Origin of the sequence: Streptomyces sp. NPDC059499 (assembly GCF_042749285.1) — a bacterium.
GTDB lineage: Bacteria > Actinomycetota > Actinomycetes > Streptomycetales > Streptomycetaceae > Streptomyces.
The window spans coordinates 699,802-757,472 of record NZ_JBHYTT010000001.1; the positions used below are offsets into that span (position 1 = coordinate 699,802).

Here is a 57,671-nt window from a genome sequence, read left to right on the forward strand (position 1 = left end):
CCCGATCTCACCGAGCTCATCCCCCAGTGGCTGGCCTCCGCGGGTGCCCGTGGATTCCGCGCTCCTGCGGAGCTGCTGCCCGCACTGCTGGACGCGGCCCGGGCGCGCACGGATCTGCGGCCGCACGCGCTGGCGTTCGCGGGGCCGCGCGGGCTCTGGCTGGCGGCTCTGAATCCGGAGTGGAAATTCGCACTCCGCGCGTCCGCGAACCGCTCGCGCCTGCCGGCCACCGACAACCAGGAGGCGGTGGGCCGGCTCTGGGAGGAGGGCCTGTTCGCGGAGCGGGTCGCGCTGCTCGGAGCCGTACGGGCGCAGGACCCTGCCGCGGCCCGTGCCCTGCTCGCCACCACCTGGTCCACGGAGCGTGCCGAGGACCGGCTGATGTTCCTCGACTCCCTGCGCACCGGTCTCTCGGCCGACGACGAGGCGTTCCTGGAGGAGGCCCTGTCCGACCGCAGCCGCAATGTCCGCTCCACCGCTGCCGAGCTGCTGTCGGCTCTGCCGGATTCGGCACTCGCCCTGCGGATGGCCGCCCGCGCCACCTCCTGCGTGAACCCGGACCGTACGGGCGGCGAAGGGGCCATCGCCGTGGAAGCCCCGCACGAGTGCGACGCGGCCATGCAGCGCGACGGCGTGGCACCGGTACCCCCGTCAGGCCGGGGCGAACGTTCGTGGTGGCTGGGGCAGTTGGTGGAGGCGACCCCGCTCGCCGTCTGGCGGGAGAGGTTCGGCGGACGTACGGCCGAGGAGGTCGTCACCCTGCCCGTCGCCGACGACTGGGGCGCGGAACTGCACGCGGCCTGGTGCCGGGCGGCCGTACGACAGCGGGATCCGGAATGGGCGCGTGCCCTGCTGGGTGCCCCCTCGACTCCTCCGGCGAGCGGTCCCGGGACGGCTTCTCTGGCCGAGCGCTCGAAGCTGCTCGCCGTATTGCCCGCAGCCGAACGGGCGGACTGGGTGGCCGGCTTCATCGCGGCGCACGGCCTGTCGGAGGCGTTCCAGCTGCTGGGCGTCTGCGCGGTCCCCTGGGCCGAGCCGCTCGGCCGGTCGGTGGTCGACGCGCTGGACATCGCCCGGGACGCCGGAAGCTACCCATGGAGCTTCAGCGGGGTCATGGGTCTGGCCGAGCGCTGTCTCGACCCTGCCGAGGCGGACCGGCTCGAGGTGCTCACCACCACGCCGGACGAGCCGGAAGGCGCTTCGCCAGGTGCGGGTGGCTACTGGTCGGAGGCGTTCCGGAGGCTCGTCTCCACCCTGCGTCTGCGCGCGGCCATGGACGCGGAACTGGCGCAGGCAGCCTGACGGACCGAGCGCAGGGCAGCGCGTGACGAACTGAGTGCCGGATACCGGGCAGGGCCGGCCCGCAGCTCGGCCCGGCCGGGACACAGCCCGAGGACCGCGGCACAGCAGGGCGTCCCGGCTGCCGCGTGGCGCCCTGCTCCGGCGCCCTGCTCCGGCGCCCGGCTTTTGTTCCGGTGCTGCGGCTGCGGCTCCGGGGCGCCCGGTCACGGCCCCGGCGCCCCGGGCTCCGGCGCCGCAGTGCTCCGGGACCGAGCCCGCTCGGCCGCGACACGGCCGGCGGACGAGGAGAAGAGGAAGCCAGTTCAGGCCCTGTTCAGGCCCCCGCAGGCTGACGGACGTTCGCGTTCACCCAGGCGACGATCGAAGCCGTCGTCGCACCCGGCGTGAAGATCTCCGCCACGCCCTGCTCCTTCAGCGGCGCGATGTCCGCCTCGGGAATGATGCCGCCGCCGAACACCTTGATGTCCTCCGCCTCGCGCTCCTTCAACAGCACGATGACCTTCGCGAAGAGCGTGTTGTGCGCACCGGAGAGGATCGACAGCCCGATCGCGTCGGCATCCTCCTGGATCGCCGTGTCCACGATCTGCTCGGGGGTCTGGTGGAGCCCGGTATAGATGACCTCCATACCCGCGTCGCGCAGTGCCCGCGCGATCACCTTGGCCCCGCGGTCGTGGCCGTCGAGGCCCGGCTTCGCCACCACCACTCGGATCGGACCGGTCACACCCATCACTGCCTCCACATGCGTCTCCCGTGCCTGAAGGGCCGGGGATGTGAACGAACGTTATCCACAGCATCCCGCACGGCGTCGTTTCGCGGTGGACGGGGAGGGGGAAATCACACATTGGGACATGTTCGCCAAGCGTCGCTCCCCGCATCCCACGGCCCACAGCCGCGCAGGGACCGTCGCACAGGGGAGCCGCAACGAGGTCGTCGTACCACCGCGCCGTCAGCCGCACGGCACGGTGGTACGACTCCCGGCCGACCAGGGCCGTCGTCACCTCGGCAGCGACACCCCGTGAGGGCATACGGGGCAGGGAGCCGCCTCCGCCGCATGCCAGTGCAGGAGGTCGGCCATGAAGGTCCTGTCCTTCCTTCCCCTACTGCTGCGCCAGTCGTGCCTGCATCCGAGCCGACTGACATCGGCGCTGGTCAGAGCCACCGCACTGGAGCTGGTGATCCTCGCGGGACACCTCCTCATCTACCCCACCGGCATCACCCCCGAGCGCCGGCTCCCCACCGCCCCTCCCGGCCCCGGGCATGGAGCCGGTCCTGAGGACAGCCTCGAAACCGGCCTCGAAACCGGCGCCGGAACCGGCAGTGACCGCCGGAGCCCCGGTCACCCGGACTCCCCCCACACCACTCTTCCGGCGGACGGCACGCCCAGTGCCCTCCCGGCCCGGTCCCTCGACCGGCCGCCGGTCGTCCTCCTGCACGGCTTCATCGACAACCGCTCGGTCTTCGTCCTGCTCCGCCGCTCCCTGGCCCGGCACGGCTGGCGCCATCTCGAGTCGCTGAACTACTCCCCCCTGACCTGCGACATCCGCACGGCCGCAGAGCTGCTGGACCGCCATGTCGAGGAGATCTGCGCCCGCACCGGACACACCGAGGTCGACATCGTCGGACACAGCCTGGGCGGCCTGATCGCGCGCTACTACGTACAGCGACTGGGTGGCGACCGGAGGGTACGCACCCTGGTCACCCTCGGCACGCCGCACAGTGGCACGGCCGCCGCCCCGCTGGCCGGTGCGCACCCGATCGTGCGCCAGATGCGCAGCGGCTCCCCCCTGATCGAGGAGCTGCGCCGGCCGGCCCCGGGCTGCCGGACGCGGTTCATCAGTTTCTGGAGCGAACTGGACCGCGTGATGCTCCCCGTCGAGACGGCCTGCATCGACCACCCCGACCTCGACGCCCAGAACGTGCGTGTGACCGGTATCGGCCATCTCGCGCTGCCGGTGCATCCCGCCGTCGCGGCCGCGATCCGTCAGGCGCTCGAGTCCGACGACACGGTCATCGGCATCCGTGGAGCCGCTTCCGTCGCCTGACGAATAGAACAAACTTCGAACATAGAGCCAAGGCTGCTTCTCCAGTCCGCCGAAAGGCGGCCGATTGCCCGTTTCCTGAGCGAACGGAACCTGCCGAAGATTGTCGTCGTCACGTACCGCCGGGTACAGTCGCGGCCACTGCTCACCCTGGGTTCCCCCCATCGGACCCCGGAACAGGTCCTGCTGCCGAGGCGAGAGAGAAGTTGGTGAACGACCAGCACCCCCACGCCGGGTACGTCGGATACGACAGTCACTCCACCGGCAGCTTCGACACCGACCCGCTCTTCGGGTCTCTCCCCGGTCATCACGACGGAAGTCACGAGACGTACGACAGCAGTTACACGACTGCGTACGACGCCACCTACGGCGGCTACGGAAACGCGTATCCGGCAGAGCCGCAGAGCCAGAGCGTCCCGTACGACTCCACCCAGTGGGACACCGGCGGACACCAGCAGGCTACTCAGCAGGCCCCGTACGACGCGTACGGCGCCCAGGCCCATCCGGCCCAGCAGACGTACGACACCACCGCCACCTGGCTGCCCGACGGCGGGATCCCCCCGCAGGCCGGCGCTCCGGAGGCGACGGGCCAGTGGGACACCACCGGCTGGGACCACACGGGCCAGGCCGATCAGTGGGCGACGAGCGACACCGGCGCCTTCCCCACCACCACGTTCAGCGACACGTCCTACGCCACGGGCACCTACGCCGCCCCGGTCTTCGAGACCCCCGGCTACGGGACCGGCGCCTACGAGACCGTCGACACCGGCGCGTACGACGCCACCGCCTGGAACACCGGCGCCACGCCCGAGAACACGGCGTACGCACCCGAACAGACGTCGTACCCCTCGTACGAACACCAGTCGGCGCCCTACGAGTCCTACGAGACGGCCGGGTTCAGCGGCCACGACGCCGGAACCGGGCCCGCGGAGTACGACGGGACCACGGAGTACGCCGGGCCCGCGGACACCACGGACTACGCGGACACCACCGGATACGACGACACCACCGGGTACGACGGGACCGCGGACTACGCGGAGACCGCCGAGTTCGCGGACACCGACATCGACCGGGCCCCGGAAGCCGACGAGTCCGACCCGGCCGCCGACGCCACCGACACCGCACACTCAGGCGACGGCGACAGCGACATCCCCGCCGCCCGCACCTCCACCGCCCAGCGCCCCGTGGGCCGTTCCGCCCCGCGCGGCAGTGGCGGCAGCCGCGGCCGGCGCCGCACCCCGGCCAAACGTTCCGCCCTCCTCACCGTCGCCGTCCCCTCCGCCTGCGTCATGAGCGTCGCCGGCATCGCCGCCGCCTCCGTGAGCGGCGTCGGTGGCAGTGAGCAGAAGGACGACACCACGACCGTGGCTGCCGCCGACCCGGGCACCGTCAAGCCCGTCGCGGCCAACAACAAGCTGGACACCCAGCTCGCCAACCTCAGCGCCGACGCGGAGAACTTCGCGGACCGCGCCAGCCGCACCCAGGAGCGCATCGACCTGAAGGAGCGGCAGGCCGCCGAGAAGAAGAAGCGTGAGGAAGAGGCCGCCCGCCGCGAGGCCGCCCGCCCCAAGTTCGTCCTCCCGGTCAAGCAGCACGGCCTCAGCGCGTACTACGGCCAGGCCGGAGTGAACTGGATGTCCGTCCACACGGGCATCGACTTCCCCGTCGCGTACGGCACTTCCGTGATGGCGGCGACCGACGGCACCGTGCGCACCCAGTGGAACAACGCCTACGGGAACATGGCCATCGTCACCGCGGCCGACGGCACCGAGACCTGGTACTGCCACCTCAGCACCACCAGGATCCGGTCGGGCTCGGTCAAGGCGGGCGACGTGATCGGGTACGCCGGGGACTCGGGCAACTCGACAGGCGCGCACCTGCACTTCGAGGTGCGGCCCGGTGGCGGCGCGGCGATCGACCCGACGCCGTGGCTCCGCAGCCACGGCATCAACCCCACCTGAGTCCTACAGCTTCTCGACCGGCGCGTACCGCAGGAGGAGCTTCTTCGGCCGCTCGTCCCCGAAGTCGACCGTCGCCTTCGCCTGGTCGCCGAACCCCTCGACCGCCGTCACCGTTCCCAGTCCGAACTGGTCGTGCGTGACGCGGTCCCCGACCACCAGGGTGACCACCGGCTTGTCCGAGGTGCGCCGGGTCGCGAAGCCCGAGGGCCCCGACTTGGCGCGCGACGAGGACAGCGACGAGGTGATCCCCGACGTGGGTCCCGCCGGAGCAGCCATCGGCCCCTTGCGCTTCCAGTCCAGGTGCTGGTCCGGGATCTCCTCCAGGAACCGCGACGGCGGGTTGTACGAGGGCTGACCCCACGCACTGCGCATCGCGGCCCGGGTCAGATACAGCCGCTCACGGGCACGTGTGATGCCCACATAGGCGAGCCGGCGCTCCTCCTCGAGCTCCTTCACCTGCCCCAGCGCGCGCATGTGCGGGAAGACGCCGTCCTCCATGCCGGTCAGGAACACCACCGGGAATTCGAGGCCCTTGGCGGTGTGCAGCGTCATCAGCGTGACGACGCCGGAGCCGTCCTCGTCCTCGTCGGGGATCTGGTCGGCGTCGGCGACGAGCGCGACCTTCTCCAGGAACTCGGCGAGCGTGCCCGCCCCCTCCTCCTCGGCCCGCTCCTGCTCGAACTCGAGGGCGACGGCGGCGAGCTCCTGGAGGTTCTCGATGCGGGTCTCGTCCTGCGGGTCGGTGGACGCCTGGAGTTCGGCGAGATAGCCGGTCCGCTCCATGACGGCCTCCAGCACGACCGCCGGTCCGGCGCCGGACTCCACGATCGTGCGGAGTTCCTCCATCAGCGTGTTGAACCGCTTCACCGCGTTGGACGAGCGTGCCGCCATGCCGTACGCCTCGTCGACGCGGCGCAGCGCCTGCGGGAAGGAGATCTTCTCGCGCATCGACAGGGCGTCGATCATCGCCTCGGCCCGGTCGCCGATGCCCCGCTTCGGCACATTGAGGATGCGGCGCAGCGGGACGGTGTCCTCGGGGTTGGAGAGGACCCGGAGGTAGGCCAGGACGTCCCTGACCTCCTTGCGCTCGTAGAAGCGCACTCCGCCGACGACCTTGTAGGGCAGCCCGACGCGGATGAAGATCTCTTCGAAGACACGGGACTGGGCGTTCGTCCGGTAGAAGACGGCGACGTCGCCCGCCTTCGCGTCCCCTGCGTCCGTCAGCCGGTCGATCTCGTCGGCGACGAACTGCGCCTCGTCGTGCTCGGTGTCGGCGACGTAGCCGGTGATCCGTGTCCCGGCGCCCGCGTTCGTCCAGAGGTTCTTGGGGCGGCGGCTCTCGTTGCGCTCGATGACGGCGTTGGCCGCGGACAGGATCGTCTGCGTGGAGCGGTAGTTCTGCTCCAGCATGATCGTCTTCGCGTCCGGGTAGTCCTCCTCGAACTGGAGGATGTTGCGGATGGTCGCGCCCCGGAAGGCGTAGATCGACTGGTCCGCGTCACCGACGACGCACAGCTCACCCGGGGCGTCGGCCTCGCCCGCCGGGCCCACCAGCTCGCGTACGAGCGTGTACTGCGCGTGGTTGGTGTCCTGGTACTCGTCGACCATCACGTGCCGGAAGCGGCGGCGGTAGTGCTCGGCGACGTCGGGGAACGCCTGGAGCAGGTGCACCGTCGTCATGATGATGTCGTCGAAGTCCAGCGCGTTGGCCTCGCGCAGCCGCGCCTGGTAGAGCGCGTAGGCCTGGGCCAGCGTCTTCTCGAAGCCGTCCGCGGCCTGGCCGGCGAAGGTCTCCTCGTCGATCAGCTCGTTCTTCAGGTTCGAGACCTTCGCCGTGAACGACTTCGGCGGATAGCGCTTCGGGTCGAGGTCCAGATCGCGGCAGACCAGTGCCATCAGGCGCTTGGAGTCTGCGGCGTCGTAGATCGAGAACGACGAGGTGAAGCCGAGGCGCTTCGACTCGCGGCGCAGGATCCGCACGCACGCGCTGTGGAAGGTCATGACCCACATGGCGTTGGCGCGCGGTCCGACGAGCTGCTCGACGCGCTCCTTCATCTCGCCCGCGGCCTTGTTGGTGAAGGTGATCGCGAGGATCTGCCCCGGGTGCACCCCGCGCTCGGCCAGCAGGTGGGCGATCCGGTGCGTCAGCACACGGGTCTTGCCCGAGCCCGCCCCGGCGACGATGAGCAGCGGGGAGCCCGCGTGCACGACGGCGGCGCGCTGCTCGGTGTTCAGCCCGTCGAGCAGCGCGGCGGAGTCGACGACGGGGCGCGGGGCGCCGTCGCGGTAGTAGGCCTCGCGCGGCGGCGGGGGCCCGTCGAAGACGCCCCCGAAGAGGTCCTCGGGCACCGTTTCGGGTGCGTGGTCCTCGGGAGGTGGCGGGGGGCCCTCGTCCGCTTGCTGGAGGCCGGTCAGGAAACTGTCGTCAAAGAGGCTGCTCATCGCCTGACGAGTCTAGGCGGCCGCACCGACACCCCGGGGCCGCATTCCGCACGACGCCCAGATCCGTGCGCGGACCGAGACGGATTGCCCACAGTGCGTAGGGATTCAGAGGTTGTTCCCGCTGTGGGACCAGTCAATCCGAAAAGGTCACGGAAATGTATCGGGCATATCGAACATCAACCTTCACAGGGACGCCACGGGTTGGCTAGCGTGCTCCGACGGGTGACCGTTACCCCCTTGAGGCGAACCACGCCGCGCGGGCACCCTCGCCGAATCCGTCGCTCCCGCACGGGAGTCCGGAACCGGGGACCCACACGCAGCACCGGGGTGAATCGGTCCGTCCCGCTGGACCGTAGGGCAGCCTTCCGTTCCGCCCGAACCCGACAGCTAACCCGGTAGGCGGTCCACGGAAGGAGATGCCGGCCTTGGCATCGCATCGCAAACCGCGCACCCGTGTGCGCACCAGTTCCTCTGCCGTCGGGCTCACGACGGCGGCGCTCGCGTCCGTCACCCTGCTCTCCACACAGAGCGCGACGGCCGCCCCGGCGGAGCCCAAGCCCAGCATCGAGGAAGTGCAGAAGAAGGTAGACGACCTCTACCGCCAGGCGGGAACGGCGACCCAGCAGTACAACAAGGCGAAGACGGCCTCCACCCAGCAGCGCTCCAAGGTCGACGCGCTCCTCGAAGCCGCGGCCAAGCGCGCCGACAAGCTGAACGAGACGCGCCGGGAACTGGGCAACTACGCGGCCGCGCAGTACCGCAGCGGCGCGATAGCCCCCACGGCCACGTTCTTCCTCGCGGACGACCCGCAGTCGTACTTCGACCAGGACCAGCTGATGGCCCGGATGACCAGCCAGCAGCAGAAGGCGGTCGCCGACTTCCGTACGCAGCAGAGCGAGGCGGCGACCAAGCGGGTCGAGGCGACCGAGAGCCTGCAGACGCTCACCGAGTCGCAGACCACGCTGCGCACCAGCAAGCAGCAGGTGCAGAACAAGCTGGCCGAGGCGCGCACGCTGCTGTCGGAGCTGACCGCCGAGGAGAAGGCGCGGCTCGCGGAGCTGGAGCGCAAGAAGGAGGCGGAGGCCAAGCGCAAGGCGGAGGAGCTCGCGCGCGAGCAGGCAGCCGCCGCGAAGGCGGAAGCGGACCGGGCGGCCGAGGAGGCCTCGAAGGAGACGGGCACCGGCACCGGCACCGGCACGGGCTCCGACAGCAGCTACGCCTCGAAGGCGGACAAGGTCCTGGCCTTCGCACGGGACCAGATCGGCAAGCCGTACGTCTGGGGGGCGACGGGCCCGTCCTCGTACGACTGCTCCGGGCTGACGCAGGCCGCGTGGAAGGCGGCGGGCGTCGACCTGCCCCGCACCACCTGGGACCAGGTCGAGGTCGGCACCCGGGTGGCCACCGCCGATCTGAAGCCGGGGGACCTGGTCTTCTTCTACGACGACATCAGCCACGTCGGCATCTACAAGGGCGACGGGATGATGATCCACGCGCCGAAGCCGGGCGCGAACGTGCGCGAGGAGTCGATCTACTACATGCCGATCTACGGCAGCGTGCGCCCGGCGTAGCGGTACGGAGCGCACAGACGGAACTGCCCACGGGCCCGGCGGACACCGGGCCCGTACGGCTGCCCGTCACGGCCCGGGCGCGCAGGCGCCCGGCGGACACCGGGCCCCTGCGACTGCCCGGTCAGGTCCAGAGTGTGGCGATGAAGATGTTGGCGACCGTCAGCCCGCCGACCGCCATGAAGGCGCCCTTGTCGACCTTCTCCTCGTCGCGCTTCACATAGACGAGCGCCAGGATCACGACCAGGATCAGCAGCTTGATGCCGATCTTGATGTGGTTCACCGGCTGGTCGTCGAGCTGGTTGAACCCGACCAGGGCGAAACCCGTGACGAGCATCATCAGCGCACCGTGCAGCATGGCGGGTCCGAACCGCGCGGCACCCTCCCCCATGGCCTTCATCTGAGTGAGGAACCCACCCAGCAGGGAGGCGATTCCGATGATGTGCAGGGCGACGAAGGCATTGATGAGTACGTCCATGGCCGCAGCGTAGCGGCGGCCATATCACCAGTCTTCAGCTAGGTACTAATTCCCTATGAGTTCGCTCGCGACCCGTGCGAAATGCCGGACAACAGCTGGTTTTTCCGGTCATTTGCGTTGATCGAAACGTCACATTGAGGCAATAGCTGTCATTACGACTCTTGCCCGTGCCTCGGGTTTAGCGTCCCTCCCAGGTGACCGACTCTTCACCGCCGCTCCCGTACCGGGCGGCACCCCGGTCACCCCGCCAGGTTCCGGTGGCGGGCCACTCCCCCCTGTGGTGGCCCGGCACCGGTACCGGCGGGCCCGCCGGTACCCCCCGACGGGCAGTCGAACGGAAGGACCCGCGCCCCCGTGGCCGCCCAACGCAAAGCCGCTCACCGCAAGCCCAAGCAGCGTCCGTTCACCGGGCCTGCTGCCCGCACCGCAGCCACCCTGGCCCTCGCCGGGGCGGCTACCGCGACCGCCTTCGAGGGCGCCGCCCAGGCCGAGCCCCAGCTCACCCCGGCCCAGGTGAAGTCCAAGGTCGACCGGCTGTACCACGAGGCCGAGGTCGCCACCGAGCAGTACAACGGCGCGAAGGAGAAGGCGACCGCGACCGCGAAGTCCCTGGACGCCCTGCGCGACGAGGCCGCCCGCCGGACGGAGCGCCTCAACGCCGCGCGCAACGCCCTCGGTTCGTTCGCCGCAGCGCAGTACCGCAGCGGCGGCCTCGACCCCGCCGTCCAGCTGGCGCTCTCCTCCGACCCCGACCAGTACCTGGAGCGCGCCTCCTACCTGGACCGGGCCGGGGACCGGCAGGCCGGCGCGGTCAACGGCGTCCGCAGGCAGCTCACCGAGGTCGCCCAGCTGCGGGCCCGGGCCGACGAGGAGATCGCCGCGCTCGCGGACCGTCAGGCCGAGCTGAAGAAGCACCGGAGCGCGGTCCGCACCAAGCTGGCCGACGCCCGCAGGCTCCTGGCCACCCTCACGGCCGCCCAGCGTGCGGACTACGAGCGTTCCGCCGACGCCCAGCACGGCGGCAGCGCCGTCCGGGCCGACCGCAGCACCCCGCGCGGCTCCGTCAGCGCCCCCAACGCCCGTGCCGCTCAAGCCGTCGACTTCGCCTACGGGGCGCTGGGCAAGCCGTACGTCTGGGGCGCCACCGGCCCGTCCTCCTTCGACTGCTCCGGCCTCACCCAGGCCGCCTGGCGTGCCGCCGGCGTCTCGCTGCCCCGCACCACGTACACGCAGATCAACGCGGGCAGCCGCGTCTCCCGCTCCGAACTGGCCCCGGGCGACCTGGTCTTCTTCTACTCGGGCGTCACACACGTCGGGCTGTACATCGGCGGCGGACAGATGATCCACGCCCCCCGCCCCGGCGCTCCGGTGCGCATCGCGCCGATCACCGAAATGCCTTTCGCGGGAGCGACCCGGGTGGCATAGGCTCCGCGCCGACCGGCCCAGCGAGAGAGAGAAGGCTCCCCGTGCCGATGGACACCGCTGTCCAGAACTACGCGCGAACGCTCACCCTCCGCTCCCCCGACCACTACCGGGTGGGCCCCTTCACGGTGCGCCACAACCCGGGCTGGGAACTGAAGTACGCCAACTACGCCATCCCCGACCAGGACGCGGAGCCCACCGCCGGGGACATCGACGACCTCGTCGCCGCCTTCCGGGAGCGGGACCGGCTGCCGCGCCTGGAGTTCCTGCCCTCCTGGGCCCCTGCCGTCGAACCGGCCCTGCTGGCCGCCGGCTTCACCGTGGAACACCACGCCCCCGTACTGGCCTGCACCCCGGCCGGACTCCTGGCGCCGAAGCCGGTGGACGGGCTCCGCGTGGCCGAACCCGTCACCGACGCGGAGTTCACCGCGGCCGCCTCGGTCCAGCACACGGGATTCGGCGGCGAAGGCGGCCCCGACGAGGGCGAGATCGCCTGGCTGCGCGATGCCGTGGCCGGTAACGGCGTCGCGGCGCTCGCCCTGCTCGGCGACGAGCCCGCCGGAGCGGGAGGCTGCTCGGTCCCCGTCGACGGCATCAGCGAACTGGCCGGCCTCGCCGTGGCCGACGCCTTCCGTCGTCGAGGCATCGGCGCCGCTCTGTCCGCCTGGCTGACCACGACGGCGTTCGAGCGTGGCTGCTCCACCGTCTGGCTGGAGCCGGGAAGCCCCGAGGTCGAACGGATCTACGCGAGCATCGGCTACCGCAGGATCGGCGAGAAGACCAACCTCTCGCTGGAGTCGGAGGGCCGCTGACTCAGGCCGCCCCCCGACTGCCGGTCGGCCTCAGACCAGCCGCCGTGCCGTCGCCCACCGCGTCAGCTCGTGCCGGTTGGACAGCTGGAGCTTCCGCAGCACCGCGGAGACATGCGACTCGACCGTCTTCACCGAGATGAACAGCTGCTTGGCGATCTCCTTGTACGCGTACCCGCGGGCGATCAGCCGGAGCACCTCGCGCTCGCGCTGCGTCAGCCGGTCCAGGTCCTCGTCCACCGGCGGCGCGTCCGTCGAGGCGAAGGCGTCGAGGACGAAGCCGGCCAGCCGCGGTGAGAACACCGCGTCGCCGTCCTGCACCCGGAAGACCGAGTCGACCAGGTCGGCGCCGGTGATGGTCTTGGTGACGTACCCGCGGGCGCCGCCGCGGATGACACCGATGACGTCCTCCGCGGCGTCGGAGACCGACAGTGCCAGGAAGCGCACCGGGTTCTCCACGGCACCCATCATCGGCGCGCAGCGCCGCAGTACCTCGACCCCGCCGCCGCCCGGGAGGTGGACGTCCAGGAGGACGACCTCGGGGCGGGTCGCGGTGATCACGGTGACTGCCTGGTCGACGTCCGCGGCCTCGCCGACGACCTCGACCCCGGTCTCCTCGGTGCGGCCGATCTCGGCCTGGACCCCGGTACGGAACATCCGGTGGTCGTCGACGAGCACGACCCGTACCCGGCGCTCCGGGCCCCCGGCAGCTTCGGTGTTCTCGGTCATTCGCTCGCCCTTTCCATCTCCAGCTCGACTTCCGTGCCCCCGCCGGGCACCGAACGCAGTCGCGCCGTACCGCCGTTGCGCTGCATCCGGCCGATGATTGATTCTCGTACGCCCATCCTGTCGCCCGGGACGGAATCCAGGTCGAATCCAGGCCCCCTGTCCCGTACGGAGACGAAGACCGTGCGGCCCTCGACCTCCGCGAAGACCTGGACGGCGCCGCCCTCGCCACCGTACTTGGCGGCGTTGACCATTGCCTCGCGTGCGGCCTGCATCTGGGCCGCCAGCTTCTCGTCGAGCGGGCAGTCGCCCACGACGACGACCTCCAGCGGGACTCCGTGCTTGTCCTCCACCTCGGCGGCGGCACGCTTGACCGCCTCGGCGAGCGTCTCGGGTTCGTCGTCCTCGTCCTTGCCGGTGCCCTCCGGGTTGTACAGCCAGTTGCGCAGCTCGCGCTCCTGGGCCCGGGCGAGCCTGCGGACCTCGCCGCCGTCGTCCGCGTTGCGCTGGATCAGGGTGAGCGTGTGCAGGACCGAGTCGTGGACATGGGCCGCGACCTCGGCGCGTTCCTGGGCCCGGATGCGCATCAGGCGTTCCTCCGAGAGGTCCTGCGTCATCCGCACGAGGTAGGGGCCGGCGAGCAGCGCGATGCCGGTCAGTACGGCTATGGCGGCGGTCAGCACATTGCCGAGCTGCGCCGCCGAGCCGCGGACCACCATGAACACGGCGAGCCCGAGCCCGACGAGTGCGACGCCCGCCAGGCCGCGGGCCAGGTGCAGCACACGGCGGCGGCGGCCGACCTCGATCCAGCGGGCCCGGCGCGCGTTGTCGGCCTGGCGCCACACCAGGACGGAGCCCGCGCCGATCAGGAGCGTCGGCCAGATGTAGCGGTCGGCCTTGCTGCCCATGTCGACGTTGCCGACGAAGATGAAGGCACCGACGATGAGCGCGACGAGGGCGAAGACCTGGCCCTTGTCGGGTTTGCGGAGTCTGCGCTGACCGTCCGGGGTCGTCTCGAACAGGGAACGCGTCGTCTCGACGCCGCCGATGCCGAGCGGGACGACGATCCAGAACACGGCGTAGAGCAGGGCTCCGAGACCGTCCGCGAAGAACAGCCCGAGGAAGAGGAACCTGACCCAGACGACGGGCAGTCCCAGGTGGCCGGCGAGTCCGCGCGCGACGCCACCGAGCAGGCGCCCGTCGGCGCTGCGGTACAGCTTGCGCACCGGCGGCTCCTCCGGGGCCGGGGTGTGGGAGCTTGCGGCTCGGGTCGTGGCGGCTGGCATGGACCGATGGTCACACGGCAGGGCCGGTCGTGGCATCAGGGTCGGTCCCGGAGGCGACCCTGATGCCCGTGCTGCCCGATCCCGTTGCCGGAAGCCCCTGAGGGGGTGCCCGGGAGCAATATCAGGGATCGGCCAGGGTCGTCGCGGGTCCCACAAGGTCGTACGGACCGTCACCATGGAGCCATGACCGTTCCCCAGGGCGCCGCCCCCGGCGCCGCGCCGCCGCCCGGGCCGAAACCGCAGCTGCGGCGCAGCCCGCGGCAGAAAGTGGTGGCCGGGGTGTGCGGCGGGCTCGGCCGGTACTGCGACGTGGACCCGGTGATCTTCCGCATCGTGCTCGGTGTCCTCGCCGTGACCGGCGGCATCGGGCTCATCTTCTACGGCTTCGCCTGGCTCCTGCTCCCCGTGGAGGGCGAGGAGGAGAACGAGGTGCGCAGGCTGCTGTCGGGCCGGGTCGAGGGCGCGTCGCTGATAGCGCTGCTGCTCGCGCTGGTGGGCTGCGGGCTGCTCCTGTCGATGCTCCACAACGGCGGGATGCTGGCGTTCGCCGCGATGCTGTCGCTGGCCGTCATCGGCTTCTCCGTATGGACACAGCACCGCAGGACGGCGGCGCCGGAGGATCCGCCGGGCGCGGCCGCGGCGCAGGCGCCGGGAGGCGCGGCGCACACCGCCGGGCACGGGGCACCGCCCGAGGTGAAGGCGCCGCCGACACCGGGCACCCCGTCCTGGTGGCGGGATCCGATCGTCAAGGACGGCACTTCGGGGCCGGTCGGTCCCGGCTATCTGTGGGGTCCGGTGGACGCGGTGCTCGACGCGGCCGACCGCGGCAGGCTCAGGGCCACCGTGGAGTCGCCCTACCGCGCCCCCTACCGCCCGCCGGGGACCCGGGGTCCGCGGTCGATCGGCGGTCTCGTCTTCCTGCTGGCGCTGGTCGCGGGCGGTCTGGGCACGGGGCTGAGCTGGGAGACCCAGCCGCTGGGGACGAGCCTGCAGTTCGGGCTCGCCGCCGCGCTCGCGGTGTTCGGCCTGGGACTGCTGGTCGCCTCGGTCCTGGGCCGTACCGGGTTCGGCACGATCATGCTGGCGATGGTGACGGCGGGGCTGCTGGCGGGTGCGGCGGCCCTGCCGAAGGACATCAGCACCGAATGGGTCCGCACGCAGTGGCGTCCGGCCTCGGTCGCGGCGGTCCAGCCCCGGTACGAGCTGGGGACCGGGGTCGCGCGGCTCGACCTCTCCCGGGTCACCGTCCCCGAGGGCGATGTCCTGCGCACCGGTATCGGGGTCGGGGCGGGCCGTGCGCTCGTCGTCGTACCGAAGGGGATGACGGTGAGACTGCGCGCCGAGGTGGGTCTCGGGGACATCCAGCTGCCCTCCGACCTCAGGGAGGACGTGGATGTCGCACCGAGCCGGCAGACGAGACAGACCCTCGAACCGGTCGACGGCAGCAGGCCGGCCGGCACCCTCGAACTGAGCATGGAAGTCGGCATCGGACAGCTGGAGGTCGCCCGTGCTGCGTCATGAGATCCGGCCCGGCCGTGCGGTGGCGGGCATCGTCATGCTCACCCTGGCCGGCGCCTACACGGCGGACGCGGCGGGGGCGTGGGCGGTCCCGTGGGTGTTCTTCTTCCCGGTGTTCTTCGGGGGCCTGTGGCTGGCCGCGACCGTGACGTGGGTGAGCTACCGGCTGCGTCGCCGCCGGGACGTGAGGAAGGCGTCGGCGGAGAACTCGGCCGCGCCGGCGAGCAGCAGCGGCAGCCAGGCCATGAGGTAGATCAGGTCGTTGCCGTAGTAGTACGGCTCGGTCTGCCAGCTCACGGTGAGCCACAGGCTCAGCGAGATCAGCGCACCGCCGAGGGCCGCGAGGCGGGCCCACAGGCCCACCAGGGTGCCGAGGCCGACGGCGAGCTCGCCGAACGCGATGGCGTAGCCGAAGCCTTCGGGGCTCTTCAGGGCCAGGTCGACGAGGGCCGGGATCGCGGAGGTGTCGCGCACCCCTTCCATCAGCTGCCCGATGGAACCGTCGCCGCTCGCCGACATGAAGGCGCTGTCGGTCAGCTTGTCGAGCCCCGCGTAGATGAAGGTGACCCCGAGGAAGATCCGCAGGGGCACCAGCGCGTACTGCCTCGCCCGCTCCCGAAGGGTCCTCGGCTCGTCGAGACCGTGTGAACCGCCGCCGTAGCCATGCATGACCGCTCCGCCTTCCGTTGGCCCGTCAACCAGACCATACGTACGCCGTGAACGGGCTGCTCACCAGGGTTGCGACTCAGTCCGTGACATCGATCGGGCAGGGGTTGGTCTCCACACCCGCCGCGGTGACGACCTGGACGTCCACGATGCCCGGTTCGACCTCCACCGGCACCGGCACGGTGAGCACCGTGTCGGACGGGTTGGCGAATCCGCCGGCGACCGGGATCAGCGGCACATGGACGTGCACCCGGCCGATCCTGACGACGACGCGCGCGAGCCGGTCCGGGCTCCCCGCCCCGGGCGGCACGAAGCCGGCGCCGCGGATCTCGATGTCGTCGCCGGTACGGATCGGGGCGTCCAGGTCTCCGGCTTCCCGGGCCCTCACGACCGACAGGATGACCGGCCGGCCGCCCTCGGCGTACTTCCCGGAGAAGTAGGTCGCCGCGGACACGGCCACCAGGATCGCCAGGCCCCACGGCAGGTCGGGCAGTTGTTCGGGTCGGCGGGCGAGGCGGACTGCGGCGAAGAGCACGGCGACGGCGCTGACGAGCACGTACTGCACATCGGTGAAGCTGCCGCGGCCGGAGTCGTCGGTGAGCAGGTCGGCGGCCCGCGGCCGGTCGGCGCGCAGCTTCTGCAGTCGCTGCCCCAGGACGCGTACGGTCACCACCCGGCGTACGAGGACGGCGACGGCGCACACCAGCGCGAGCACGGTCAGCACTCCGGCGGAGCGCACCAGGTCCAGACCCTCGATCAGCTCGTCGCGGTCGCCGTGGTCGGACGCGCCGGCCAGCTGGAGGGCGAGGACGAGGACGGCGAAGACGGCGAGCAGCACCCAGGACGCGGCGACCGTGCGCGAGGTGGAGAGCCGGTTGTCCTCGCCGATCAGCGGGGCGAGGAGGCCGCCGCGGGGCCGGTGGAGCCGGGCGGCGGCGGTCAGCAGGCCCGCGGTGATCAGCCCGGCGACCAGACCGGCGGTGCGGGCGGTGGACCAGCCGGCGCCGATGGCGGTGACGGCCTCACCGATGACCAGCAGCGCGACACCGCCCCAGACGGCGACCAGGGTGCGCTGCCAGACCACGTACAGCCAGGCGTCGCCTGCCTCGCGGCTGCGTTCGGCGACGGTGCGCGCGGACTCGGTCAGCTCGTCCGACACCCACTGACGGGATGCCGACGCGGACTGCGCGACCCCGGCGGGCAGGCCCTTGCCGGCCGCCAGCTCATCGCGTTTGGCGAGGAAGGCCGCCACCGCGCGCCGGTGTCCTTCGCGTGCTCCGTGCGGGCAGTCGCCGCACGTACAGCCACCGCCGTGCGTGCTGCTCGTCCTCGACTCGTCCAACGCCACGGGGAACGCCGCCCTTTCCTGCACAGGTACAACCAACTCGCTTGTGATTTCTGCGAATTGTGCCGTACAGGGCGGGCCCGTCCCGCATCGGGGCGGGCTGCGCGTACATGTCGTCCACATGTACGAATGTCAGGTGCTGAGTACAAGATACGCAAGGCCCAGCGTTCCGCGGTATCCGCCGTAGTAATCGGTACGACGGGCGTCGACGGCCGCGGTCACCTCCGCGTGCAGGGGGTGCCCGGGATTGGCCAGCGCCCACCGCTCTCCCCGTCCGATATTGGCGGAGGACTCGAAGAGGTCCCATTCACGCTGATCGGCGACGGTGACCTGGAGCGGCCGCAGACCGACGGCCTCCGCCTGCCTGACCAGGCCGAGGAGCGAGCCGAAGTCGCCCGGCTCGGCGCCCAGCCCCTCCAGTGCGGCCGCCGAGGGCTCCCGCTCCCAGAACCCGTCCCCGAACAGCACCCGCCCGCCCGGCCGCACGGCGGCCCGGAGCGCCTTGAGCGCCTCGGGGGTGCCGCCGGGCCAGGCGTGCGAGGAGCCGATGCAGACGGCCAGGTCGTAACCGTCCCCCGGATACTCCGCCGCGGGCACCTCGTGGAACCGCACCCGGCCGGTGAGCCCCCGCTCCCCCGCCAGACGCTGTCCGCGCGCCACGGCGTCCGGGGCGGTCTCGACGCCGTCCCCGGTGGCGCCGGGCGCCGCCGCCACGAGCCGCATCAGCAGCTCGCCCCAGCCACTGCCGAAGTCCGCGATCCGCGCCCCCGGGGCGGGCTCGCAGGCGGCGATCAGCCGGGTGGCGTGCTCCTCGGACAGCGGGGTGTTCCAGGTGAGCCGGTCGTTTCCCGGGGCGGACATGAGGGCGCGGACTTCGTCGGCAGACATAGGCGCGGATCCTGCCACGGCCGTGCCGGGCCCTGCCACCGTTTTCCGGCCGGGAGACGGCGACGCCGCCACCCCTGGGGGGGCAGCGGCGTCGGCACGGGTCCGGTCGGCCCGGGTCATGCGGGTGGGACTACTCCCACTCGATCGTCCCCGGGGGCTTGCTCGTCACATCGAGGACGACACGGTTCACGTCGGCGACCTCGTTGGTGATGCGGGTGGAGATCTTCGCCAGCGTCTCGTACGGCAGACGCGACCAGTCGGCCGTCATGGCGTCCTCGGAGGACACCGGGCGCAGCACGATCGGGTGGCCGTAGGTACGGCCGTCACCCTGGACGCCGACACTGCGGACGTCCGCGAGGAGGACCACCGGGCACTGCCAGATGTCGCGGTCCAGGCCGGCCGCGGTCAGCTCCTCGCGGGCGATGGCGTCGGCCTCGCGCAGCAGGTCGAGCCGTTCCTTGGTGACGTCGCCGACGATACGGATCCCGAGGCCGGGGCCCGGGAAGGGCTGGCGCTGGACGATCTCCTCCGGCAGGCCGAGCTCCTGGCCGACCATCCGGACCTCGTCCTTGAACAGCTGGCGCAGCGGCTCGACGAGCTGGAACTCGATGTCGTCGGGGAGGCCGCCCACGTTGTGGTGGGACTTGATGTTGGCGGTGCCGGTACCGCCGCCGGACTCCACGACGTCCGGGTAGAGGGTGCCCTGGACGAGGAAGGCGACCTCGGGGCCGTCCTCCTGGAGGATCTCCAGCTGGGCCTGCTCGAAGACGCGGATGAACTCGCGGCCGATGATCTTCCGCTTCTGCTCCGGGTCGGACACACCGGCCAGGGCGTCCAGGAAGCGCTTCTCCGCGTCGACGACCTTCAGCTTCGCGCCGGTCGCGGCGACGAAGTCCTTCTCGACCTGCTCGGTCTCGCCCTTGCGCATCAGGCCGTGGTCGACGTACACGCAGGTGAGCTGCGAGCCGATGGCCTTCTGGACGAGGGCGGCGGCGACCGCGGAGTCCACGCCGCCGGAGAGGCCGCAGATGGCGCGCTTGTCGCCGACCTGCTCGCGGATCAGGGCGATCTGCTCCTCGACGACGTTGGTGGTCGTCCAGGTCGGCTCGATGCCCGCGCCCCGGTAGAGGAAGTGCTCCAGGACCTGCTGGCCGAAGGTCGAGTGCATGACCTCCGGGTGGTACTGGACGCCGTACAGCTTCTTCTCGTCGTTCTCGAAGGCGGCGACCGGTACGACGTCCGTGGACGCGGTGACGGTGAAGCCCTCGGGGGCGGCGGAGCAGGCGTCGCCGTGCGACATCCACACCGACTGCTCCGTGGGCGTGCCCTCGAAGAGGGTGGAGCCGGCCTTGGAGACGGCGAGCTGGGTGCGGCCGTACTCGCGGGCACCGTTGTCGTCGACCGTGCCGCCGAGCGTGGTGGCCATCAGCTGGAAGCCGTAGCACATGCCGAAGACCGGGACCCCGGCCTCGAACAGCGAACGGTCGAGGCTGGGCGCGCCCTCCGCGTACACCGAGGACGGACCGCCGGACAGGATGATCGCGCGGGGGTTCCTGGCCAGCATCTCGGCCACCGGCATCGTGGACGGGACGATCTCGCTGTAGACCCGGGCCTCACGGACGCGGCGGGCGATGAGCTGGGCGTACTGGGCGCCGAAGTCGACAACCAGAACCACGTCGGTGGTGGTGTCGGGGGCGGCGGGGGGCGCTGCTGGCACGGGGCGGCCTTCCGGCGGTGGAGAGGGGGTCGGTCCTCCCAATTCTACCGGCCGTGGGACCACGACCTGCCGGGCTCCCGTCTCACCATCCGGGCCCGGCGTGGACCCGGCCCGCGGACGGGGTCCATACTTGCCCCCATGCGTCAGCACACGACCTTCGTCTTTACCTATGGCACCCGGCCCGCCGGCTGCCATGGTCGTGCTGCTTGAGCAACTGACAAGCAACGTTCCAGGCGCCCCGGGCCGACAGGCCCGGGGCGTTCTGGCGTTCCGGGCCTGTCGCTCCGGGGGGCCGTACCCCTCCAGGAGTCACGGATGAACATCACCGCACCCACGAAGACGGCCGCCGAGCGGACCGGCGCGCACACCGACGAGGCCGCCTCCCTGATCGGCGACGCCCGGGCCCGCATCGACACCCTGGACGACCGGATCATCGGTCTCGTCCAGGAACGGATGGCCGTCTCGGCGGTCATCCAGGAGGCCCGGATCACCTCCGGGGGCCGCCGGGTCAACCTCTCCCGCGAGATGGACGTCCTCAGCCACTACAGCGACGCCCTGGGCAGGCCGGGTACGGCACTCGCCATGACGCTGCTGGAGCTGTGCCGCGGCCGGGTGTGAGGCCCGGGAAGGCTGTACGGCCGTATCTGCGTTCGGGCCCGGTCTCACCCGTACGGCGCGTGACCGGGCCCCGTGCCACTTCGTTGGTCCGTGTGTCCGTGCCAGCCAGGGGCGGCAGCGGTAGGAAACCACGCGTGGCTCCGCCGGGATGTGTGACGTACTGCAGGTACGTCGTGGGACCACACCCCGGCGCGCGTGACCGGTCGGCAGGGGACAGCAGCCCGGTCACCCCAATTGCGGCCGGCCCCGGGGACGCCCGGGTCCGGCCGCCCTCGGACCGGCAGCGACGCCGGTCCGGAGGAGAGACCCTAGCCCCGCCGGGCGCGCCGCCGGGATGTCGCGTACAGCACTCCGCCCGTGGCCAGGGCGATGGCTGCCGCTCCCGAAGCCATCAGTGCGACGGAACCGGTGGAGGCGAGACCGCCACCGTTCCCCACCGGGTCGGAGCCGGACGTTCCGGTGGAACCCGAGGCCGACGAGGTGGACGGACCGCCCGTCGTACCGGACGTGGATCCGGTCGTCCCGCCTGTGGTGCCCTCCGTGGAACCGCCCGTCGTGGTGGTGCCGTCCGTTGTCCCGCCGGTGTCCTCGGAGCCCGGGTCCTCGCCGTTCAGAACCAGCTGCGCGGTGTTGTTGCCCGGCTTCGGGTCGAACGGCAGGACGGGGTCGCTCAGCCACGTGTTGCGGACGTCGACCTTGCCGGCAGCGCCCGGGATCACCTCGGTGATCTTCAGGTCGAAAGGCAGTGCGGTCTCGGCCCCGTCGCGGACGGCCATCGACGAGTCGCAGACGTAGCGCGGTGCGCCGAGCTGCTCCTCGCGGTACTTCCCCGCAGCCGTCACTCCCTGGCAGGAGTCAGGCTTCCCGGTGACCTCGGAACCCGGGGGGACGGTGAAGTCGACCGTGGCGACGGGCTCGCCCGAACGGATGTTGCCGATCCAGGCGGGCCCCTCGTTACGGAAGCCGATCGTGGCCGCGACGGTCTCCCCGACGGTGCCCGCGCCCTTGGCGCCGGTCGCCACGAAGTCGGCGGTGTTGTCCGTACGGAAGTCGGCTTCCTGCTGGTTGTCCCAGGGGTTGAGGTCCCCGCTGCGGGCGGAGGACGTGACCTTTTTCAGGGTCAGCTCCGGGCCGGTGCCCCGGGTGAAGGGCGCGCCCGCGCGCTGCGCCGAGCGCTGTGCCGCGCTGTCCTCGTTGATGCGGTAGATGAAGGTGTCGTGGTACGCGCGCTCGCTCGCCCTGACGGAGAGCGGTACGGCCAGCGTGTACGTGGCGCCCGGCTCGTAGGAGCCCTCGACCGAGCACAGCGCGGTGGACCAGGCGAAGACGTCCCCTGGCTCCTCCCCGTTGTACTCGCAGTTCGCGTAGCGCTCGGGGATCTCCAGGCCGCGCGAGTACATCAGGGTCAGCAGCACGCCGTCGGCGGCCGTCGTGCCCCGGTTGGCGAACGTGATCGGGGCCGGCTGTACGTCACCCGGCTTGAGCTGCTGCTCGAAGGGGAGCTGCTTCATGACGAGGTCGGGGCCGCCGATCGTCACCTTCGTGGAGAACGGGACGAAGGTGGCCCCGTCCGCCGAACCGGTGACCTCGATGGTGCCCGACGCTCCGTCCTTGCCGCCCTCGGCCGCGGTGAGGTCGAAGTCGGCGATGCTGCTGAGCCCGGAGTACACGCCGTAGTCGTGGCAGACGGCCGTCGCGCCGGTGATCTCGCAGTCCGCACCGGTGTCCTCGGCGACGTCGATGTCGGCGACGCCCGCGATCCCGCTGAGGTCGAGGGTGTAGGTCACCTCTCCCTGATAGCCCTCCTCGCCCTGGACCGGGTTGCTGACGGTGAGGCCGAGGGAGGTCTTCTGCGGGGACCCGGTCGCCGGGTACGGGTGCAGAGCCGTCTCGGCCGGACCGCCGAGCGTGAACGCGGGATCGGCGGCCTGCGCGGGCGCGCCGACGGCGAGCGACCCGGCTGCGAGCAGCCCGGCGGCGGCAAGGCTGCCTGCGGTTCGGCGCAGCGCAGTTCTCGGAGAAAAGCGTGTCATCGCGGACCTCTGGGATGGGATCGACGGGTGCTGTGCAACTGCTGTGACGCAGCAAGAGTTCGACCTCGCAGCCGTACGAAGAGTTGCGCCGGCCAAGATCACGGATTGGGCACGAGGGACGCGTGTGGCGAGCGCCACATAAATATTCTGTGAAAGGCGGGACAACCATCGGACCGCATCACAGGTCATGGATGGCGAACACACTGGCTAATTCCGTGCCCCACAACGGCAGGCCCGTTCTCCCATTTTCTTTCGCCGTACCGCAGCCCGCGCGGTACAACGGACTTGCTGAGGCCTTCATGAAGCTTCGTCGCACCATGGCACTCGCTGCCGCCACCGCTGTCATCGCACCGGTCGTCGTGCTCTCCGCACCGGCCGCTTTCGCCACGGACACGACGCCGACCCCGAGCGCGACCGAGTCGGTCACCACCGCGCCGTCCGAGACCGCGTCGGCCGGGACCACCGAGTCCGCCTCCCCGTCCGCGACGACGTCCACCGACGCCACCGAGACGGCCACCACCTCCCCGAGCCCCTCCGTGTCGGAGACGACCTCGGCGACGCCGTCGGCCACCCCGACTCCGACCGCCACGGAGACCGAGGACCCGGAGGAGCCGGACGAGGACGGCTACTGCAACCCGAGCCCGCTGAAGCTCTCCATCAACGGTCTCGCCGGCAAGATCGCCCGGGGCAGCGGCTGGGACACCTTCAAGTTCAACGTCTACAACAACTCGAAGAAGACCGTGAAGAACGTGTGGTTCTTCGCGGGCGCGTCGTCCGACAAGGCCGGCGACCACCTCTTCACGAGCAAGCAGGTCCGCCTCCAGGCCCTCAACGAGGACACGGGCAAGTGGGAGGACCTGAACGAGGAGGGCGTCTCGACCGGCTACGTCGGTGAGACCGACGCGATCAAGCCCGGGTACGAGGTCGACATATCCCTGCGCATCAAGGTGCAGGCGAGCGCCCCGGTGGGCGCCGGCTTCAGCCTCGGCGGCGGGCTCGTCTTCGGCGAGGAGGAGGACCTGCCCTGCTTCACGGACGTCGCGTACAAGTTCCAGATCGTGAAGGCCGGTGACGAGGACGACACGAAGCCCCAGGAGGGCGGCTCGGTGCCGGCCCCGTCCGAGGAGCCTGCCGACGCGGACGCAGGAAAGGTCACGGGCAGCCTCGCCGAGACCGGTTCGTCGTCCGCCACGCCGATGTTCGCCCTCGCGGGCGGCGCGGCCGTAGCGCTCGGTGCCGGCGCGATGTTCATCGTGCGGCGCCGTAAGAACGGTGACGCCGCCGCGTAAGCGCGTCACCGGTCGAACGTGAGGGGCTGCACTCGGAGGGGGGTGCAGCCCCTTGGCGTTCCCGGACGCCGCTCCGGAGGCGCTCAGGCCTCGGACGCGGTCGCCTTCGGCGGCACCACGGGAATCCCCAGGAACGGGAGCTTCAGCGCGCCGAACGCCTTCTCGGGCACCGCGGGCGCCTTCGGCTCGACCGCGGACAGCCGCGTGTACGCCTCGCCCTGTGCCGGCCGCGGGTCCGTCTCGCCCTTGTTGGGCCAGAAGGACATGGCGCGCTCGGCCTGCGCGGTGATGGTCAGCGACGGGTTGACGCCCAGGTTCGCGGAGACCGCCGAACCGTCCACGACCGAGATGCCCGGGTGTCCGTACACCCGGTGGTACGGGTCGATGACGCCCTCCTCGGCGCTCGCCCCGATCGCGCAGCCGCCCAGGAAGTGCGCGGTGAGCGGAGTGCCCATCAGCTCCCCGATGTTCGACCCGGCGAAGCCGTTGATCTCCTCGGCCAGCAGCTTGGCACCCTGGGTCGCCTCGGCGATCTGCGTGGGGTTGGGTGCACCGTGGCCCTGCCGGGCGGTGAGCAGTCCCTTTCCGATGCCGCCGGGCTTGCGGTACGCGGTCAGCGAGTTGTCCAGCGACTGCATGACGAGACCAATGATGGTCCGTTCCGACCAGCGCCGGTTGGAGAGGGAACGCGCGGCCAGCGTCGGGTGCCTGACCATGCTGCCGAGCCAGCCCAGCACCCGGTGGGTGCCGTAGGGGACCTGGAGGATGGTCAGCGCGCCCATCGCGTTGGAGCCCTTGCCGTAGCGGACCGGCTCGATGTGGGTGTTCTCGTCGGGGTGGATCGACGAGGTGATGGCGACACCCTTGCTGAAGTCGGCCTTCGCGATGCCGTGCTTCTTGCGGTAGCGGCGGTCGCTGGTCTGCGCGCCCACCAGCCCTTCGGAGTTGGTCCGGGTCAGCTCGCCGAGCTTCGGGGAGAGCCGCGGCAGCAGCCCCTGGTCCTTCATGGTGTGCAGCAGTGTCTGCGTTCCGTACGTGCCCGCGGCGACGACGACCTTCCGTGCCCGCAGCACGGTCGGCTTCGCCTTCCTGCGGCGGTTCGTGGGGACGGTCGACACCCGGTAGCCGCCCTCCGTGTCGTCCGTGACCGCGACGACGGACGTCATGGGGTGGATGACGGCACCGGCCTTCTCGGCCAGGTACAGGTAGTTCTCGTTGAGGGTGTTCTTCGCGCCGTGGCGGCAGCCGGTCATGCACTCGCCGCACTCGGAACAGGCCTTGCGGGCGGGTCCCGCGCCGCCGAAGTAGGGGTCGGCGACCTCTTCGCCGGGCTTCGCCTTCGACGTGCCGTCGGCGTCCACGCCGTCGCCGAAGAAGACCCCGACGGGGGCGAAGTGGAAGCTGTCGCCGACGCCCATGGCCTCGGCGGCCGCCTTGAGGTGGACGTCCGCGGGGGTCATGGTCGGATTGAGCCGGACTCCCAGCATGCGCTTCGCCTGGTCGTAGTACGGGGCCAGCTCGTCCTGCCAGTCGGTGATGCCGGCCCACTGGCGGTCCTCGAAGAACGGCGCGGGCGGTACGTACAGCGTGTTGGCGTAGTTGAGGGAGCCGCCTCCGACGCCCGCGCCGGCCAGCACCATCACCTTTCCGAGCAGGTGTACGCGCTGGATGCCGAACAGCCCGAGGGCCGGGGCCCACAGGTAGTTCTTGATGTCCCAGGAGTTCTTGGGAAGGGTGGCCGGCGTGAAGCGGCGCCCCGCCTCCAGGATGCCGACCCGGTAGCCCTTCTCGCTCAGCCGCAGGGCCGAGACCGCGCCGCCGAAGCCCGATCCGACGACGAGCACGTCGTAGTCGTACGCGGCGTCGTCGTCGGGCCCGTCGGAGCGCGGGGTCTGATTCTGGGCAGCGCTGTCCTGGGACATGGCTCTCCTCGGTGCGGAAGGGAGGGAAGGGCAGGAGTGGGGCAGCCCGCGTCAGCGCAGCCGGAAGGCCTTCATCGCCTTGAGGCCGAAGCTCATGAGGGCGGCGTACTTCTCGTCGTCCATGCCGAAGGACGGCGCGAGCGGGATCAGCCGCTGCTGGGCGACGGTCTGGGCCTCGGTGTACTTGAGGATTCCCTCCGAGCCGTGCCGTCGTCCGAGGCCGGAGTCCTTCATGCCGCCCATCGGGGACTGGGCGCTGCCGTAGGCGGGTGCGTACCCCTCGTTGATGTTGACCGTGCCGGCCCGCAGCCGCGCGGCGATCCGGTGGCCTCGCCGGCCGTCCTTGGTCCAGACGCTGGCGTTGAGGCCGTACGACGTGGCGTTGGCGCGGGAGACCACGTCGTCCTCGTCGGTGAAGCGGTAGACCGAGACGACGGGGCCGAAGGTCTCCTCGGCGCAGACGGCCATCGGTTCCTGGACGTCGGTCAGGATGGTCGGCTCGTAGAAGAGCGGGCCGATGTCGGGGCGGGCGACGCCGCCCGCGACGAGCGTGGCGCCCTTCTCGACGGCTTCGGCGACGTGCTGGGTGACGGTCTCCAGCTGCCGCTCGCCGACCAGGGAGCCCATCTCGGCACCGTAGGCGAGGGAGTTGCCGAGCCGCATCGCCTTCGTACGGGCGGCGAAGCGCTCCAGGAAGGCGTCCGCGACGGCCTCGTGGACGTACAGCCGCTCGATGGAGATGCAGAGCTGCCCCGCGGAGGAGAAGCAGGCGCGGACGGCGCCGGCGGCGGCCTTCTCCACGTCGGCGTCCTCGAGGACCAGCATGGGGTTCTTGCCGCCGAGCTCCAGCGAGACCCCGACGAGCCGGGCCGCCGCGCCCTGGGCGACCTCGCGGCCGGTGCGGGTGGAGCCGGTGAAGGAGACGTAGTCGGCGCGGCCGACGACCTCGGGGCCGACGACGGGGCCGTCCCCGAGCACGACCTGGAACACCTCGGCGGGCAGTCCGGCCTCGATCAGCAGGTCACGGGCCCACAGAGCGGTCAGCGCGGTCTCCGTGTCGGGCTTCATCACCACGGCGTTGCCGGCGACGAAGGCCGGCAGCGCGTCGCCGACGGAGAGTTCGAGCGGGTAGTTCCAGGGAGCGATCTGGCCGATGACCCCGCGCGGCTGGCGCAGCTCGGTGACCTTGGTGAGGGCCGGGACGACTCCGGTGTGCCGCTTCGGCTTCAGGTAGGAGGTGGCCATGCGCCCGTAGTGGCGGGCCGACACCGCGACGGCCAGCACCTCTTCGTGGGCGTGCAGCCGGGCCTTGCCGGTCTCCAGCTGGATGAGGTCGAGGACCTCGGCCTGGCGCTGAAGGACGAGGTCGTGGAAGCGGAGCAGTACCGCCGCCCTGTTGCGGACGGACGTCGCCGCCCAGGCAGGCTGGGCGGCGCGGGCCCGCTCGAAGGCGGTCGCGACGTCCTCGGGGGTGGACTCGGGCAGGTCGGCCAGCTTCTCCCCGGTGAAGGGGCTGTGGTTGGCCGTGCGGCCGGAGCCGACGACGCCACGGGTCAGCTGGGCTATCACCTCGGGTGTGACCACGTCGGCGGCGGTGCGAACGCCTGCGGGGGCCGCTGCCACCGGGTTGGTGCCGACACGGGTGCCGGGGGCGGCGGAGGTGGTCGTGGAGGCCTGCGAGTCCGTCATGAGGGCGAGAGTATGTCCACCCGCGCACTTTGGGTACCCGTCGGTAACAGGTTTTCACAGACCCCACAACACCGCTGTGGCCGCACCCGGCAAACCAGCCAGTGATCACTGGCGAAATAACCGCTGATCAGGGGCTATCTTCCCGGCAGGCTCAGGAATCGTGAATCTTCAGCCGCTCGGCGACCTCGGTGTAAATCTTTTCGCCGTCCGTCGCCGCCTCACCCGCCGCGGGCATCTTGACCCGGACGTGCCAGTACGGATCGCTCGCCGTCCGCCCCGGGATCAGGAGCTCGTGGTAGCGGAAGCGCAGCGCGTCGTCCTCGGTCGAGGAGTACGGGGTGTACTCGGTGACCATGTCGTACGCCGTGCGGCCCTGGTGTTCGGTCTTCTTGAAGGAGACGGTGGCGTCCCTCATCTCCAGGGTGTTCGCCCCGCCCTTCTCGTAGTACGCCTTGCGGTCCTCCGGGTCGGCACCCGCGGACTTCTCCGCCGCCGTGTCGTCCTTCTTGACCGCCTTGTGCCAGAAGTCGATCTCGAAGACACCGCTCGGGTCCGCGTACCAGACGAGCTCGCCGGTGTCCTCCTGGATGCGCTTGTAGTCCTCGGGCACGGCCACGTCCGCCGAGAGCACCTCGTTCTCCGGCCTCACCTGCCAGCCGCCCGGCAGCTCGTCGCCGGCGAACGGGTCCGCGAGCACGAGGACGAGCGCGAGAGCCGCCGCCAGCACCCCGGCGCCGAACCCGAACTGCGCCTTCCGGTTGCGGTGCAGCACCGGAGGCACCCACCGGCTGCCGCCGCCGGACGCGCCGTTCCCGTACGGCTGGGTGAGCGGCCGGGAGACCGGCGGGAGGGCCACCACCGACTCCAGGGCGGAACGGATCTCGGCGGCCCCCGGCCGTGCCGCCGGGTCCTTGCGGAGCAACTGCATGACGAGCGTGCCGAAGACGCCCTTGCCCCGGGCCGGCATCTGCGGTTCCGCCGAGAGAATGGCCTGCAGGGTGGCCGGGGTGTGGGAGCGGCGGTACGGGGACATGCCCTCCACCGCCGCGTACAGCACGACACCCAGCGACCAGAGGTCGGACTCCGGACCGGGCAGCTGGCCCAGCACCCGCTCCGGGGAGATGTACTCGGGCGACCCGACGAAGGCACCGGTCTCGGTGAGCCGCTGCTCGCCCTCGACCTGCGCGATGCCGAAGTCGGTGAGGACCACCCGGTCGTCGCGCCCGAGCAGGACGTTGTCCGGCTTGACGTCGCGGTGGAGCACACCCGCACCGTGGGCGGCGTTCAGCGCGCCGAGGACGGCGAGGCCGATCCTGGCGGCCTCGCGCGGGTCGAGGGTCCCCTCCTGCAGGCGGTCGCCGAGCGACTGGCCGCTGACCAGTTCCATGACGATCCACGGCTTGCCGTCCTCGACGACCACGTCGTGCACGGTGACGACGCTGGGGTGCTCGATACGGGCGGCGGCACGCGCCTCGCGCTGCATGCGCAGGTAGACGACCGCCCGCTCGCGTTCCCCGAGGTGGTCCGGCACCCGGGGTTCCTTGACGGCCACGTCACGGTCCACGATGTCGTCGTGGGCCCGCCAGACCGTCCCCATTCCGCCGTGCCCGAGTCGCCCGACGAGCCGGTAGCGGCCCCCGACGAGCCGGTTCGGCGCACCCTCGGGGGGCCGAACGGTGACGGTCGGGGTGGGCGCGGGCACGCCGGGAGGGTCCGGGAAGGCGGACTGTTCCGGGAGACCCGCCTGTCCGTGCACGGGACCCGGCGGCTCCTGCGGTGCGTGCGGCGGCCGGAGCCCGTAGCTCGTGGGCTCGTTCGCCCGTCCCCCATCGTTGGTCATGCCCTCATCCTGTCGGAAGCGCACAGGCTGTGACCACCGGGACGGGACAGAGGGTGCAGAGCCGTGACAGTCGTCGTGGGGGTGACCGGTCGTCAGTCCGTGGACTCCGGGGGCTTCCAGCTGCGCAGCATCGTCTCGAAGCGGTCCCGGCTCTCGGCCCAGTCCGCCTCGGGCCCCGTCATGTAGATCGCGTACTCGGGTCCGCCCGTCTCACCGAAGTACATCTGGTCGATTCCGTGGCGCGGCCCCGGATGGTCCTTGGACTCGAGCCAGGTGAACTCCCAGAGGGAGCCCGGCCGGTCCCTGAAGGTGTTCGAGTGCAGGGTCAGCCGGTCGTAGCCCGGCAGCCGCTCGGAGAGGTCCTTCTCGATGCTCAGCATGTGCATGTACGAGTTGTCGAAGTCGGGCTTCGGATCGAGGCTGATCCGGATGCGGTGCGCCCCGTTGTCCGGGGTGTAGTCGATCTGGTTGCCGTCCGTCTGCCGGGTCCAGCCCTGGGGCACGGCGAGGCTGAAGCCCTCGGGGTCGTGGACCCGCGTCCAGCCGTCGGGTACGTCCTGCGAACCGGGCTGCGAGCCGGGCTGCGGATCCTTGGACGGCGTCGACGGACCGGCCGAGGACGGACCGGCGGCGGTCCCGGTGCCGGTGCCGCCCTTCCCCGTACTCCCCTCGTCCCCCGCGTACTTCATCGCCAGCAGGCCCGCCGCCCCGCCGAGCAGCGCGGCGACGGCGATGACCAGCAGCGCCGTACGCCACCTGCCCCGGCTGCGACGGACCGCGGGCGCGGGCGTGTACGGCTGGACGTGCGGCCGCTCGCCCTCCGGCCGGGCCGGGGGCTGTGCGGGCTGCGCGAGACGGGCCGTCGACCCGTCAGGGACGAAGGCGCGCAGGTCGTCCTCGGACACCCGCTGGGTGGGTACGTACGCCTGCGCCGTGACGGGCTTGCGCCCCTCCATCGCCTCCAGCAGCATCCGTTCCGTCTCGGCGGCCGTCGGCCGCTCCGCGGGGTCCTTGCGCAGCAGGGCCGTGATCACGGGCGCCAGCGCCCCGCCGCGCTCCGGCGGGGGCGGTTCCTCCGTGACCACGGCCTGCATCGTGGAGATCGGGGACGTGCGGCGAAACGGTGAGCGCCCTTCCACAGCGGTGTAGAGCGTGGCGCCCAGCGACCAGAGGTCGGAGGCCGGGCCCGGGTCGCCGCCGCGTACCCGTTCGGGTGCCAGGTAGTCGATGGAGCCCACCAGTTCACCGGTCCTGGTGATGGTGGAGTCGCCCTCGATCGCGGCGATCCCGAAGTCGGTCAGCAGCACCTGTCCGTCCCGGGCGAGCAGGACGTTGCCCGGCTTGACGTCCCGGTGCAGCACCCCTGCGCCGTGCGCGGCCCGCAGCGCGCTCAGCACGTGAAGACCGATCCTGGCCGCCTCGCGCGGCTCGACCTCACCGGTCTCCTTCGTGGCATCGGCGAGCGAGGGCCCGTCGACGTACTGCATGACGATCCAGGGGCGGTTGTCGTACTCGATGACGTCATGGACCGTGACGACCCCAGGATGGGTGATGCGGGCGGCCGCGCGCGCCTCCTTCTGCGTGCGGGCGTGCAGCACGGCCCGGTCCGCCTCCGCGGCGTACAGCCCCGCGGTCAACTCCTTGACGGCGACGGTCCGGTGGAGCACCTCGTCGTGGGCGCGCCACACCTTGCCCATACCGCCGCGGCCGAGGACGTCGCCGAGCCGGTACCGCCCCGCCAGTACGATTCCCGAGTCCGTGCCCTGCGCATGTTCCACGTGTGTCCCCGCCCCATTCCTTCGAACGACAGGTTACGGAGGGGAGGCGGCGCCACGGAACCTCGCACCGCGGCACGAGACCGCACTGTGATGCATGTCGCGCACTGCCGCGGGGTCAGGAACCCACGCGGTAGGAGGAGATGGCCTGGTCGTAGACGTCGGAGACCCTGTCGCGCTCGTTCGACGGACCGATGACCTGGATGATGTGGTACCTGCCCTCGACGATCATGACCAGATTGCGGACGTAGACCTCGCGGCCGCCGCTCTCCTGCCAGGTGAACTGCCCCTCCGCCATGACCTGTCGGCCGACATCGACCCGGCGCATGCCCGTGGACGTCGCCCAGCTGGACTCCCGGAAGGGCTGCAACTCCGGTTCGCGGCTGCGCTGGTAGTCCAGCGGGTCACTGCCGTTGGCCTTGACGGTGTCGCGGCCGGGCACGATCAGCACGCTGAACCCGTCGCTGCCGTAACGGATCTGCCGGTCGGCGTTGGCCGGGCTGCGCTGCCAGTCCTTGGGCACACCGATCTCGAAGCCTTCGGCGTCCTTGCGCAGCACGTACCCCGGAGCGAGCGCGACGGCCGAACGGCTGCTCTGCGGCTTCTCCGAGCCGGGGGAGGCGGAGGGGGCCGGCTCCCCTGCCGGAGAGCTCGGTTCGGGTTCCGGCTCCGCGGGCGCGGCGGATCCGGAGGGCTGTCCCTGCGATCCCGTGTCCGTACCGGCATCGGATCCGGCCTTGGGCATGAACATCACGGCATAGGCCACCGCGGCGGCCATCGCCAGCAGGATCAGCACCAGCAGCAGCCGTCCGAGCCGCCTCGGCGGCCGGCCACCGGGCCGCCGTCCGGGCTGCGGCTCGCGCAGCACCCTGGGACCCTTGGGCTCGCGCGGGGGCTTCTTCGCGTACTCCGGCTGGTGGACGGGCTGCTTCTCGTACCGCTGCGGCTTCCCCTGGCGGTGGCGGCCGTGCGCCGACCCGCGGCCCCGGCGTCTGCGCACCAGCTCGCCCCGCCGGCGTACGACGGGGAGCCGGGTGGCGTCCGGGGGCGGCAGCGGCACGACGTCGTTGCCCGCCTCGGGCTCGGGCGCCGACCGTACGAGGGAGCGCAGCCAGCCGCGTAGCTCCTCGAAGTCGGGGCGCTCCGTGGGGTCCTGACGCAGCAGTGACTCGACGACGGGGCGTAGCGGGCCGCACTCCTCCGCGAAGGCGGGCGGCTCACCGCAGACCATCTGGACGAGCTCGGACGCGTTCTCCTCGGGGTACGGGGCGTGTCCCTGTACCGCGCGGTAGAGCAGGGCGCCCAGAGCCCACAGGTCGGTGGAGGGTCCGATGGGCGGGGCCAGCTGCCAGTTGTCGTGGACGGGGCCGGCCTGCTCCGGCGCCCATCGCTCCGTGACGGCGCCTACGACGGCGATACGGGCCTGCCGGGCGCGTTCGGCGGCGAGCGGGGTGGCGGGGCCGCGGTAGGCGGGCGTACCGCCGCTGCCCGCGACGACCTCGTCCCAGCCGCCGGAGGACGCCTGTGCGGCCACCGGCTGCGGCAGACGGTCCTGCCGGGCCGCGGGAACGGCTGGGATGCTGCCCTGGCGCCGGGAGTCGGCGCGCAGCGCGTCCTCCCCGGAGCCGCCCGAACCGCCCGCGGGAACCGGGCGGCCCGCGCCGGGTCCGTCGCCCCAGGTACCGGCGAGGTGGACCCGCCGGGGGCCGCCGGCGTAGCCGCCGGGACCCTCGTCGTCCTCGTCGTCGTCATCGTCGTACGGGTCGTAGGTGTCGTCGGCCGGCCGGCCCCAGGTGCCGGCGGGCCGCGGGGGGCCGATGGCGGGAGGAACGGCCGTCCCCCCGCGCTCCCCTGCGTCGGTGTTCGCGTCGTCGCGGTCGCGCTGCTGTTCCTCGTTGACCCGGGCGGCGGCGCGGGCACCCGCCCGGTAGGCGGCGATGGCGCCGGCGCGTGCCGCGCGCAGTTGCGCGGCGCTTCCGGCGCCGGGTTCCGCCACGGGGACGGCGGGACGGGGCGGCCGCGGGACGAGCTCCTGCCCGTGCCGGTCCGCGCCCGGGTCCACACCCCCGGTCTGCGGATCTGCCGCCTCGATCTCCGCGGGGCCGCGCGAGGACGGCACCCCGGCGGCGGACGGGCCCTCCGGGGAGGGCGGGGCGAACCGGGCCGACGGGTCGAATCCGGTGGGCGGGGCGAACGCGGACGGCGGAGCGAACTCGGACGGCGGAGCGAACGTCGAGGGCGGAGCGAACTCGGAGGGCGGAGCGAACTCGGACGGCGGTTCGTACGGGCCGGTGGGGCCCGACTCGACCGCAGGGGCGCCGTAGGTGTTCTCGTCGTCGGGCCGCGGTGCGGGAACGTACCCGCACAGCGCCTCCTCGGCCGCACCGGCGGCCAGCCCCGTCAGCACGACACGGCCGTCGTCGCAGACCAGTACCGTGCGGACGGTGATGTTGCGGTGGGTCCAGCCGTGGGCGTGCAGCACCCGCAGCGCGGTCAGGACGTCGGAGCCGATCTCGGCGGCCCGGTACGGATTGAGGGGTCGCTCCGCGAGGAGTGCCGCGAGCGGGCGGGCGGCGACCAGTTCACTCACTATCCACAGCGAACCCGCCTCGGCGAACACGTCGAAGACCTGGTCCAGGCGCGGGTGGTCGGGCACCTGGGCCGCCGCCTGGGCTGCCTCGATCGCCCTGCGGACCGCGGGGTCCGTGGAGCGCCGCACCGTGCGTCCGGTGGCACGCCTGGCCGTCGAGGGCAGCCCGTCGGCGTCGAGCACCTCCGCGTCCACGACCTCCGGCAACGGCACCTGCCGGACCAGGACTTCCTGCCCGCTGTACGTGTCGAACGCCCGGGTCTCGACCAGTTCGTACGCATCGGACGGGGGCAGCGGAAGGCGGTAGCGGTCGGCAAGTACCCGACCCGCATAGTCGTCCACGACGCCTCCCCAGAGCGCGCTGTCCCCCGGTCACGGAGACCGCATAATCAGTCAATTTCGGTCACTTGCTGTGCAATTGACCCATGATCCCGGCTGCGTACGGTCCACGGTCTCTCACGATACGTGGCAACGCGCGGCGGTGCGGCCGGGTCGGGGCAACCCGGCCGTTCCGTTCGGCGGCGGGCCGGTCGGTCCGTGGGCTCGAACGGCCGGTCAGTCCGTGGGCTTGAACGTGGCGAACGCCGTCTCCCGAAGCGCGGTGCACTCCGCGCCGTCCCACTCGCTCTCCTTGCAGCTGATCATGATCGAGTAGCCGTGGGTGGCGTCGGCCTTGAACCCGCGGTTGAGCACCCGGACCCGAATGCCCTGCTGGGTACGCACGAACTCCCAGTCGGCGACGGTCGGGTAGCCGTTGAACTCGACCTTCTTTATCCCGATGTGCTTGTAGCCGTTACTGAGGGCCTTGGTGGAGGCCACGGCCGCCGTCCAGGCAGCCGCCGCGTCGTCCTTCGGGGAGGCGTTGTAGTCGACCTGGACACGCGGGAAGCCGCCGTCGGCGTTGTAGATGCGGCCCGAGTTCCTTCCCGCTATGACGTCGCGCCTGAAGCTCTCGGGCATCGCCATGCTGAAGTGGAACTGCTTGTCGGTGACCTGCTTGAACCCGGCGGGCACGCCGTCCGGGGCCGGTGCGTCGGTCTCCGGATCGGGCGACGGCTTGCCGGTCGCCTCGCCCTGGCCCTCCTTCTTGCCCTCGTCGTCCTTGGCGCTGTCCTTGCCCTTGCCCGGGTCGGTGACGCTGTCGCCACCGGAGGCGGCACCGGCCGACGCGGCCTTGTCGCCCCCGCCGCCCGTGCCACTGCCCTTGTTGTCCTTGTCGCCGTCGCCCAGGGTGAGCGCGAGGACTGTGCCGAGGACGGCCAGCACGACGACACCGGCGATGACGGCCAGGGTGCGGCGCGGCACGACGTCCGTGATCGAGGCACGGGCCGGTGCGGCGGACGGGCCGCCGGGCGGGCGCGGCGGCGCGACGGGCCCGGAGGCGGATGCCGTGGCCGTACCCGCGTGGGGAACAGCCGGTGCCTGCGTGGGCGCCGGAGGAACGGCCGTGCCCGCGGCCGGTGCCTTCGCGTTCCGTACGGACCGCAGCGCACCGCGCAGCCGGTCCCGCGCGCCCTCGCCCGGACCGCTCGCGGCCGTGGCCGCGTCACCGGTCGGGGGCGTCGTGCCGGTCGCCCCGCCCGATGCCGCGCCTGCCGCCGTGCCCGCCGCTACGGACGCGGCTGCCGCTCCGGCCGCCTTCTTGCTTCCGCTCTTCGTGCCTGTGGTGCCGGGCAGCGCCATGACCTGCGTGGAATCGGCCGGCGGGGACACCGGACACTCCGGAGCATTGATCACATCGGTGAGCAGGGCTCGCGCCCCGGCGTCGTCGAGCCGCTGCTCGGGGTCCCGGGCCAGCAGACCGTAGATGACCTCTTCCAGCGGACCCGCGTTCTTCGGCGGGTCGAGCGGTTCCGTCATCACCGCTGTCAGCGTGGCGATGGCCGAGCCCTTGTCGTACGGGGGGCAGCCCTCGACGCTCGCGTACAGCAGTCCGCCGAGCGACCACAGGTCGGCGGGCGGGCCGGGCTTGTGCCCGCGGGCCCGCTCCGGCGAGATGTACGAGGGGGCACCGACGAGCATGCCCGTCGACGTGACGGAGGGGTCGCCCTCGACCTGCGCGATGCCGAAGTCGGTGAGCACGACCCGGCCGTCGTCGGAGATCAGCACGTTGGACGGCTTCACATCGCGGTGGAGGATGCCCTCGCGATGCGCGGAGCGCAGCACGTCGAGGATGGCCAGGCCGACCTCCGCGGCGCGCTTCGGCGTCAGCGTGCCGTCCTCACGGATGGCCTCGGCGAGCGACTTGCCCTCGATGAGCTCCATGACGATCCACGGCCGGTCGTCCTCGTCGACCACGTCGTAGACGGTCACGGCGCTGTTGTTGCGGATCCTCGCGATGGCCTTCGCCTCGCGCAGGGTGCGCGTGATCAGACGGCGCTTCTCGTCGTCGTCGATGGCCGAGGGGAACCGCAGTTCCTTGACCGCGACCGTGCGTCCCAGCGTCTCGTCGGCAGCACGCCAGACCGTGCCCATGCCGCCCCGGCCGAGCACCGCCCCGAGCCGGTACCGCCCCGCGAGAAGACGTCCGTCCTTGTCCCCTTGGGGCTCCCGTGACTGCTCCGCCTCCGACATGCGTCCCCTCTGCGATCAACCCGCCCTGGCAGAGCGTTCATTGTCCCTCACCCCGGGACCGGCCATGGTGCCGGGTCCTTGGTCGGCCATCATGTGGCCGTAGGAAGGAGCCCCCGCCATGCCGACACTCAGGACGATGCTCGCCGCCCCGGTGGTGCTGGCCCTACTCACCCTGGGAACGGCCAGCCTGCCCAGCGAACCACACCTCACGCCCGCATCCTCCTACCTTCCCCGGCTCGTCGTCGAGGGCGATGCCCCCGCGGCGGCCTTTCTGTCCCGTCGCGACTCCCCCGCACCACGGGAGACCTACCGTTCCGCCGGAACCGGGATACGGCCCGGCGACCGCTTCCGGGCAGGCAGCGTCACGAAGACATTCGTCGCGACGGTGGTCCTCCAACTCGCCGGGGAGGGCGCGCTGCAGCTGTCGGACACCGTCGACACGCATCTGCCGGGCCTCGTACGCGGGCACGGCAACGACGGACGCCGCATCACGCTGCGCGCCCTGCTGACCCACACCAGCGGTCTCTACGACTACACCGAGGCACTGCCCGCCACGGACCCCGCCGTCACGGGCGCGGCCGGTCCGTCCGCGCAGCCCCTCACGCCGGGCACCGCGGTCCGCACCGCCCTGACGCACCCTCCGGTGACGGCGCCCGGCACGTACGCGTACTCCAACACCAATTACGTCCTGCTCGGCCTGGTCGTTCAGCGCGTCACCGGACATCCGTACGCCGCCGAGATACAGCGCCGCGTCCTCACTCCCCTCCGGCTGACCGGAACCTCGTTCCCCGGGGCCCGGGGCACCCTCCCCTCACCGCACTCCCGCGGCTACCACCGCTCCCCCGGTGACGGCACGCTGCGCGATGTCACCTCGGCCGGTCCGCGGACGGCCGGCGCGGCCGGGGAGATGGTCTCCACGCTCGCCGATCTGACCCGCTTCTACGCGGCCCTGCTGGGCGGCCGCCTGCTGCCGCCCGCCCAGCTGGCCACGCTGCTCGACACCCGCACGGCACACGGCCTGTACGCCATGGGTCTTTACCCGCAGAAGCTCTCGTGCGGCACCACCGTCTGGGGGCACAACGGGCACATCACCGGAAGCTATGTGCGGGCCGCCGCGACGCGCGACGGCCGGCACGTCTTCGTCTTCCGGGCGAACACGGACATGCTGTCCGGTCCGGACCTCGAACCGGCCCTTCTGGAGGCCGAGTTCTGCCGGGTCCGGGCCGGCTGACCCGCGTGATGCCGGCGAGGAGGTCCTAGAGCGGGACGATGTCCGGCGCCCCCAGCCGGGCCGCGTCCGCGGTCAGGTCGTCCGGCTGCCGCTGCGACTCACGCTCGGCCTCCACCCGCTTGCGGTAGTGCTCCACCTCCCGCTCGACCTGGTCCGTGTCCCAGCCCAGCACCGGCGCCATCAGGTCCGCGCACTCGCGCGCACAGCGGGTGCCCCGGTCGAACGTCTCGATGGAGATCCGGGTGCGCCGCGTCAGTACGTCGTCGAGGTGGCGGGCGCCCTCGTGCGAGGCGGCGTGGACGACCTCGGCCCGCAGGTAGTCCTCGGCGCCGGCCAGCGGTTCGCCCAGTGACGCGTCGCCCGCGACCAGGTCGAGCAGTTCCTCGGTCATCGAGCCGTAGCGGTTGAGCAGGTGTTCCACCCGGGCGACATGGAGCCCGGTCCGGGCGGCGATCCTCGCCCGCGCGTTCCACAGGGCCCGGTAGCCCTCGGCGCCCAGCAGCGGGATGTCCTCCGTGACACACTCGGCGACCCGCTGGTCCAGTCCGTGCACCGCCTCGTCCACCGCGTCCTTCGCCATCACGCGGTAGGTCGTGTACTTGCCCCCTGCGACGACGACGAGTCCCGGCACCGGGTGCGCCACCGTGTGCTCGCGCGACAGCTTGCTCGTCGCGTCGGACTCACCGGCCAGCAGGGGTCGCAGCCCCGCATAGACGCCCTGGACGTCATCCCTGGTCAGAGGGGTGTTCAGGACGGAGTTGACGTGTTCGAGGATGTAGTCGATGTCGGCGCTGGACGCGGCCGGGTGCGCCTTGTCCAGGTCCCAGTCGGTATCCGTCGTGCCGATGATCCAGTGCCGTCCCCACGGGATCACGAAGAGCACCGACTTCTCGGTCCGCAGGATCAGCCCGGTCGAGGAGTGGATGCGGTCCTTGGGTACGACCAGATGGATGCCCTTCGACGCCCGGACGTGGAACTGTCCGCGCTCACCTATGAGCGCCTGGGTGTCGTCCGTCCACACACCGGTCGCGTTGACCACCTGTTTGGCCCTGACCTCGTACTCCCCGCCGCCCTCGACGTCCTGCACCCTGGCGCCGACGACCCGCTCCCCCTCGCGGAGGAAGCCGATCACCCGCGCCCTGTTCGCCACGTGCGACCCGTAGCCCGCGGCCGTGCGCACCAGCGTCGCCACGAAACGGGCATCGTCCATCTGGGCGTCGTAGTACTGCAGGGCGCCGACCAGGGCGTCCTTCCTCAGGGCCGGCGCGACCCGCAGGGCACGGCGGCGCGAGAGGTGCCGGTGCACGGGCAGGCCCCGGCCGTGCCCCGAGGACACCGACATCGCGTCGTAGAGCGCGACGCCCGAGCCCGCGTAGAGCCGCTCCCACCCCTTGTGCTGCAAGGGGTAGAGGAACGGAACAGGCTTCACGAGGTGCGGGGCCAGTCGCTCCAGGAGCAGTCCGCGCTCCTTCAGCGCCTCCCGTACGAGCGCGAAGTCCAGCATCTCCAGATAGCGCAGCCCGCCGTGGATCAGCTTGCTCGACCTGCTGGAGGTCCCGGACGCCCAGTCGCGCGCTTCGACGAGCCCGGTCGAGAGCCCTCTGGTGGCCGCGTCCAGCACCGTCCCGGCGCCGACCACGCCCGCTCCCACGACCAGTACGTCCAGTTCGCGCTCGGCCATCGCCGCGAGCGCCGCCGTGCGCTCCGCGGGTCCCAGTGTCGCTGTCCTCACTGCTGCCTCCCGGTAGATCGGGGTGGTCCGGCACGGGAGCGGGGACCGGCCGCGAGGCCGGGCACCCGTGCCCACCATCCGATTCTGTCCGCGGTCCACGACTTCAGCCACCGCCTGTGGACAACACCCGGTCGACGAGAGTCACAGAATGCGACATATAGGTCATATTTACGCCTAGTCTGACATTGCGCTGTCCCCAGCAGTTGCACTTCCTGTCTTCTTGGTCTTAGGGAAGGACGGCCCTCGACATGCCCGCCGACCTCGCTGTCATCGGACTCGGTCACCTAGGCCTGCCCCTCGCCCAAGCAGCCGTCGCCGCCGGAATCCACACCGTCGGCTACGACACCGATCCCCGCCCCTACGCCGAACTCTCCGCGGGCCGTACACCGGTCGAGGGATCCCTCAGCGCCTCCGACATCCGGCGGATGCTGTCCGGGGGATTCAGGCCCACCGCCGATCCGGCCGAGCTGGGCCGGGTCCGTACCGCCGCGATCTGCGCCCCCACCCCGCTGGGTCCCGACCGCACCCTCGACCTCGGCGCCGTGACCGACGCTGCCCGCGCCCTCGCCGCCCGGCTGCGCCCGCACACCACCGTGCTGCTGGAATCGGCCGTGCCCCCCGGGACCACGGAGAACGTCGTACGACCGCTCCTGGAGGAGGGCTCCGGGCTGCGCGCCGGACGCGACTTCCACCTCGCGCACTCCCCCGGCCGACTCGATCCCGGCAACCGCACCCATGTCTTCGCCAACACCCCCAAGGTCATCGGCGGCCTCACCCCCGCCTGCACGGAGTCCGCCGCCGCCTTCTACGGACGGCTCACCGACAAGGTCGTCCGGGCCCGCGGGCCGCGCGAGGCCGAGATGACGAAGGTCCTCGAAACCAACTTCCGGCACGTCAACATCGCCCTGGTCAACGAGATGGCGGTGCTCTGCCACGACCTCGGTGTCGACCTCTGGGACGTCATTCGGTGCGCCGAGACGAAGCCCTTCGGCTTCCAGCCGTTCCGCCCCGGCCCCGGCGTCGGCGGCCACGGCGCTCCCGTGGACCCCGGCTACTTCCCGTACAACAGCCGCACCCCCGGCCACCCGCTGCGCATGGTCTCGCTCGCCCAGGAGATCAACGACCGGATGCCGAGCTACGTGATCCAGCGCTGCGCGACCCTGCTGAACGAGCACGGCAAGTCGGTCCGGGGCGCGCGGGTGCTGCTGCTCGGCGTCACGTACAAGCCGGACCTCGCCGACCAGGAGGCCTCCCCCGCCCGGGAGATCGCGACGCGGTTGATGGACATGGGTGCCCAGATCGGGTACCACGACCCGCACGTCCTGGACTGGCGCGTGCGCGAACTGCCGGTTCCGCGCGCCGACTCGCTGTACGAGGCCGCCGCCGGCGCGGACCTGACCGTCCTGCTCCAGCAGCACCGCACGTACGACCTCCAGGGGCTCGCCGTGAAGGCCCAACTCCTCCTGGACACCCGGGGAGCCACCCCGGCCGGAGCCGCTCACCGGCTCTAGGAACTGGCCCACCGGCCAGCCCCCGCAAGGATTCCGGTGGGCCATGTCGGTACGGACTGCTAGCCTGCGGCGTCACATCTCGCACAGTCGTGCGCATCCGTTCCAGGGGGAACAACCATCATGAGCCAGCCCGTGCAGCCGCCGAACCCGCCGCAGCACCAGCCTGCCGACGGCAACCCGTACGCGGGCCAGCAGCCCGGCGCCCCGACCGGCAACCCGTTCGGTGCCCAGCAGCCCGGCCAGTTCGGTGGCGGCGCCCCGTTCGCTCCCGTCGCGCCGCTCCGCAACAACATCGGTCTCGGCGTGCTGGCCGCCCTCGGCACCGCGATCGTCGCGGCGATCCTGTACGGCGTGATCGCCGGTGCCATCGAGCGCGAGGTCGGTTACGCGGCCGTCGGTGTCGGGTTCATCGTCGGCTTCGCGGCGAGCAAGGTCGGCGGGTCCAACCCCGGCGTCCTCGTCTCCAGTGCCGTCTTCTCCCTCGGCGGTGTGTTCCTCGGCCAGCTCATCGGGATGTCCGTGGTCCTGGCGGACGCTCTCGGCGTGGGCTTCTCCGAGGTCTTCTTCGAGCACTTCAGCGATGTGCTGGACATCTGGAAGGAGGAGGCCGACTTCATGACGTACCTCTTCCTCGCCCTGGGTCCGGTCGCCGCCTTCGGTGGCGCCAGGAAGGCCGGCTGACCAGCGGCACGGCATGCGGGAGGGCCCGGACCACCTCGGTGGTCCGGGCCCTCCCGCATGTGTACCCGAAGGGGCGTCAGCGGCGGTGCTGCGAGTCCGCCACCGTCACCTCGACGCGCTGGAACTCCTTGAGGTCGCTGTAGCCCGTAGTGGCCATCGCCCGGCGCAGTGCGCCGAAGATGTTCATCGAACCGTCGGGGTTGTGCGAGGGGCCGGTCAGGACCTCCTCCGTCGTGCCGACGGAACCCAGGTCGACCAGCTTGCCGCGCGGCACGTCCTCGTGGACGGCCTCCATGCCCCAGTGCCGGCCGCGGCCGGGCGCGTCCGTCGCACGGGCGAGCGGGGAGCCCATCATCACGGCGTCCGCGCCGCAGGCGACCGCCTTGGGCAGGTCGCCGGACCAGCCGACACCGCCGTCCGCGATCACGTGCACGTACCGGCCGCCGGACTCGTCCATGTAGTCGCGGCGGGCCCCGGCCACGTCGGCGACCGCGGTCGCCATCGGGACCTGGATGCCGAAGACGTTGCGCGTGGTGTGCGCGGCGCCGCCGCCGAAGCCGACGAGGACACCGGCCGCGCCGGTGCGCATCAGGTGCAGGGCCGCGGTGTACGTGGCGCAGCCGCCGACGATCACCGGGACGTCCAGCTCGTAGATGAACTGCTTCAGGTTGAGCGGCTCGGCGGCGCCGGAGACGTGCTCGGCCGAGACCGTCGTACCGCGGATGACGAAGATGTCCACGCCCGCGTCGACCACGGCCTTGGAGAACTGCGCGGTGCGCTGCGGCGAGAGCGCCGCGGCGGTGACGACACCGGAGTCGCGCACCTCCTTGATGCGCTGCCCGATCAGCTCCTCCTGGATGGGGGCGGAGTAGATCTCCTGGAGCCGCGGGGTGGCGGTCTCGACGGGCATCTCGGCGATCTCGTCGAGGAGCGGCTGCGGGTCGGCATGCCGGGTCCACAGCCCCTCGAGGTTGAGGACGCCCAGGCCGCCCAGCTCACCGATGCGGATGGCGGTCTGCGGGGAGACCACCGAGTCCATGGGAGCGGCCAGGAAGGGCAGCTCGAAGCGGTAGGCGTCGATCTGCCAGGCGATCGAGACCTCCTTCGGGTCACGGGTACGACGGCTCGGCACGACAGCGATGTCGTCGAACGCGTATGCCCGCCGACCGCGCTTGCCGCGCCCGATCTCGATCTCAGTCACGATGATGTGGCCTTTCCTCTACGTCTGCGCTGACCAGTATCCCCGACACACACATGAGGGGCGGTCCCGGGAACCCCGGACCGCCCCTCACCTGCGCTGATGCGTTACTTCCTGCTGTAGTTCGGCGCTTCCACCGTCATCTGGATGTCGTGCGGGTGGCTCTCCTTGAGACCCGCCGAGGTGATCCGTACGAAGCGCCCGTTCGCCTGGAGCTCCGGGACCGTCCGGCCGCCGACGTAGAACATCGACTGGCGCAGACCGCCGGTGAGCTGGTGGACGACCGCGGACAGCGGGCCGCGGTAGGGGACCTGGCCCTCGATGCCCTCGGGAACCAGCTTCTCGTCGGAGGCAACGCCCTCCTGGAAGTAGCGGTCCTTGGAGTACGAGCGCTGGTCTCCCCGGGTCTGCATCGCGGCGAGCGAACCCATGCCGCGGTACGACTTGAACTGCTTGCCGTTGATGAACAGCAGCTCGCCCGGGGACTCCTCGCAGCCCGCGAGCAGCGAGCCGAGCATCACGGTGTCCGCGCCGGCCACCAGGGCCTTGGCGATGTCGCCGGAGTACTGCAGGCCGCCGTCGCCGATGACCGGGACGCCGGCCGCCTTGGCGGCGAGCGAGGCCTCGTAGATCGCGGTGACCTGCGGGACGCCGATGCCGGCGACCACACGCGTGGTGCAGATGGAGCCGGGTCCGACGCCGACCTTGATGCCGTCGACTCCCGCGTCGATCAGCGCCTGGGCGCCGTCGCGGGTGGCGATGTTGCCGCCGATGACGTCGACCCCGGACGCGTTCGACTTGATCTTGGCGACCATGTCGCCGACGAGCCGGGAGTGACCGTGCGCGGTATCCACGACGATGAAGTCGACACCGGCCTCGGCGAGCGCCTGCGCCCGCTCGAAGGCGTCGCCCGCGACACCGACGGCGGCGCCGACGAGCAGCCGGCCCCCCTTGTCCTTCGCGGCGTTCGGGTACTTCTCGGCCTTGACGAAGTCCTTGACGGTGATGAGGCCCTTGAGGATCCCGGCGTCGTCGACCAGCGGAAGCTTCTCGATCTTGTGGCGGCGGAGCAGCTCCATGGCGTCCACGCCGGAGATGCCCACCTTGCCCGTGACCAGCGGCATCGGCGTCATGACCTCGCGCACCTGGCGTCCGCGGTCGGACTCGAAGGCCATGTCGCGGTTGGTGACGATGCCGAGCAGCTTGCCCGCCGCGTCGGTGACCGGGACACCGCTGATGCGGAACTTGGCGCAGAGCTGGTCCGCTTCGCGCAGCGTCGCGTCCGGGTGCACCGTGATCGGGTCGGTGACCATGCCGGACTCGGAGCGCTTGACCAGGTCGACCTGGTTGGCCTGGTCGGCGATGGAGAGATTGCGGTGCAGAACGCCCGCGCCGCCCTGCCGGGCCATGGCGATCGCCATGCGCGCCTCGGTGACCTTGTCCATCGCGGCGGAGAGCAGCGGGATGTTCACCCGCACGTTCTTCGAGATGTGCGAGGAGGTATCGATCTGATCGGGCGCCATGTCGGACGCGCCGGGCAGCAGCAGCACGTCGTCGTATGTCAGCCCGAGCGTCGCGAATTTCTCGGGCACTCCGTCGACGTTTGCAGTCATGACACCTTCCCCAAATGGCCTTGATCGGTGCGGATGTCCATGCTAACGGGCTCGCGGGGTGTCTCATTCCACGATCAAGATCACCTGGCGGTTTCGTGGCTTCGTACAGAACGGCACATGCCGTCCCGCCCCACCCCGTTCACTGCCCCGCGAGAGCCCTCAGTCTGCTCAGCGCGCGGTGCTGGGCGACCCTCACCGCACCCGGGGACATCCCGAGCATCTGTCCGGTCTCCTCCGCGGTCAGTCCGACCGCGACCCGCAGAACCAGCAGCTCGCGCTGGTTCTCCGGAAGGTTGGCGAGAAGCTTCTTGGCCCATGCGGCATCGCTGCTGAGCAGCGCGCGCTCCTCCGGGCCGAGCGAGTCGTCGGGCCGCTCCGGCATCTCATCGGAGGGCACGGCCGTCGATCCGGGGTGCCGCATCGCGGCACGCTGGAGGTCGGCGACCTTGTGGCCCGCGATGGCGAAGACGAAGGCTTCGAAGGGTCTGCCGGTGTCCTTGTACCGCGGCAGCGCCATCAGCACCGCGACACACACCTCCTGCGCCAGGTCCTCCACGAAGTGGCGAGCATCACCGGGAAGCCGGTTCAGCCGGGACCTGCAGTACCGCAGGGCGAGGGGGTGGACATGGGCCAGCAGATCGTGCGTGGCCTGTGCGTCGCCGTCGACGGCACGGTGCACCAGAGCACCGATCGCCGTCGTCTCGTCGTCGCGCATCGGACCATGGTGCCCTGACGCCGTCCGATCCGCGGCATCGCGTCCTGAGTTGTGCACCGAAGCGTTATGAGCGGGTGCGCCGGATGTCATGTCCTGCGCCCTCCCCTTCCGCTCGACCGAATCGTTCCCGAGGAACTCCACATCTCAAGGATGCGTCATCGGCCGGGAAGCGTCACGCACCGCTGGTGGGGAGGCCCGGCCGCAGGTCCGCCGCCACCGTCGTCCCGTCCGCGGGTGGGCGGACGGGATCGTCACGGCTACCGGTCGCACCGCGGCATCAGCGGACCAGACCCCAGCGGAAGCCGAGCGCCACGGCGTGGGCACGGTCCGAGGCGCCGAGCTTCTTGAAAAGCCGCCTGGCGTGGGTCTTCACGGTGTCCTCGGAGAGGAACAGCTCACGCCCGATCTCCGCGTTGGAGCGGCCGTGACTCATGCCTTCGAGCACCTGGATCTCACGCGCGGTGAGCGTGGGTGCCGCACCCATCTCGGCGGACCGCAGCCGGCGCGGGGCGAGCCGCCACGTCGGATCGGCGAGCGCCTGGGTCACGGTCGCCCGCAGTTCGGCGCGCGAGGCGTCCTTGTGCAGATAGCCGCGGGCCCCGGCGGCGACCGCGAGAGCCACCCCGTCCAGGTCCTCGGCGACGGTCAGCATGATGATCCTGGCCCCGGGGTCAGCGGAAAGCAGTCGCCGGACCGTCTCCACACCCCCCAGACCGGGCATGCGTACGTCCATCAGAATCAAATCCGAACGGTCGGCCCCCCAGCGGCGGAGGACTTCCTCGCCGTTGGCCGCCGTCGTCACACGCTCGACGCCGGGCACGGTCGCAACCGCGCGGCGGAGCGCTTCTCGGGCAAGCGGGGAGTCGTCGCAGACGAGGACGGATGTCATGACCGTCCTCCGCAGCTGATGCGCGTCACCTTGAGCCTCCAGGCTGATACAAGTCGTCACCTGTGCGGTTGACCCCCTCGGACATCTGCCCGAGCTCGTTGTCCGTCAACCGCCTCCGCCTTCTCAACGATGGTCACTCGAAAGAGTTACGGGTCGAAGCAACCGGTTCGGCACTCTAAGTGAGGGACCGCACACAGAGGAGAACGGCGCGAGATCATTCACCCGTCAACCGATCTCTCACCCCTGAGCATGCCCCATTTAGCGGGTTTTCTTCCCTTTTGCTGGCGTCTGTGGCTAGATTCGCAATCAGTCATATTTACATCTACTAACACCGTAGATGTACGGTCGGGACTCCGGTCACCGACGATCAATGACGGTCGAGGATGCCGTTTCCGACTCAGCAAGGTTTCGAGGGGACACGCAATGGCAGATTTCTCCCGCCTTCCCGGACCCAACGCAGATCTGTGGGACTGGCAGTTGCTGGCCGCCTGCCGTGGGGTCGACAGCTCACTGTTCTTCCACCCAGAAGGAGAACGCGGGGCGGCACGGAGCGCTCGCGAGGCCTCGGCGAAAGAGGTCTGCATGCGCTGCCCGGTACGCGCCGAGTGCGCGGCGCACGCCCTGGCGGTACGGGAGCCCTACGGCGTATGGGGCGGCCTGACCGAGGACGAGCGCGAGGAGCTCATGGGCCGCGCCCGCAACCGCCTCATCTCGGCCCACTCGACCGCCGCCCAGGGCCCCGGACACACCTGACACCCGCGAAGGACCGGTCGGCGCAGAAACGTTTCTTCACGCCTGGCGCACCCCCTGCCCGGACGCGGCGCACCGGGTGCGGCGGGCGTCGGCCCGCTCAGCGCGCAGCCGCCAGGGACAGCTGATCCAGGGTGGCCGCCACCGCCGGGACCCTGGCCAGGTCAGGCAGGGTCAGCGCGACGATCTCCCGCTCCACGGCGGGCTCCACCGCGACGGTACGGGCCCCCTTGGGGCGTACCGACTCGATCGCCAGCTCCGGCAGGACGGCGACGCCGAGCCCCGCCCCGACCAGGCCGATCACCGCCGGGTAGTCGTCCGTCGCGAAATCGATCCGGGGGGTGAATCCGGACGCCTCGCAGACCTCCACCAGCTGACGCCGGCAGCGCGGGCAGCCCGCGATCCACGGTTCGTCGGCCAGTTCGCCGATGCCCACGGAGTCCGCCCCCGCCAGCCGGTGCCCCTCGGGCACGAGGCCGATCAGCCGGTCCGCGAGCAGCGGGCGCACCACCAGGTCGTCCCACTCACCGCCGGGCACCCCGTAGCGGAATGCCAGAGCGATGTCGCAGTCCCCGTCGCGGAGCATCTCCACCGACCTCGGCGGCTCGGCATCGACGAGTGAGACACGGGTGCCGGGGTGCGCGGCACGCAGGGCCGCCAGGGCGCCCGGCACGAGGGTGGAGCTCCCGCTCGGGAACGAGACGAGCCGGACCCGGCCGGCCCGCAGGCCTGCGATCGCGGCCACCTCCTCCTCCGCCGCGGTCAGGCCCGCGAGGATGCCGGACGCGTGGCGCACCAGCGCCTCGCCGGCCTGGGTGAGCCTCATCTCGCGGCCGGTACGGATCAGCAGCGGGGTGCCCGCCGAGGACTCCAGGGCCTTCATCTGCTGGCTGACGGCGGGCTGGGTGCAGCCCAGGTCGCGCGCGGCGGCGGAGAACGAGCCGGTGGTGGCGACGGCGCGCAGGACACGGAGATGACGGGCTTCGATCACCCTTCAACCATAAGCGAGTCTTGAGGGATCAGCCGATTTATCATGAACATCTTTGAGGGGCGAGTGGTTAGCGTGTACGCATGAAGCTGCTGACTGTGAATCTGGGACGCCCCGAGGCCTCCGAGCACACCCAGGGCCCCGACGGGCTCACGGGCATCGACAAGCGCCCGGCCGACGGCCCCGTACGGGTCTGCGACCCGGGCCCCAAGGGCACCGGTGGCAGTGGTCTGGCCGGTGACACGGTCTGCGACCTGCGGTTCCACGGCGGCTCCGACCAGGCGGTGTACGCCTTCGCCCGCGAGGAGCTGGACACCTGGGAGAAGGAGCTGGGCCGCACCCTGCCCAACGGCACGTTCGGCGAGAACCTGACGACCCTCGGTCTGCCGGTGAGCACCGCCAGGATCGGTGAGCGCTGGCGGATCGGCGGCGAGCTCCTCCTGGAGGTCACCTCGGGCCGCATTCCGTGCCGTACGTTCGCGGGCCACCTGGGCGAGAAGGGCTGGATCGGCCGGTTCACGCGTGAGGCGGCCACCGGCGCCTATCTGCGCGTGATCGAAGCGGGGACGATACGTGCCGGGGACCCGGTCGCGATCGTGCACCGCCCTGACCACGACGTCACCGCCGCCCTGCAGTTCCGGGCGGTCACGACCGAACGGGGGCTGCTGCCACAGCTGTTGGCCGCCGGGGACGCACTGCATCCGGAGGCGCTGCGCCAGGCGCGGGAGTACGTGGCGAAGCACGGGTCGTGACCACCCCCCGGGCGGATGAACGGCCCGTGGTCACAGGGCACTAACGTGCCGCGTATGACGACTGCACTGATTACGGGCGCGACGGCGGGGATCGGGGCCGCCTTCGCACGGCGGCTCGCGGGTGACGGGCACAATCTGGTGCTGGTGGCGCGTGACACCGAACGGCTGCGGGTCCAGGCCACGGAGCTGCACGACCGGCACGGCATCGAGGCGGAGGTCCTGAGGGCCGACCTGTCCACGGACGCGGGGATCGAGGCGGTCGAGGCGCGCCTGGGGGACCGCCAGAACTCCGTGGACCTGCTGGTCAACAACGCCGGGTTCGGCAACAAGGGCCGCTATCTGGACGTTCCCATGGCGGCCGAACTGACCATGCTGAAGGTGCACTGCGAGGCCGTGCTGCGGCTGACCTCGGCAGCGGCGGCCGGGATGCAGGAGCGCGGACGCGGCGGGGTGGTCAACGTGGCCTCCGTGGCCGCCTTCCTGCCCCGGGGCACGTACGGTGCGTCGAAGGCGTGGGTCGTGCAGTTCACCCAGGGCGCGGCCAAGGACCTCGCGGGGTCGGGGGTGCGGCTGATGGCCCTGTGTCCCGGCTTCGTACGGACGGAGTTCCACGAGCGGGCCGGCATGGGGACGGGCAACATCCCGGACTGGATGTGGCTCGACGCGGACAAGCTGGTCTCGACGGCCCTGGCCGATCTGGCCCGGGGCAAGTCGGTGTCGATTCCCGACCCGCGGTACAAGGCGCTGATGGGCCTCGTGAAGGTGGCGCCGCGGGGCCTGCTGGGCGGGGTGACGTCCCGCGCGGGCCGCACGTACGGCCCCAAGTACGGCTCCGAGTAGCGGGCGGGCCGGGCAGTTTCCCCCGGCCGGGCGGCACGCGACGACCCGAGCGCGGTGCCCCCGCAACGGCCGAGGCCCGGTGCCCCCGCGACGGGGGTACCGGGCCTCGGCTGCGTACCGGGTCGTACTAGTGGGAGTGCCCGTGGCCGTGACCGGCGTCGGACTCTTCCTCGGCCGGCTTCTCGACGACCAGGGTCTCGGTCGTGAGCAGCAGCGACGCGATGGACGCGGCGTTCTCCAGGGCGGAGCGGGTGACCTTGACCGGGTCGATGACGCCGGCCTTCACCAGGTCGCCGTACTCGCCGGTCGAGGCGTTGAAGCCCTGGCCCTTGTCGAGCTCGGCGACCTTCGCGGTGATGACGTAGCCCTCGAGGCCCGCGTTCTCCGCGATCCAGCGCAGCGGCTCGACGGCGGCGCGGCGCACGACCGCGACACCCGTGGCCTCGTCGCCGGTCTTGCCGAGGTTGCCCTCGAGGACCTTGACGGCGTGGACCAGGGCGGAGCCACCACCGGAGACGATGCCCTCCTCGACCGCGGCGCGGGTCGCGGAGATGGCGTCCTCCAGACGGTGCTTCTTCTCCTTGAGCTCCACCTCGGTGGCAGCACCGACACGGATCACGCACACGCCGCCGGCCAGCTTCGCGAGGCGCTCCTGGAGCTTCTCGCGGTCCCAGTCGGAGTCCGTGGACTCGATCTCGGCCTTGATCTGGTTGACGCGGCCCTTGACGTCGGCGGACTCGCCGCCGCCGTCGACGATGGTCGTGTCGTCCTTGGAGACGGTGACGCGGCGGGCGGTGCCCAGCACGTCCAGACCGGCCTGGTCGAGCTTGAGGCCGACCTCCTCGGCGATGACGGTCGCACCGGTGAGGGTGGCGATGTCGCCGAGCATGGCCTTGCGGCGGTCACCGAAGCCCGGGGCCTTCACCGCGACGGCGTTGAAGGTGCCACGGATCTTGTTGACGACGAGGGTGGAGAGCGCCTCGCCCTCGACGTCCTCGGCGATGATCAGCAGCGGCTTGGAGCCACCCGACTGGATGACCTTCTCCAGCAGCGGGAGCAGGTCCTGGATCGAGCCGATCTTGCCCTGGTGGATCAGGATGTACGGGTCGTCGAGGACGGCCTCCATACGCTCCTGGTCGGTCACCATGTACGGGGACAGGTAGCCCTTGTCGAAGGCCATGCCCTCGGTGAACTCGAGGTCCAGACCGAAGGTGTTGGACTCCTCGACGGTGATGACACCGTCCTTGCCGACCTTGTCCATCGCGTCGGCGATGAGCTCGCCGACCTGCGAGTCCTGCGCGGAGAGCGCGGCGACGGCGGCGATGTCGGACTTGTCGTCGATCGGGCGGGCGGTCGCGAGGAGCTCCTCGGACACGGCCTTGACCGCGGCGTCGATGCCCTTCTTCAGGGCGGCCGGGGAAGCACCCGCGGCGACGTTGCGCAGGCCCTCGCGGACGAGCGCCTGGGCCAGGACGGTGGCGGTGGTGGTGCCGTCACCGGCCACGTCGTTGGTCTTGGTCGCCACCTCCTTCACCAGCTGGGCACCGAGGTTCTCGTACGGGTCGTCGAGCTCGACCTCGCGCGCGATGGTGACACCGTCGTTGGTGATGGTGGGAGCGCCGAACTTCTTGTCGATGACGACGTTGCGGCCCTTGGGGCCGATCGTCACCTTCACCGTGTCGGCAAGCTTGTTGACGCCGCGCTCAAGGGCGCGACGGGCGTCCTCGTCGAACTTAAGAATCTTCGGCATGGGCTGTACTTCCCTCTCGAACGAACTGCGCCCCTCGCCGCCCGGCTAGGTATTTCGCAGGGGGCCAGGGGCGCAGAACACAAGCAAACGTGGGTGAATTACTTCTCGATGATCGCGAGCACGTCGCGAGCCGAGAGGACGAGGTACTCCTCGCCGTTGTACTTCACCTCGGTGCCGCCGTACTTGCTGTACAGAACGACGTCGCCGGTCTTGACGTCGAGCGGCAGGCGCTCGCCGTTCTCGAAGCGGCCCGGGCCCACGGCCAGGACGACGCCCTCCTGGGGCTTCTCCTTGGCGGTGTCCGGAATGACCAGGCCAGAAGCCGTGGTCTGCTCAGCGTCGAGCGGCTGGACCACAATGCGGTCCTCGAGCGGCTTGATCGCAACCTTGGAGCTGGTGGTCGACACGATCCGGTCTCCCCCTTCGGAGATCTCACGGGGTTTAACAGTCTGTGGGTGGCGACCAGGTCGATCCGTCGTCGCGGGTGCCGGACCTGCCCTGTCGCGCGGTGATGCTGGCACTCTCCAGTGGGGAGTGCCAGACCTGAGACTATGACCGCGATTAGCACTCGGTCAAGCGGAGTGCCAATTCACCACCCGCGCGTGGCGGGGAGACCGGGCCCCCGGGCCGCACGGGGCCGGCTGCCGGACGGGATTCCGCACGGGCACCGTACGGACAACGCGGGGGCGCGCCGCGGCGTTCCGTACCTCCTGAACGGCTTGCGCGGAGGGCGGCGGCGACGCGCACGCACCGCTCCACGGGCATGCGCGGGGGACCGGAAACTCTCAGACGTAGTCCTCCAGCCTGGCCACGGCGTACCCCTTGTCGGTGATCGTCTTCATGACCTGGCGGACCATGTCCGCCATGGATCCCTTCCAGTTCGCCCGCCCGCGGAAGTGGGTGAGGATGATGTCGCCGGGGTGCAGGTCCCGGTCCCACTCCCGCCATTCCATGCGATCGGGGAAGGCCTCCGCGTTCCACAGGGGCACGGCCTTGACCCCGCAGGACTGCGCGATGCGCAGGGTGTCGCGGTTGTAGTTGCCGTACGGCGGCCGGAAGAGGGTGGGCCGCTTCCCGAAGTACCTCTCGATCTTGTCCTGTTCGCCGCAGATCTCCCGCCGCTGATCGGCCTTCGAGAGCCCCGGCAGATAGCGGTGGTTCAGCGTGTGGTTGCTGAGGGTGACCCCGCGGGCCTGCATCTCCTTGAAATAGCCGTAGTTGTCGCTCACCACGTAATCGCTGAGGAAGGCGCTGTACGGGATCTTCAGTTCCGTCATCATGCGCAGCAGTTCGGGGTCCTTCTCCGCACCGTCGTCCATCGTCAGGAAGACGATCCGCTCCTTGGTCGGAACGGTGGTGAAGACCGGCGGCAACTCTTCCCCGCCCTCGACCTCGAAACCCTCGCGGGTGGTGATGCGCGGCTTCACGGCGGGCGGCGCCGGGGCGACCAGGGGAACCTCGGCCAGCCCCCACTTCTTCGCCGCGGCCACGCGGGCGGCCCGCTCCCGCTTCAGCCGCTCGGCACGGGTATCGACCGCGGGGGCCTGCCCCGCCTGGGCGGCCGCACCCGGCTGCCCCGCGGCCGGCTTCCCCCGCGCGGCCCCGTCGCCGGACTCCGCCGCACACCCGGAGGCGACGGCGGCGGCCAGCAGGGCGACCAGAGCGGCGCAGACCGCTCTATGAGGCTTTGTGATGTTCTTTTCGTTTTGTCGTACTAGTTGCATGGCGCCGCATCCTGCCAGCCGGTCACCGGCCTCCTCCCGCGACACCTCCACCGGAGCCACCGCGTCCCCCGGCTGGCCCACAATGGACTCGTGAACGCCGCCCACTCCCCCGACGATCCCGCCGATCCCGCAGGCCCTACGGGTCCCGCAGGGCCCGTGGATCCCGCCGGTCCCGCAGATCCGCTCGTGGCCTTCGCCGCCCTGCGCAGCCCCGAGGGCACGGCGCTCCTGGACGAACTGCGCGACTACGACCCCGCCCGGGAACTGGCCACGGCCACCCGGCTGCGCCGCTCCCACCCGGCCGACCTGGTGTCGGCCGCGCTGGGCCAGGCGCGGCTGCGGCAGCGGGCCGCGGCGAAGTTCGGTGCCGAGGACGCGTACCGGATGTTCTTCACCCCGAACGGAGTGGAACAGGCGACCCGGACCTCGGTCGCCACCTACCGCGCCGCGCGGTTCGCCGGCCTCGGCGGCGTACGGAGCGTGGCCGACCTGTGCTGCGGGATCGGCGGGGACGCGATCGCCCTCGCACGGGCGGGCATCTCGGTCCTGGCCGTGGACCGCGACCCGCTGACCGCCGAGGTCGCCCGCGCCAATGCCGAGGCGCTCGGCCTCGACGGCCTCATCGAGGTGCGGTGCGCCGGTGTCACGGAGATCGACACCTCCCCGTACGACGCGGTCTTCGTCGACCCGGCCCGGCGTGGCGGGCGCGGCAGGATCTTCGACCCCGAGGCGTACTCGCCGCCGCTCTCCTGGGCGACCGCGGCGGCGCTGAAGGCCCCCCGCGCGGCGCTGAAGATCGCCCCCGGTGTCCCGCACGAGGCGATCGGACCGCAGGCGGAAGCCGAGTGGATCTCGGACGGCGGTGATGTGAAGGAGGCCGTGCTGTGGTTCGGCGAGGGTTTCACCCCGGGTGCCTTCCGGGCCACCCTGCTGCCCTCCCGCGCGACCCTGGTGGCCCCCGCCCCGCTCCCCGCACCGCCCGTCGGCCCCGTCGGACGCTTTCTGTACGAGCCCGACGGCGCCGTCATCCGGGCCCATCTGGTCGCCGACATCGTGGAGCGGTGCGGTGGCAGGCTGGTCGACGAGACGATCGCGTACGTGACGAGCGATCAGCCGTACGACTCCGACTACACGGCCGCGTACGAGATCACCGACCAGCTGCCCTTCAACATGAAGAAGCTGAAGGCCCTGCTGCGGGAGCGGAAGGTCGGCGTCCTGACCGTCAAGAAGCGCGGATCGGCGGTCGAACCCGAGGAGCTGCGCCGGAAGATGAAGCTCCAGGGGCCGCATGCGGCCACCGTGTTCCTCACCCGGGTGGCCGGCGCCCCGACGATGCTGATCGGGCACCCCGTGAAGCAGCCCTGATCAGTGGCGGGCGCCGCCGTCCACCCGGACCGGCGGCTCGGCCGGCGCCCCGATCAGCACCCGCACCACCCAACGGCGGTGGGCGAACGCCTTGACGACGCCGATCAGTCCGGTCAGCCAGGCGACGAGCCCGAGCCCCATCAGGAACGCCACCGTGCCGTACGTCTCCTGGCCGGCCCTGGCCGTGGCCGGGACGATCACACAGGTGTACAGGCCGACCGCGCACAGCAGGTACGACGTCAGCATCCAGACGAGTCCGGCCGCGGGCCGGCGCAGCGGTACGTCGCCCACCGGGTCCCGGTCGAGCCCGCCCCATTCCGCCAGCAGCCGGCGCACCCGGCGGTCCCTGCGCATACCGAGAGCGACGAAGACGGCCGAGGGAACCAGCAGGCCGGCGCCGACGATGACACAGACGAGACCCATGAACGCGCTGATGACGTCGTGGGACTCCTCGAAGGTGAGCATCGCCGTGCCGACGAACGACCAGCCGAGCGCGGCAAGTCCCGCCCACAGCCACAGCATTCCGAGCCGGCCCGGCCCGATGTGCATCCTGACGAGCTCACCGAGGACCAGAGCCCTGTCCCGCAGCAGTGCGTCCCGGTCGGGCCAGGAACGCGTCTCCACGGGCGGCGGAGGAGGCGGCAGCGGGGAACGGGGTGGCATGGACAAGACACTACCCAGGCGGCGAACGGTCCTGTGACCCGCTCCGCTCCGACTCCCGCGGCGGGAAACGGAATCGCGACGGCCGACGCGCAACCGGCCGGACCCGCCCGGCCGTCCCAGGATCCGGATACAGTACGGCTCGTTTCGAGTCCAACCAGGCCGGCCGGGGGCAGCAGCACGATGAGTCATCAACACCAGGAAAGCGACGGGGTCTTCCAGCCGCTGGAGGAGAGCGATCCGCGGACGGTGGCCGGCTACCGGCTCACCGCGAAGCTCGGTTCCGGCGGGATGGGCAAGGTCTACCTCTCGTACACGCCGGGCGGACGGCCCGTCGCGATCAAGGTGATCCGGCCGGACTTCAGCGAGGACGCGGAGTTCCGCCGGCGGTTCCAGCAGGAGGTGCAGGCCGCCCAGCGCGTGCAGGGCCTGTACACCGCGCCGGTCATCGACAGTGACACCGACGGCGGCCAGCCCTGGCTCGCCACCGCGTACGTGCCCGGCCCGTCCCTCGCGGCGGCCGTCGGCGAGCACGGGCCGCTGCCCGTTCCCGCCGTGCTCCTGCTGGTCGCGGGGATCGCCGAGGCGCTCCACGTCATCCACGGGGCGGGCATCGTCCACCGGGACCTGAAGCCGTCCAACGTGCTCCTCGCCGCCGACGGGCCGCGCGTCATCGACTTCGGCATCGCCCGCGCCGCCGACGCCACCTCACTGACCGGCAGCGGTGTCACGATCGGGACCCCCGCCTTCATGTCGCCCGAGCAGGCCTCGGGACGGCAGGTGACCGCGGCGACCGACCTCTTCGCGCTCGGGCTCGTCGCGGCCTACGCGGCAACGGGCTCCCCGGCATTCGGCGAGGGCGCCTCGCACGGCGTGCTGTACCGGATCGTGCACGAGGAGCCGGACCTGACCTCGGTACCCGAGCAGTTGAAGGAGCTCGTCACCCGGTGTCTGGCCAAGGCGCCGGAGGACAGGCCCTCGGTCACCGAGGTGATCGAGCTGTGCCGTACCGCCAACAGTGAGACGCAGCTGCGCCGCCCGGAGGACTGGCTGCCGCGCGCGGTCGCCGCCGACATCAGCGGCCGGACCGCGGCACCCGCCCCGGACCGGACCCCGCCGCCCCCGACCGTGGCGCCGACCGCCCCGGCGACGGCTCCCGCGACGCACCCGCCGACCGCCCCGGCCGCCCAGGTGACGCCGCAGCCCCCGACCGTCACGGCGGCACCGGCGCCCGGCGCGTACGGCTACCCGACGCCTCCGCCGTCCGCCGGACACCAGCAGCAGCCGGTACCGGGTTACGGCTACCCCGTCCCCACCCAGCAGCACGCGCAGCAGCCCGGCGGGTACGGCTACCCGACCGGGCCCCACACGTATCCGACGGCGCAGGTACCACCCGCCGGACCCGCCCGTCCCAAGAAGCGCACCGGAAAGCTCGTCGCGATCGGGCTGGCCGCCGCGCTGCTCATCGGCCTCGGCGGTGGTCTCACCGCGTACAAACTGCTCGACGGCGACGGCAGCGCGGACAAGGGGAAGCAGACCCAGGCGGACGGCAAGGAGAAGTCCCCCGCCGCGAACACCTCGTCCGACGCCGCCCCGTCCGAGGGCTCCGGAGAACCGGCGGACGACGGCGGGGACGACTCCGCGCCGCTGCCGGACCCCGAACCGGTCGTCTACAAGGGCATCGACCTCACCGGCGGCTACCACCTCAACTTCGCCGATGCGACGGACAGCCCGCTCGACGGGTCCGAGGGCGATTTCGCCTACAGCTCCATCAGCAGCGTGGTCCGCACCAGCGATTCCATGATCCTGCTGAACCCCGGCCAGCAGGGCAGCCTCGACACCTGCCGGTCGGAGACCCGTTACTCCACCGAGCTCGACGTGGCCCGGCTCGTGAGGGGCACCCAGATCTGTGTCCGCACGGACACCGGCCACCTCGGACTCGTCGTCGTCCGCGCCCTCCCCTCGGAGACGGCGGCCAGCAACTACATGACGCTGGACGTCACGGTGTGGCGCAACGCCCTGAAGGTCGACGAGTCCTGAACCGGCCCGGAGCCGGTGAGGGGATCAGGTCAGCGGGTACGACGTCCTGCCGGACGCCTCGTCGATCTCGTCGTGTGCCTTGGTGAGCAGCTTCATCGCCAGTTCGTTGAGCGCACGGGCACCCGCGATCTCCTCGCCGACTCTCGGCTGCTCCGCGTCGGAGGGGTGGCGGCTGGCGTAGCCGTGGGCCCGCACCTCCGTGCCGTCGCTGAGCCGTACGAGAGCGGCAGCGCGGGTGCGGTGGGTGTCCTCTTCGAATTCCAGCTCGATATGCCACCCGACAGTGGTCTCCATCATGGCGGGTCACCTCCCGAAGTCCCTGCTTCCAGGGTGCGCCCGTTTCCCCGGCCGCGCACGGCGTGCGGCGCGCTCGGCCGGAGGGGGCTCAGGCGTCCCGCAGCGCCTGGATGTCCAGCTTGCGCATGCCCAGCATCGCCTTCATCACCCGCTCCGCCCTGTCCTTGTCGGGATCGGCCAGCAACTCCGGCAGGGCACGGGGAACGATCTGCCAGGACAGCCCGTACTTGTCCTTGAGCCACCCGCACATGCTCTCCTCGCCGCCTTCGGTGAGCCTGTTCCAGAACCGGTCCACCTCCTCCTGCGTCTCGCAGTCGACGGAGAGCGAGACGGCCTCGCTGAAGTGGAACATCGGGCCTCCGTTGAGGCCGATGTACTCCTGGCCGGCCAGCCGGAAGTCGACGGTCAGAACCTTGCCCGCCTCCCCCGGTGACGCCTCGG

Annotated in this window: 46 protein-coding genes and 1 riboswitch (2 of these 47 only partly in view); of the genes, 18 read left to right on the forward strand and 28 right to left on the reverse strand. The window is 71.3% G+C overall.

Features of this window, described 5'->3' with window-relative positions:
- A protein-coding gene (locus ACFW9O_RS03260) for a DUF5691 domain-containing protein (protein ID WP_384604445.1) crosses the window boundary here: on the forward strand, positions 1-1,302 show its 3' portion. 318 nt of this gene lie to the left of the window's left edge; 1,302 of the gene's 1,620 nt are visible here — the last part of the coding sequence; its start codon lies beyond the left edge, outside the window; the stop codon is at positions 1,300-1,302.
- Positions 1,303-1,615: 313 nt separating this feature from the next.
- On the opposite strand, the gene ACFW9O_RS03265 is transcribed toward ACFW9O_RS03260, so the two are convergent.
- A complete protein-coding gene (locus ACFW9O_RS03265) occupies positions 1,616-2,029 on the reverse strand; it encodes a cobalamin B12-binding domain-containing protein (RefSeq protein WP_329208178.1) in 414 nt (137 codons plus the stop codon).
- A 121-nt stretch (positions 2,030-2,150) separates the two neighbouring features.
- Between ACFW9O_RS03265 and ACFW9O_RS03270 the strand changes: the two genes are divergently transcribed.
- The 3 genes from ACFW9O_RS03270 (at position 2,151) to ACFW9O_RS03280 (ending at position 5,302) form a co-directional block, all read left to right on the forward strand.
- Positions 2,151-2,321 carry a hypothetical protein gene (locus ACFW9O_RS03270; protein WP_384604448.1) on the forward strand — a complete coding sequence of 57 codons (171 nt, stop codon included), beginning with the start codon at positions 2,151-2,153 and terminating at the stop codon, positions 2,319-2,321.
- Between the two features lie 54 nt (positions 2,322-2,375).
- Positions 2,376-3,344 (forward strand): esterase/lipase family protein, encoded by a 969-nt coding sequence (locus tag ACFW9O_RS03275; protein WP_384604451.1) that lies wholly within the window; start codon positions 2,376-2,378, stop codon positions 3,342-3,344.
- Between the two features lie 206 nt (positions 3,345-3,550).
- The gene (locus tag ACFW9O_RS03280) at positions 3,551-5,302 is read left to right on the forward strand and encodes a M23 family metallopeptidase (RefSeq protein WP_384604454.1); all 1,752 of its coding nucleotides are present in this window, start codon (positions 3,551-3,553) and stop codon (positions 5,300-5,302) included.
- 3 nt (positions 5,303-5,305) lie between these two features.
- On the opposite strand, the gene pcrA is transcribed toward ACFW9O_RS03280, so the two are convergent.
- Complete coding sequence (pcrA, locus tag ACFW9O_RS03285) at positions 5,306-7,744, reverse strand: DNA helicase PcrA (RefSeq protein WP_384604457.1); 2,439 nt, start codon at positions 7,742-7,744, stop codon at positions 5,306-5,308.
- 257 nt (positions 7,745-8,001) lie between these two features.
- Positions 8,002-8,162, forward strand: a riboswitch (cyclic di-AMP (ydaO/yuaA leader).
- Between pcrA and ACFW9O_RS03290 the strand changes: the two genes are divergently transcribed.
- Positions 8,161-9,312 carry an NlpC/P60 family protein gene (locus ACFW9O_RS03290; RefSeq protein WP_384604460.1) on the forward strand — a complete coding sequence of 384 codons (1,152 nt, stop codon included), beginning with the start codon at positions 8,161-8,163 and terminating at the stop codon, positions 9,310-9,312. Its footprint overlaps the riboswitch before it by 2 nt.
- A 121-nt stretch (positions 9,313-9,433) precedes the next feature.
- On the opposite strand, the gene ACFW9O_RS03295 is transcribed toward ACFW9O_RS03290, so the two are convergent.
- Positions 9,434-9,787 (reverse strand): hypothetical protein, encoded by a 354-nt coding sequence (locus ACFW9O_RS03295; RefSeq protein ID WP_351175226.1) that lies wholly within the window; start codon positions 9,785-9,787, stop codon positions 9,434-9,436.
- Between the two features lie 354 nt (positions 9,788-10,141).
- Here ACFW9O_RS03295 and ACFW9O_RS03300 point away from each other — a divergent pair, with 354 nt between their 5' ends.
- Complete coding sequence (locus ACFW9O_RS03300) at positions 10,142-11,212, forward strand: NlpC/P60 family protein (protein ID WP_384604464.1); 1,071 nt, start codon at positions 10,142-10,144, stop codon at positions 11,210-11,212.
- Positions 11,213-11,259: 47 nt separating this feature from the next.
- Positions 11,260-12,021 (forward strand): GNAT family N-acetyltransferase, encoded by a 762-nt coding sequence (locus tag ACFW9O_RS03305; protein ID WP_384604465.1) that lies wholly within the window; start codon positions 11,260-11,262, stop codon positions 12,019-12,021.
- A 30-nt stretch (positions 12,022-12,051) separates the two neighbouring features.
- Here ACFW9O_RS03305 and ACFW9O_RS03310 read toward each other — a convergent pair whose 3' ends face one another.
- Both ACFW9O_RS03310 and ACFW9O_RS03315 read right to left on the reverse strand, forming a co-directional pair.
- Positions 12,052-12,747, reverse strand: coding sequence for a response regulator transcription factor (locus ACFW9O_RS03310; RefSeq protein WP_073744370.1), 696 nt, complete (start codon positions 12,745-12,747; stop codon positions 12,052-12,054).
- Positions 12,744-14,030, reverse strand: coding sequence for a PspC domain-containing protein (locus ACFW9O_RS03315; RefSeq protein WP_384604468.1), 1,287 nt, complete (start codon positions 14,028-14,030; stop codon positions 12,744-12,746). Before ACFW9O_RS03315 ends, ACFW9O_RS03310 begins: the two co-directional genes overlap by 4 nt.
- Positions 14,031-14,213: 183 nt before the next feature.
- On the opposite strand from ACFW9O_RS03315, the gene ACFW9O_RS03320 reads away from it, so the two are divergent.
- Positions 14,214-15,551, forward strand: coding sequence for a PspC domain-containing protein (locus ACFW9O_RS03320; protein ID WP_384604470.1), 1,338 nt, complete (start codon positions 14,214-14,216; stop codon positions 15,549-15,551).
- A 156-nt stretch (positions 15,552-15,707) separates the two neighbouring features.
- Here the strand turns inward: ACFW9O_RS03320 and ACFW9O_RS03325 are convergent, their stop codons facing one another.
- From ACFW9O_RS03325 to guaA, 4 genes are all read right to left on the reverse strand, one after another.
- Entirely contained in the window at positions 15,708-16,217 is a 510-nt protein-coding gene (locus ACFW9O_RS03325) for a DoxX family protein (protein WP_351175238.1), read from the reverse strand.
- A gap of 76 nt (positions 16,218-16,293) precedes the next feature.
- On the reverse strand, positions 16,294-17,562 hold the full coding sequence (locus tag ACFW9O_RS03330) for a hypothetical protein (RefSeq protein ID WP_384605247.1): 1,269 nt from the start codon (positions 17,560-17,562) through the stop codon (positions 16,294-16,296).
- Positions 17,563-17,691: 129 nt separating this feature from the next.
- Positions 17,692-18,447 (reverse strand): SAM-dependent methyltransferase, encoded by a 756-nt coding sequence (locus tag ACFW9O_RS03335; protein WP_384604472.1) that lies wholly within the window; start codon positions 18,445-18,447, stop codon positions 17,692-17,694.
- A gap of 130 nt (positions 18,448-18,577) precedes the next feature.
- Entirely contained in the window at positions 18,578-20,164 is a 1,587-nt protein-coding gene (gene guaA, locus ACFW9O_RS03340; protein WP_329208199.1) for a glutamine-hydrolyzing GMP synthase, read from the reverse strand.
- Positions 20,165-20,479: 315 nt separating this feature from the next.
- Between guaA and ACFW9O_RS03345 the strand changes: the two genes are divergently transcribed.
- A complete protein-coding gene (locus tag ACFW9O_RS03345; protein ID WP_384604475.1) occupies positions 20,480-20,782 on the forward strand; it encodes a chorismate mutase in 303 nt (100 codons plus the stop codon).
- A gap of 308 nt (positions 20,783-21,090) precedes the next feature.
- Here the strand turns inward: ACFW9O_RS03345 and ACFW9O_RS03350 are convergent, their stop codons facing one another.
- On the reverse strand, positions 21,091-22,815 hold the full coding sequence (locus tag ACFW9O_RS03350) for a peptidase (RefSeq protein WP_384604478.1): 1,725 nt from the start codon (positions 22,813-22,815) through the stop codon (positions 21,091-21,093).
- Between the two features lie 299 nt (positions 22,816-23,114).
- Here ACFW9O_RS03350 and ACFW9O_RS03355 point away from each other — a divergent pair, with 299 nt between their 5' ends.
- A complete protein-coding gene (locus ACFW9O_RS03355; RefSeq protein ID WP_384604481.1) occupies positions 23,115-24,104 on the forward strand; it encodes an LAETG motif-containing sortase-dependent surface protein in 990 nt (329 codons plus the stop codon).
- 83 nt (positions 24,105-24,187) lie between these two features.
- Here ACFW9O_RS03355 and ACFW9O_RS03360 read toward each other — a convergent pair whose 3' ends face one another.
- The 6 genes from ACFW9O_RS03360 to ACFW9O_RS03385 all read right to left on the reverse strand — a co-directional run bounded on the left by ACFW9O_RS03360 (position 24,188) and on the right by ACFW9O_RS03385 (position 36,494).
- Positions 24,188-26,026, reverse strand: a complete 1,839-nt coding sequence (locus tag ACFW9O_RS03360; protein WP_384604485.1) for a GMC oxidoreductase — start codon at positions 26,024-26,026, stop codon at positions 24,188-24,190.
- 51 nt (positions 26,027-26,077) lie between these two features.
- The gene (locus tag ACFW9O_RS03365; RefSeq protein WP_384604486.1) at positions 26,078-27,715 is read right to left on the reverse strand and encodes a succinic semialdehyde dehydrogenase; all 1,638 of its coding nucleotides are present in this window, start codon (positions 27,713-27,715) and stop codon (positions 26,078-26,080) included.
- A 151-nt stretch (positions 27,716-27,866) separates the two neighbouring features.
- Positions 27,867-29,555, reverse strand: a complete 1,689-nt coding sequence (locus tag ACFW9O_RS03370) for a serine/threonine-protein kinase (protein ID WP_384604488.1) — start codon at positions 29,553-29,555, stop codon at positions 27,867-27,869.
- A 92-nt stretch (positions 29,556-29,647) separates the two neighbouring features.
- On the reverse strand, positions 29,648-31,333 hold the full coding sequence (locus ACFW9O_RS03375) for a protein kinase (protein ID WP_384604491.1): 1,686 nt from the start codon (positions 31,331-31,333) through the stop codon (positions 29,648-29,650).
- Between the two features lie 115 nt (positions 31,334-31,448).
- Entirely contained in the window at positions 31,449-34,262 is a 2,814-nt protein-coding gene (locus tag ACFW9O_RS03380; RefSeq protein ID WP_384604493.1) for a protein kinase, read from the reverse strand.
- Positions 34,263-34,475: 213 nt separating this feature from the next.
- A complete protein-coding gene (locus ACFW9O_RS03385) occupies positions 34,476-36,494 on the reverse strand; it encodes a protein kinase (RefSeq protein WP_384604494.1) in 2,019 nt (672 codons plus the stop codon).
- Between the two features lie 118 nt (positions 36,495-36,612).
- Between ACFW9O_RS03385 and ACFW9O_RS03390 the strand changes: the two genes are divergently transcribed.
- Complete coding sequence (locus ACFW9O_RS03390; RefSeq protein ID WP_384604496.1) at positions 36,613-37,725, forward strand: serine hydrolase domain-containing protein; 1,113 nt, start codon at positions 36,613-36,615, stop codon at positions 37,723-37,725.
- A gap of 25 nt (positions 37,726-37,750) precedes the next feature.
- Here ACFW9O_RS03390 and ACFW9O_RS03395 read toward each other — a convergent pair whose 3' ends face one another.
- Positions 37,751-39,457, reverse strand: coding sequence for a glycerol-3-phosphate dehydrogenase/oxidase (locus tag ACFW9O_RS03395; RefSeq protein WP_384604499.1), 1,707 nt, complete (start codon positions 39,455-39,457; stop codon positions 37,751-37,753).
- 248 nt (positions 39,458-39,705) lie between these two features.
- Here ACFW9O_RS03395 and ACFW9O_RS03400 point away from each other — a divergent pair, with 248 nt between their 5' ends.
- A complete protein-coding gene (locus tag ACFW9O_RS03400; RefSeq protein WP_384604501.1) occupies positions 39,706-40,968 on the forward strand; it encodes a nucleotide sugar dehydrogenase in 1,263 nt (420 codons plus the stop codon).
- Between the two features lie 120 nt (positions 40,969-41,088).
- Positions 41,089-41,649 (forward strand): hypothetical protein, encoded by a 561-nt coding sequence (locus tag ACFW9O_RS03405; RefSeq protein WP_384604503.1) that lies wholly within the window; start codon positions 41,089-41,091, stop codon positions 41,647-41,649.
- 76 nt (positions 41,650-41,725) lie between these two features.
- Here the strand turns inward: ACFW9O_RS03405 and ACFW9O_RS03410 are convergent, their stop codons facing one another.
- The 4 genes from ACFW9O_RS03410 to ACFW9O_RS03425 all read right to left on the reverse strand — a co-directional run bounded on the left by ACFW9O_RS03410 (position 41,726) and on the right by ACFW9O_RS03425 (position 46,064).
- Complete coding sequence (locus ACFW9O_RS03410; RefSeq protein ID WP_384604504.1) at positions 41,726-42,850, reverse strand: GuaB3 family IMP dehydrogenase-related protein; 1,125 nt, start codon at positions 42,848-42,850, stop codon at positions 41,726-41,728.
- Between the two features lie 104 nt (positions 42,851-42,954).
- Positions 42,955-44,460: an IMP dehydrogenase gene (gene guaB / locus ACFW9O_RS03415; RefSeq protein WP_351170097.1), complete on the reverse strand. Its 1,506-nt coding sequence runs from the start codon at positions 44,458-44,460 to the stop codon at positions 42,955-42,957.
- Between the two features lie 139 nt (positions 44,461-44,599).
- Positions 44,600-45,175, reverse strand: a complete 576-nt coding sequence (locus ACFW9O_RS03420) for a sigma-70 family RNA polymerase sigma factor (RefSeq protein WP_351170100.1) — start codon at positions 45,173-45,175, stop codon at positions 44,600-44,602.
- 277 nt (positions 45,176-45,452) lie between these two features.
- Complete coding sequence (locus ACFW9O_RS03425) at positions 45,453-46,064, reverse strand: response regulator transcription factor (RefSeq protein ID WP_003948568.1); 612 nt, start codon at positions 46,062-46,064, stop codon at positions 45,453-45,455.
- A gap of 423 nt (positions 46,065-46,487) precedes the next feature.
- Here ACFW9O_RS03425 and ACFW9O_RS03430 point away from each other — a divergent pair, with 423 nt between their 5' ends.
- Positions 46,488-46,817: a WhiB family transcriptional regulator gene (locus ACFW9O_RS03430; protein ID WP_351170102.1), complete on the forward strand. Its 330-nt coding sequence runs from the start codon at positions 46,488-46,490 to the stop codon at positions 46,815-46,817.
- A 97-nt stretch (positions 46,818-46,914) separates the two neighbouring features.
- Here the strand turns inward: ACFW9O_RS03430 and ACFW9O_RS03435 are convergent, their stop codons facing one another.
- Entirely contained in the window at positions 46,915-47,805 is an 891-nt protein-coding gene (locus ACFW9O_RS03435; protein WP_384604508.1) for a LysR family transcriptional regulator, read from the reverse strand.
- A gap of 80 nt (positions 47,806-47,885) precedes the next feature.
- Between ACFW9O_RS03435 and ACFW9O_RS03440 the strand changes: the two genes are divergently transcribed.
- Together ACFW9O_RS03440 and ACFW9O_RS03445 are read left to right on the forward strand one after the other, a co-directional pair.
- Complete coding sequence (locus tag ACFW9O_RS03440; RefSeq protein ID WP_384604510.1) at positions 47,886-48,554, forward strand: MOSC domain-containing protein; 669 nt, start codon at positions 47,886-47,888, stop codon at positions 48,552-48,554.
- 54 nt (positions 48,555-48,608) lie between these two features.
- The gene (locus ACFW9O_RS03445) at positions 48,609-49,394 is read left to right on the forward strand and encodes an SDR family NAD(P)-dependent oxidoreductase (protein ID WP_384604513.1); all 786 of its coding nucleotides are present in this window, start codon (positions 48,609-48,611) and stop codon (positions 49,392-49,394) included.
- Between the two features lie 127 nt (positions 49,395-49,521).
- Here the strand turns inward: ACFW9O_RS03445 and groL are convergent, their stop codons facing one another.
- The 3 genes from groL to ACFW9O_RS03460 form a co-directional block, all read right to left on the reverse strand.
- On the reverse strand, positions 49,522-51,144 hold the full coding sequence (gene groL / locus ACFW9O_RS03450; protein WP_351170111.1) for a chaperonin GroEL: 1,623 nt from the start codon (positions 51,142-51,144) through the stop codon (positions 49,522-49,524).
- A 98-nt stretch (positions 51,145-51,242) separates the two neighbouring features.
- Entirely contained in the window at positions 51,243-51,551 is a 309-nt protein-coding gene (gene groES, locus ACFW9O_RS03455; RefSeq protein ID WP_028439209.1) for a co-chaperone GroES, read from the reverse strand.
- A gap of 378 nt (positions 51,552-51,929) precedes the next feature.
- The gene (locus ACFW9O_RS03460; RefSeq protein ID WP_384605249.1) at positions 51,930-52,868 is read right to left on the reverse strand and encodes a polysaccharide deacetylase family protein; all 939 of its coding nucleotides are present in this window, start codon (positions 52,866-52,868) and stop codon (positions 51,930-51,932) included.
- 156 nt (positions 52,869-53,024) lie between these two features.
- On the opposite strand from ACFW9O_RS03460, the gene ACFW9O_RS03465 reads away from it, so the two are divergent.
- Positions 53,025-54,233 (forward strand): methyltransferase domain-containing protein, encoded by a 1,209-nt coding sequence (locus tag ACFW9O_RS03465; RefSeq protein WP_384605252.1) that lies wholly within the window; start codon positions 53,025-53,027, stop codon positions 54,231-54,233.
- On the opposite strand, the gene ACFW9O_RS03470 is transcribed toward ACFW9O_RS03465, so the two are convergent.
- On the reverse strand, positions 54,234-54,896 hold the full coding sequence (locus ACFW9O_RS03470) for a hypothetical protein (protein WP_384604518.1): 663 nt from the start codon (positions 54,894-54,896) through the stop codon (positions 54,234-54,236).
- A 180-nt stretch (positions 54,897-55,076) separates the two neighbouring features.
- Here ACFW9O_RS03470 and ACFW9O_RS03475 point away from each other — a divergent pair, with 180 nt between their 5' ends.
- Positions 55,077-56,933 carry a serine/threonine-protein kinase gene (locus ACFW9O_RS03475; protein WP_384604521.1) on the forward strand — a complete coding sequence of 619 codons (1,857 nt, stop codon included), beginning with the start codon at positions 55,077-55,079 and terminating at the stop codon, positions 56,931-56,933.
- 24 nt (positions 56,934-56,957) lie between these two features.
- Here the strand turns inward: ACFW9O_RS03475 and ACFW9O_RS03480 are convergent, their stop codons facing one another.
- Positions 56,958-57,230, reverse strand: a complete 273-nt coding sequence (locus ACFW9O_RS03480; protein WP_329208240.1) for a DUF1876 domain-containing protein — start codon at positions 57,228-57,230, stop codon at positions 56,958-56,960.
- Positions 57,231-57,318: 88 nt separating this feature from the next.
- Positions 57,319-57,671, reverse strand: partial view of a VOC family protein gene (locus ACFW9O_RS03485; protein WP_384604524.1) — the 3' portion only. 112 nt of this gene lie beyond the right edge of the window; only the last 353 of its 465 coding nucleotides appear in the window; its start codon lies off the right edge, out of view; it ends in the stop codon at positions 57,319-57,321.

Bases quoted from the DNA above. Each gene is read 5' to 3' on its own strand.
- ACFW9O_RS03265 (WP_329208178.1), bottom strand. From the start codon at position 2,029: ATGGGTGTGACCGGTCCGATCCGAGTGGTGGTGGCGAAGCCGGGCCTC.
- ACFW9O_RS03270 (WP_384604448.1), top strand. From the start codon at position 2,151: ATGTTCGCCAAGCGTCGCTCCCCGCATCCCACGGCCCACAGCCGCGCA.
- ACFW9O_RS03275 (WP_384604451.1), top strand. From the start codon at position 2,376: ATGAAGGTCCTGTCCTTCCTTCCCCTACTGCTGCGCCAGTCGTGCCTG.
- pcrA (WP_384604457.1), bottom strand. From the start codon at position 7,744: ATGAGCAGCCTCTTTGACGACAGTTTCCTGACCGGCCTCCAGCAAGCG.
- ACFW9O_RS03290 (WP_384604460.1), top strand. From the start codon at position 8,161: ATGCCGGCCTTGGCATCGCATCGCAAACCGCGCACCCGTGTGCGCACC.
- ACFW9O_RS03295 (WP_351175226.1), bottom strand. From the start codon at position 9,787: ATGGACGTACTCATCAATGCCTTCGTCGCCCTGCACATCATCGGAATC.
- ACFW9O_RS03305 (WP_384604465.1), top strand. From the start codon at position 11,260: ATGGACACCGCTGTCCAGAACTACGCGCGAACGCTCACCCTCCGCTCC.
- ACFW9O_RS03310 (WP_073744370.1), bottom strand. From the start codon at position 12,747: ATGACCGAGAACACCGAAGCTGCCGGGGGCCCGGAGCGCCGGGTACGG.
- ACFW9O_RS03315 (WP_384604468.1), bottom strand. From the start codon at position 14,030: ATGCCAGCCGCCACGACCCGAGCCGCAAGCTCCCACACCCCGGCCCCG.
- ACFW9O_RS03320 (WP_384604470.1), top strand. From the start codon at position 14,214: ATGACCGTTCCCCAGGGCGCCGCCCCCGGCGCCGCGCCGCCGCCCGGG.
- ACFW9O_RS03325 (WP_351175238.1), bottom strand. From the start codon at position 16,217: ATGCATGGCTACGGCGGCGGTTCACACGGTCTCGACGAGCCGAGGACC.
- ACFW9O_RS03335 (WP_384604472.1), bottom strand. From the start codon at position 18,447: ATGTCTGCCGACGAAGTCCGCGCCCTCATGTCCGCCCCGGGAAACGAC.
- ACFW9O_RS03345 (WP_384604475.1), top strand. From the start codon at position 20,480: ATGAACATCACCGCACCCACGAAGACGGCCGCCGAGCGGACCGGCGCG.
- ACFW9O_RS03350 (WP_384604478.1), bottom strand. From the start codon at position 22,815: ATGACACGCTTTTCTCCGAGAACTGCGCTGCGCCGAACCGCAGGCAGC.
- ACFW9O_RS03355 (WP_384604481.1), top strand. From the start codon at position 23,115: ATGAAGCTTCGTCGCACCATGGCACTCGCTGCCGCCACCGCTGTCATC.
- ACFW9O_RS03360 (WP_384604485.1), bottom strand. From the start codon at position 26,026: ATGTCCCAGGACAGCGCTGCCCAGAATCAGACCCCGCGCTCCGACGGG.
- ACFW9O_RS03365 (WP_384604486.1), bottom strand. From the start codon at position 27,715: ATGACGGACTCGCAGGCCTCCACGACCACCTCCGCCGCCCCCGGCACC.
- ACFW9O_RS03370 (WP_384604488.1), bottom strand. From the start codon at position 29,555: ATGACCAACGATGGGGGACGGGCGAACGAGCCCACGAGCTACGGGCTC.
- ACFW9O_RS03385 (WP_384604494.1), bottom strand. From the start codon at position 36,494: ATGTCGGAGGCGGAGCAGTCACGGGAGCCCCAAGGGGACAAGGACGGA.
- ACFW9O_RS03390 (WP_384604496.1), top strand. From the start codon at position 36,613: ATGCCGACACTCAGGACGATGCTCGCCGCCCCGGTGGTGCTGGCCCTA.
- ACFW9O_RS03400 (WP_384604501.1), top strand. From the start codon at position 39,706: ATGCCCGCCGACCTCGCTGTCATCGGACTCGGTCACCTAGGCCTGCCC.
- ACFW9O_RS03405 (WP_384604503.1), top strand. From the start codon at position 41,089: ATGAGCCAGCCCGTGCAGCCGCCGAACCCGCCGCAGCACCAGCCTGCC.
- guaB (WP_351170097.1), bottom strand. From the start codon at position 44,460: ATGACTGCAAACGTCGACGGAGTGCCCGAGAAATTCGCGACGCTCGGG.
- ACFW9O_RS03420 (WP_351170100.1), bottom strand. From the start codon at position 45,175: ATGCGCGACGACGAGACGACGGCGATCGGTGCTCTGGTGCACCGTGCC.
- ACFW9O_RS03425 (WP_003948568.1), bottom strand. From the start codon at position 46,064: ATGACATCCGTCCTCGTCTGCGACGACTCCCCGCTTGCCCGAGAAGCG.
- ACFW9O_RS03430 (WP_351170102.1), top strand. From the start codon at position 46,488: ATGGCAGATTTCTCCCGCCTTCCCGGACCCAACGCAGATCTGTGGGAC.
- ACFW9O_RS03440 (WP_384604510.1), top strand. From the start codon at position 47,886: ATGAAGCTGCTGACTGTGAATCTGGGACGCCCCGAGGCCTCCGAGCAC.
- ACFW9O_RS03445 (WP_384604513.1), top strand. From the start codon at position 48,609: ATGACGACTGCACTGATTACGGGCGCGACGGCGGGGATCGGGGCCGCC.
- groL (WP_351170111.1), bottom strand. From the start codon at position 51,144: ATGCCGAAGATTCTTAAGTTCGACGAGGACGCCCGTCGCGCCCTTGAG.
- ACFW9O_RS03460 (WP_384605249.1), bottom strand. From the start codon at position 52,868: ATGCAACTAGTACGACAAAACGAAAAGAACATCACAAAGCCTCATAGA.
- ACFW9O_RS03470 (WP_384604518.1), bottom strand. From the start codon at position 54,896: ATGCCACCCCGTTCCCCGCTGCCGCCTCCTCCGCCGCCCGTGGAGACG.
- ACFW9O_RS03475 (WP_384604521.1), top strand. From the start codon at position 55,077: ATGAGTCATCAACACCAGGAAAGCGACGGGGTCTTCCAGCCGCTGGAG.
- ACFW9O_RS03480 (WP_329208240.1), bottom strand. From the start codon at position 57,230: ATGATGGAGACCACTGTCGGGTGGCATATCGAGCTGGAATTCGAAGAG.